Here is a 57,014-nt window from a genome sequence, read left to right on the forward strand (position 1 = left end):
TTTATTTTTTATTGGCGACAGCATCCCGCGCCTGCGTGGGTGCGGGTTTATTATCAGGACGTCAGCTTTGAGGGCTGCACGCCGGGTGGAATCGGACACTGATACGGTTGTTGACTGCGCACGCGGGTAAACTCCTCGCGGCAGCGTGCCAGGGCGTCGCTATCGTTGAGCAGGGTGAGGGCGGTGGCGGCCAGCACTTTCGCCGCCAGGCACATCCCTTTATGGGCGATGGCGGTGCGGCCCTGCGCCACCAACTGCCAGGTATGCAGCGGCGTGCCGAAGGCAAAGCACGGGGTGAAGCACTGCGCGGTCGGCGTCACCCAGCTGACATCACCGACATCGGTGGAGCCATATAACAACTCACGCGTCACCGCATAAGGGGCCACTTCATCCATCAGCACCTTATCACCCAGCGCTTCAGTCCAGGCCACGCCAGCCTCTCCGCCGGTGCGCGCCGCATTCAGCCGCGCATTGCGCAGATCGTCTTTGGATAGCGTGGCGCGGATCTGCGTGGCAAAGGCGCGCTCCTCCGCGCTGTATTCCGGCAGGCCGAACTGGCGCAGATAACCGTCCATCACCGCTTCCAGTGCGCGGTTAGGAACATAGTTGGAACAGGCTTTATCGAAACGCACCGTCATTTGCGTGTCGGTCATCAGCGCGGCACCTTTGGCGATATTGATAACCCGTTGATAAATATCCTGGGCCTGGTCGAGCTGCGGGGCGCGAATCAGATACAACACCTCGGCATCGGCCTGCACCACGTTGGGCGACACGCCGCCAGCGTTGGTCACCGCATAATGAAGGCGCGCTTCCTGCACGATATGTTCGCGCAGAAAGTTGGCCCCGGTGTTCATCAGCGTGACGGCATCGAGGGCGCTGCGGCCCAGATGCGGTGAATTCGCCGCGTGCGCCGCCACCCCTTTGAAGTGGAATGCCGCCTGGATATTGGCGAGGGTGCTGAGGTTAAACATGCCGCTAAAACCTTCCGGGTGCCAGGTGACGGCGGCATCGACATCATCAAACAACCCTTCGCGCACCATATAGGTTTTGCCGGAACCGCCTTCTTCGCCGGGGCAGCCGTAAAAACGCAGCGTGCCGCGCTGACCCTGCTGCGCCCACCAGGCTTTGATGGCAAACGCCGCCGCGAGGCCTGCGGTGCCCAGCAGGTTATGACCACAACCGTGACCGTTGCCGTTTTCCACCAGCGGCTGCGGCTCGGCGCAGGCGGCTTTCTGGCTCAGCCCGGCTAAGGCGTCAAATTCGCCGAGAATGGCGATCACCGGCTTACCGCCGCCAATGCTGGCGATAAAGGCGGTGTCGATGCCGCCGACGCCCCGCTCAACGGCGAAACCTTCCTGCTCCAGCGCGTCGGCCAGCAGGGCGGAAGACTTCGTCTCTTCGAAACGGGTTTCTGGCACATCCCAGATGGCGTCGCTGATGGCGCTAAAGCGCGCCTGGTGCTGATTAATATAGCTATCGATAAAGTCGTGATGACTCATTGCTGGCTCCCGAACTGCGCCTGATTCAGCGCCAGGGTGGCCAGGGTTTGTACCGCTGTTGCCATAATCGCTTCGTCGAAATCAAACTTCGCGTTGTGATGGCCTGCTGCCAGCTCACAACCAAAAATCACATAGGATGCCTGGCCGCCGCGCTGCTGTACGCGCTCCAGCATATAGGTGGCATCTTCGGAACCGGCCGCCTGTTGTTTGGTGTCGACGACCGAGTTGAACAGGCCCAGCGCCTCGGCCTGTTGATGGATAAACGCCACCCACGGCTGGCTTGGCGTACAGCTGCGCGCGCCACCCATCAGTTTTACCTCAGATTCAACGCCGTACATCGCCGCTGCTCCGGCGATCACGCGCAGCGCCTGCTGATAAATATCGTCGTTCACCTGGTTGCTGACGCCACGCGTTTCCACCTTCATCAGCGCAGTATCGGCCACCACGTTGCGGCCGGTGCCCGCCTGCAATACGCCGACGTTAACGCGCGCCACGCCACCGCTATGCTGCGGCAGATTATGCAGAGCCAGCGTTGCCTGGGCGGCCGCCAGTAAGGCGTTGCGCCCCTCTTCAGGACGGCCACCGGCATGGGCACCGACGCCGGTGAACTGCACATCAAGTTTGGTGGTGGCGAGGAAACTGTCGCTGCCGCAAACGATTTCGCCAGCAGGCACGCCAGTGCCGAGGTGGATAGCGGTAAACAGATCGACATCATCAACCACGCCCGCCGCCACCATGGCTTTCGCGCCGCGCACGCCTTCTTCGGCAGGCTGGAAAATCAGTTTGATGGTGCCGCTCAGCTGATCTTTCATCGCCATCAAGACTCTGGCGAGGCCGAGGCCAATGGTGGTATGACCGTCGTGACCACAGGCATGCATCATGCCCGCATTGCAGGAGGCAAAACCTTCGCGTTGTGGCAGATGATCCGCCGCGCTGCTTTCATTCAAATCAAGCGCGTCCATATCGACGCGAAATCCCATCACCGGACCGGGGCGACCGGTTTCCAGCGTGGCGACTATGCCGCAAAAACCGCCCGAGAAGTGGCTGAGCCACTGCGGCAATGCGCCCTGTTCCAGTGCGCGCGCTTCCTGTGCTGCCAGCACTGCGTCAGACGGCAGTCCCATGCGTGCATCGGCATCGATGACTTCCCGGCCCAGTTTCAGCGGATAACCCAGGCGATGCAGCTCTTCGGCTACCAGGGTGGCGGTTCGAAATTCCAGCCAGCCTGATTCGGCAAACTGGTGCAGGTCACGTCGCCAGGTTTGCATCTGCGGTACCAGTGCACTGACGTGGTCGGAAAGGGTTTTCATCGGCGTATCCTTCAAGTTGGTTTTTTATGCATTCTCCCGAATCTACACAATGGTATTGGCGCGCATAAGATGGGAATATCTTATGCCTGATAAACAGCAGTTATCACCGAGCCACTATGTCCGCTAATTTAAAACTGCATCAGCTGCGCGCCTTTGTCGATGTGACCCGCCAGGGGAGTATCCGTGCCGCCAGCCGTCTGTCAGGGGTTTCACAGCCTGCACTGACCAAGGCGATCCAGGAGCTGGAGTTATCGCTCGGCGCGCGTTTATTTGAGCGGCGGCATCAGGGGGTAACGCTAACCGATATCGGTGATAACTTTTTCCGTCATGCCAGCCTGGTGCTGGAGGAGCTGCGCGTGGCGCAGGAAGATATTCAGCAGCGGTTGGGTCTGGCGGGCGGCAGGGTGAACATTGGTGTCGGCGGCAGCATTGCGCGCACCGTGATGCCGCAGGTGATTAACCATTTTCACCGTGAATATCCGCTGGTGAAGGTGCGTATCGTGGAAGGGCAGCTGGTGGCGATGGTGCACGAGCTGCGCCAGGGCGCGCTGGATTTCACCATCAATACTTACGATCAAAGCCACCTCGACCAGGAGCTGACTTACGAAAGGTTGATGGAGCGTGATTACCAGGTGGTGGTGCGTAAAGGGCATCCGATGGCCCATGCGCGCTCGCTGGCAGAGCTACAGCATTGCGACTGGACCATGCCAACGCCACAGGGAAGCTATTATCGTCTGCTGCACGATATGTTCGGTGAGCGTGGCATGGCACCGAAAATCGTGGTCACCTGCGAAACCTTTATGGCCTGTACCAGCCTGGTGGCGAAGACTGATTTTGTCAGCATCATCTCACGCGATGTGATTGAGGACCCGACGCACGGCGGCCAACTGCTGGCGCTGGAGCTGGACGATCCGCTGCCCAAAGCAACCTTCTACCTGATTCAGCGCAAGGACACCGCGCTGACGCCGATGAGCGCCTATATGGCCCAGCTGTTCCGCCGCTATTGTCAACAAAGGTAAGAGTGCGGCCCGGCTCGCGTCCTGTTTTCCTGCCACGCACTACACTTGGCATCGGGCGTTCACTGTGGAGAACAGACCATGCAAATTACTCCTTATTTGTTTTATGACGGCCGCTGCGAAGAGGCCATCGCGTTTTACCTTGAAGCAACTGACGGCGAATTGTTGTTTAAAATGACCTTTGGCGATATGCCGGAAAGCGAATCAATGGAGGGTTGCCCGTCCGGGATGACGTTTCCCCCGGAGCACATCATGCATGCGCATCTGCGCATCGGACAGGGCGAAATCATGCTAAGCGACGGCAATCGCGAGACACATTACAGTGGGTTTGCGGTAAGCCTTTCCACCCCGGATGAAGTGCAGGGCAAACGCTGGTTCGATGCGTTGTCGGCAGGGGGACAGGTGACGAAAAACTGGGAGCCGACGTTTTGGGCGAACGGCTTTGGCATGTTTACCGATAAGTTCGGCGTGCCCTGGATGGTTAATGCGTATAAACCACGGATTTAAAAGCATGACCCCGTAGCGGCGCGATTTATCGCGCAGTTCTGTGCGCTGTGCCGGAAAAACTGCGCGATAAATCGCGCCGCTACAGACGGAGCATTTTCTAATTTAGAAATTATATCCAACTACCAGGTAGTAACCCCAGCCGGTAGATTTCACTTCAAATGGACCGTTGCCGAAGTTCAACTCCTGGCCATCCGCCCACTGTCCGCCGTTATGGAACCAACGCGCCACGGTGGAAACGTGCCAGTGGTCGTAGTTCAGCGACAGGATATGGCTGGAGGCAATTGAGTTGCTGGTACGTGATGTACCGGTCTCGTCGCGCAGATCAGAACCCCAGTCAAAGTTGGTGAAGCCGATGTAGCTCAGCTTACCGCCCCACAGGTCGGTAATCGGCACAAAGTATTTCACTTTGAAGCGATAGCCATCCCAGCTGTTTTCGTTCGCCGCACCGTAGTTCTGCCACTGATATTTGGCGTACACGTTCAGCGACAGGCCAACGTCAGAGTGGGTGTCGATATCGGTACCCAGACCCATATACCAGGTGTTCTGACGCTGTGACGCGTTGCGACCCATGTCATAGATGTAGTTGTTGGCGAAGTACCACTCTTTAAACGGACCAAAAGCCAGGCTGGTGCCGGTCAGTTTATCGATGGAGAAACGCGGCTCAATTTCCATGAACATCGGCGAACCGTGGTCGAAAATGCCGTTGGCGTTGCTGTTGCCCAGACCGAAGAAGTTGGTCAGGTCGAGGTAGCCGTAGAAATCAAACCAGTCCTTTTTCGCAAAGGCTTCGTATTCCAGATACACGTCGTTATTAAACTGTGGTCCGAAACGGGTGTGGTAACTGCCCACTACGTTAACGCTCTGATGCCACCAGTCTGAAAGGTATTGCGGGTTGCTGTCTGCCGCTTGTGTCGCGCCGGTCCAGCTACTGGCCAGTAAGGCCCCTGCTATCAATGCTTTATATTTCATTATCGTTAACCACATGCTCGTGATCGCGGAAAAAGTGCGCGATCGGTGTCAGTCGATCCCAGGGGTGGGCGGTGAATTGTTTTAGCCGGTCTGAGCCGCCGGTTTCTAAAGCTCGCGTAGGGTGCCTGTATCAGTCGGATAGAAAATAGATTTTGATCACGTTTGTCAAAAAGTGTTGCAATTCCATTCACCAAAAATGTGAGTTATGTCACATTATTGTCATGAAACGAACGGAACCCCGCAACCGTTTACGTTGTCGCGTACCGCCGCAAAAATGCCGGATACAGAAAAGGAGGTAGCGGCGCGATTTATCGCGCATCTTTTTGCCGGGATGGGCTTGGTGGCAAAAAAACAGCGCGATAAATCGCGCCGCTACGGGAAGGTGAGGGGGATTACGGTAAGGTCACGCGCACCTGTAAGCCGCAGATCTTGCCCTGCGGACTCATGCAGTTCGACAGCGCCACCTGCATACGATGTTTTTGCGCTACGCTGCGCACAATCGACAGACCCAGGCCGCTGCCCTGTGCCTGCACGTCAGGCGAGCGGGTGAAGCGGTCAAATGCGCGTTCGATAAAGGCTTCCGGCATACCGGGGCCGTTATCGACGATATCCACCACGGTATGGTTACCGACGCGATGCAGCAACACGTCCACCAGACTGCCTTCTGGCGTGTGCAACATGGCATTGCCGATCAGGTTATCGAACAGGCTACGTAAATCGGAGCGGCTGGCCTGTATACGATAATGGGCGGTGCCGTTAAAGCCGATATCAATACCCCGCTTATCCGCCACCACCATCAGCTGCTCGATGCTCTCTTTCAGCAGATCTTCCAGCTCAATATTCTCGATCGTCACCACCACCGACTGATCTTCCTGGCGGGAAATATTCAGCAGCTGCGTCACCAGATGGCGCGTGCGGGTGACGCCCGCTTCCAGTTGATCAAACTGGCGGCTGGCCTCACCCGGCTGGATATGCTGTCGCAGGTTTTCCAGTTGCAGCGTCACCGCCGTCACCGGGGTGCGCAGCTCATGGGCGGCATCTTCAAGGAACTGTCGCTGTGACGACCAGGCGGCACGCAGTTTATCGAGCAGAGAATTGTAGGCATCGACCAGCGGCAGGATTTCGTCTGGCAGGCCATCCGGCGGCACGCTGTCGGGATGCAGCATCTCCTGTGCGGCAATCTGACGGGACGCCACGCGTAAATCACGCGTAATCGCGCGTACCACCAGCCAGATCACCAGCAGGGAGAGCGGCATCATTAAAATCAGTGGGATGATGGCCGACATGGCGCGCTTCACCATCACGCTTTTCATATAGCCGATGTTGTAGAGCACCTGAATGTTGGCGATATCGCTGCCCGGTTCGCCAGGACGATTAAACACCCGCCAGTTGCAATCCTCACAATCGCCGATTTTTACATCATTCCAGCCCTTTTTATTTTGCAACGGCGCCCGCAGCTCCGGCCATGAACTGGCACGCAGCTCGTTATTGGCATCCCACAGTTGCACCACATAGGCGCTTTTCAGTTTGTCGGCGTTGAGCATTAACGGCATCAGCGCCGGAATGCGTTTACTGCTGGCCCAGGCATCGGCAATTTTCGCCAGCTGATCGTCTTTCATCGTACCGATCATGTCGCCGTAGCAGCTGTAAAAATAGGAGGTGACACCGCCGATCATGGCTAAATGCATCAGCAGCAGGGTGGTGAGCAGTTTATTACGCAGCGAGCGCATAAAAGTGAAGGGTTTCATATTGCAGGAACTCGCCAGCCAAGACCGCGTACGTTGCGAATCACTTCGTTATCCAGCTTACGACGCATGCCGTGAATCAATACATCAACGGCGTTGCTGGTGACTTCTTCACCCCAGCCGTAGATGCGGTTTTCCAGTTGTTCGCGCGACAGAATCGCCCCCGGACGCTCCAGCAACGCATAGAGCAGGGCATATTCACGCGCGGTAAGTTGCTCACGCTGGCCTTTGTACAGCACTTCACGCGTCATCATATCGAGCTGCACGTCGCCGCTGCCTAACAGGGAGTCCGCCGCACCGTGGCGGCGTCGGGTAATCGCTCGCATTCGCGCCAGCACCTCTTGCAGATCAAAGGGTTTAAGCAGGTAATCATCGGCACCACTGTCGAGACCCTGGATGCGTTGCGCGACGGTATCGCGTGCGGTCAGCACCAGCACCGGCGTCATATCGCCGCGCGTGCGTGCGCGACGCAGCACATGGATACCATCTTCGCGTGGCAAACCGAGATCCAACAGCACGCAGCTGTAGCCGCCTTCGGCCCAGGCGTTGCTGGCAAAGACGCCATCACGCACCCAATCTACCGACCAGCCAGCGGCCTCCAGCGCTTGCTGCAGGTTAGCGCCAATCATTTCATCATCTTCAACCAGCAGCACGCGCATGGTATGAGGTCCTCTAAAATCAATACAAACAGTGTAGCGCTGCAAAATTAGCGCAGAATTACACCCGTTTTCCCCCTTGCTAATTCTGCGCTAATTTTCTGCTAATTAAGGGATAAATTTAACGCGCTAAAGTGGCTTCACTGGACATCACGTTGTATCTGGAGGAGCCATGAATCAGAGTCAATTTATCCGCAGTTTGCTGGACTGGATAGAAGACAACTTAGGACACGATTTACATCTGGATGAAGTAGCACGCCGTTCGGGTTATTCCCGCTGGCACCTGCAACGTCTGTTTCGTCAGCACACCGGATTTTCACTGGCCGAGTACATTCGCCAGCGCCGGTTGACGGAGTCGGCGCTGACGCTGCTTAACAGTGATGAGGCAATACTGCAGGTGGCGATGAGCTATGGCTTTGACACCCAGCAGGCGTATACCCGCACCTTTAAAAACTACTTCCGCGTCACGCCGGGCCAGCTGCGTCGTCAGCGCCGCGTAGAACCGGATCGTCTGTTGTTTCCGCTGGCGGTGGCCAGTTGAGTCGCTAGCCTGATTTCCCGTTGTTACGTCGTCGCGGGAAATCAGGTGCTATTGTGCACCAATCCTTTTAAGCTGCTGTTTTCCCCTCCTCTGTCGGTTATGGACAATGGACAACAGCGACAATCTCACCGCCATGATGCTGTTTGCGCGCGTGGTTGAACGGCAAAGTTTCAGCGAAGCTGCCCGCACGCTCGGCGTATCAAAATCCTATGTCAGCCGCGAAATCGCCCGGCTGGAAATCCGCCTCGGGATCAAATTGTTGCAGCGCACCACGCGTAAGGTGGCGCTGACCGAACTGGGGCAGGCGTACTACCCGTTTTGTACCCGCTTACTCGACGAGATGCATCGTGCTGATGCTTTTGTGCAGCAGGTACACCAGCTGCCCGCCGGTAACGTGCGTTTGCAGGCGCCGGTGACGTTCGGTTGCCAATGCGTGGTGCCGACGCTGAACCACTTTATCCGCCGTCATATTCATATCAATGTCGACCTGGAACTGACGGACCGCATCAACGAAGACCCGCAAAGCAGCGCCGATGTGGCGATTGTTATCCGCCAGCGCGCACCGGAAGTGCCTGACTATCGTGAGTTGAATACCATCGACTGGGGATTGTATGCGGCACCGGATTACCTGGCGGCGCATCCGCCTATCGACCATCCCGAACGCTTAACCCGCCATGATCTGCTGTTGTTTCACGGCCCGGCGCATACGGCAGCTCTGCCGTTCCGGCGCGATAAACAGCGCCTGGCGCTGGATGTCCGCAGCCGTTTTCGCGCCAATAACAGCATGGCGCTGCTCAATGCGGCGCTGGCCGGAACCGGTATCGCCTACCTGCCCGCCTATATGACCCAGGAGTCGCTGGCGCGCGGCGAGATTGTGCAAGTGCTGCCGGAGTGGCAGATGGATCGCCTGCACAGTTATCTGCTGCTAAAAAACCAGCCCGAGCCGTCGTCGCCCGTCACCCTGTTGTGCGATGCGTTAATCACCGCATTAGGTGATGGCTGATTGTTGTCTTTTGGCAACAATAGCAACCTGGGTGGCAAATATTCCCGCCTGTCTGTTATCGATGCTGAACCGCTGTTAGCCTGAGTATCAGTTCAAAACAGGGATATCATCATGCAGCAACCTCCAACGGCGTTAGCGCCTGAGCAGCAACACTGGAAGCGCAATCTGTTCGTCTGCGTACTCGGTTCCTTCAGCACCATTGTGGCGATGACGCTACTGCTGCCGTTTCTGCCGTTATATGTGCAGCAGCTCGGTGTGCAGGAACCGGCCGCGATTGCGCGCTGGTCGGGGGTGGCTTACGGTGCAACCTTTTTCAGCGCCGCGCTCACCGCGCCGCTGTGGGGCAAACTGGCGGATCGCTATGGTCGCAAGCTGATGCTGATCCGCGCCAGCCTGGGGATGGCAATTGCCATGTCGCTGATTGGCATGGCGACCGCCCCCTGGCAACTGGTGGCGCTGCGTTTGCTGGCCGGGCTGTTGGGGGGGTATGCCTCGGGATCGACCATTCTGGTGGCGGCGCAAACGCCGAAAGAGCAGACCGGCTGGGCGCTGGGTGTGCTGTCTTCCGGCATTATGGCAGGCAATGTGGTGGGGCCGTTGCTGGGCGGGGTGCTGCCGCCATTGATTGGTATTCGTCACACCTTCTGGCTGACCGGTGCGGTGATTTTTCTCGCTTTCCTTGCCACCACCTTTTTACTGAAAGAAGCACCGCGTCAGGCTAAAAAGGCCGCGCAAAGCAGCAGTATCGAGGAGAAACCGGTAAATCTGCCGGTGGTACGGTTGATGTGGTTGTCGGGCATGTTGCTGATTTTCGCCAATATGTCGATTGAACCGATTATCACGCTGTATGTCGGGCAGTTTGTCACTGGCGATCATGCGATTACCGTCACGGCGGGCCTGGTGATGGCGGCGGCGGCACTGGGCAGCATTGTTTCTGCTCCCCGCCTCGGACGGCTGGCGGACCGCATCGGCCACGGCCGGGTGCTGGTGTATGGTCTGATTGCCTGTGCGTTGCTGCTGATTCCACAGGCCTTTATCACCGCGGCCTGGCAATTGGTTGCGCTGCGTTTCCTGATGGGCATGGCGTTGGGTGGCTTGATGCCGTGCGTGACTGCCCTGATTCGCCACAATGTCCCGCAGGCGCAAGTGGGAAAAATGCTGGGATATTCGACTTCAGCGCAGTATGTCGGCCAGGTAAGCGGGCCGTTGTTTGGCGGTTTTGTCGGCGGGGCGTTTGGTATGCGTCCGGTGTTTCTGGCGACCTGCGTGATTATGGCGCTGTGCGCATTGTTGAATGCGCGGGTGTTGCGGAGGCATTGATCCGTAGCGGCGCGATTTATCGCGCAATTCCGCACACGGTGCCGAAAAAAAACGCGCGATAAATCGCGCCGCTACAGACGCAGGTATAAAAAAGRCGGACCTAAGTCCGCTTTATTTATAGCTATTTTTCGTCCGGCAGTGCATAGGCAATGACGTAGTCGCCCAGCTTGGTACCAAACGAACCGTGACCACCTGCAGCGATAACAACGTACTGCTTGCCATCCACTTCATAGGTCATCGGCGTTGCCTGGCCGCCAGCTGGCAGACGCGCCTGCCACAGCATTTCACCGGTATTGGTGCTGAAGGCACGCAGGTAGTTATCTGCGGTCGCACCGATGAAGAACACGTTACCGGCTGTGGTGATCGGACCGCCGAGCATCGGCATACCCATCTTGAACGGCAGCGGAACCGGTGCGCTATCGCGAACCGTACCAATGCGTTTTTTCCACACGGTTTCGTTAGTTTTCAGGTCAACAGCTGAGACATAGCCCCATGCCGGTTGTTTACACGGCAGACCAAACGGTGACAGGAACGCGTTCAGTTCCACGCCATACGGCACGCCGTACTGTGGCTGAACACCGCTTTCGGTACCCGAACCGCCTTCCGCACCTTTCGGTGGCTCGATCGGGTTGCCCGGACCGCGCGGAATCAGTTTGGAAACGAACGGCAGGGCCATCGGGTTAGCGATAGCGATCTGACGATGCGGATCGACCGCAATGCCACCCCATTCGAACATACCGAGGTTACCTGGGAACACCAGCGTACCCTGCTCAGACGGCGGCGTGAACGGACCGTCATAGCGCAGGCGCTTGAAGATCACGCGGCACACCAGCTGGTCGTACATGGTTGCGCCCCACATATCCTTATCAGTCAGATTCTGCTTCGGACGGAAGGTCAGTTCTGAGTAAGGCTGGGTCGGTGAAACGTGGTCACCTTTAGCTGCACCCTGCGGAACCGGGGTTTCCGGAGCCGGTACGACAGGTTTACCGGTGCGGCGATCCAGTACAAAGATGTTACCGGTTTTCGCCGGGGCATAAATCACCGGTACGGTGTTGCCATCTTTGTCAGTGATATCGGCCAGCGTCGGCTGCGACGGCAGGTCCATATCCCACAGATCGTGATGCACGGTCTGATACGACCACACCAGCTTACCGGTGGTGGCGTTCAGCGCCAGTACGCTGCTCGCGTAGCGCTCCTGGTCAGGCGTACGGTTGCCACCCCAGATATCCGGAGTTGACACGCCCATCGGCAGGTAAACGATATCCAGTTTCGGATCGTACACCGCCGGTGCCCAGGAGTTCGGCGAGTTCATGGTAAAGGTGTGTTCATCGTCAGGAATCGCGTTCGGATCTTTCGCGCCCGGATCGAAGACCCACAGCAGTTTACCGGTGTTAACGTCAAAGCCACGAATGACCCCTGACGGCTCACGGGTAGAGTAGTTATCCGTCACCGCACCGGCAATGATGATGGTGGTATCGGTGATGATCGGCGGTGAAGTCGGCTCATACTGACCCGGCGTCAGCACCGGCTGTTTGTGTTGCAGATCCAGCTCGCCGTTGTTGCCAAAAGAGGCACAACGCTCGCCAGTTTCTGCATCCAGCGCGAACAGACGACCGTCGTTTACCGGCAGGTAAATACGGCGTGAGCACAGCGCAGGCTGGGTGTTGGACGCATCAGCAGCGGCCGGAACCTCGTGGTAAGACACGCCACGGCAGGTTACGTGCTGGAAAGTCGGGTTCGGCTTAAGGCCCGGATCGAATTTCCACTTCTGCTTACCGGTTTTCGCATCCAGCGCAAACAGGATTTGGTGCGGTGAGCAGAGATACAGCGTGTCGCGGATTTTAATCGGGGTCACTTCATCAGTGATTTCGCCCGGATCGTTCGGGGTCTTCAGGTCGCCAGTCTGGAACTGCCAGGCTACCTGCAGATTTTTCACGTTATCCGCATCGATTTGCTTAAGCGGTGAGAAGCGGGTGCCTTGCTGATCACGCGCATACGCTGGCCAGTCGCCATCGGCGATGTTGCTCAGCGGCTGTGCCTGAGGTGCGTTAGCCGCCGCGTCCGGCAGGGTGCCATTCAGCTCCTGCGGATCGTGGAAGACGGCCCACGCCAGCACCAGGACGCTGGCGATCAGGGCAATACCCATCGCGCTCAGTGCACCTTTACTGGCGTTGTTGAGTTTGCGATAGACAAACGGCAACACCAGCCAGATACCAAAAATCACCAGCACGTCGGTACGCGGTGCCAGCGCCCAGAAGTCGAAGCCGACTTCCCACACGCCCCACACCAGCGTGGCCAGCAGCAGCAGGGCATACAACACCAATGCTGAACTGCTACGACGCCACAACAAAATAGCGGTGATTAACATAACCACACCGCCAATTACGTAGTACCAGGAACCTCCAATGGCGGCTAACCAAATGCCACCAACCAGCATAAACGCTCCTGTCAGCAGTGCGAACAGCACTGTCAGGAAGCGAATTACGCCAAAAGATGAGGAAGCTTTCCCCATAATATTGACCTCTTTTTTCGCCATAAATCTAAAAGGAAACAACGTGTTGCGCTGTTCCCCCATATAAGGTACGAGGTGATGTAAATGTTTGCTGCTGCACTCTTCCGTTAAGTCAGATGATCCTTGTGCGTTAAATTTTATCTTAAAAACGTTAACAGGTTTGACTTTTTTAGTGCTTTAAAGCACTGGAATGGTAGTAGTGCGACATTTTATGAGGGGATTATGAGAATAGGCCCGGTGATATCGGGCCATAAAGGGAAAATGCGCTATTTTGTGTAACCGTTTACACTTCGAATAAATTGCTGCTGGTTCGCTGTTCCTGCCAGCCGCTGATATGCAATCGAGTATAGCTTTCTTCAGGCAAAACCAGACGTGAAGTGCGTAATATCACCTCTGCTTCTCTTTCGCGGAAGGAAGAGAGCATAAATGGAAAGCTGAACTTGAGATAATTTTCGCTGAAAAACTCGTCAGTCAGAACAATGCCGCTTAAGGGAAAGTTCTCAATATTTTGCCAGCGCGTACCGGGCGATGCCAGGTCATAGAGCCAGAAACGGAAATCTGACGCTCGTGACCGCAACTCAGGCCCGGCCTGTTGTAACGCATCATAGTTGATGGCCAGCCGGACATTGTCGGATCGCAAAAAGGAATAATTATCCGTTGCCTGTAAAAACTGCGTCAGCATATTTCCCTGTAAAGGGATAATTATTAATTCTGGCATCGCCGGTAGATGGTTTTGCAAAGTAATTATGTTGCGTTCATTAAGTAATGTGTGGCTACCTTGCTCGCAATGCATAAAGGGTGCTGAATAACAGATACCCGTCAGCGCGCCATCAAAGCGGCGGATACGCTCGGTAACATAAGGGTTATATGCGTTGTTTTTCATTTATCTCTATGAATAAATTAATTAACTGGAAGGATGGAGTTATTATAATGATGGTCGATCTGCTGCCATAATCCGTTTGCTAATATAAAACGTTTCCTTTGCAAAGATCATCTTTTTTATCTGTTTCTGCTAAAGAGATATTAGGCAGTATTACCGCAGTAATTAACGCTTTATTGTAACGTTCTGGAAGTCTCGCTATTTTCAACATAAAAAAATAAGCCTGCTAATATTCAGAACTCTACCTTTAGACTTTTCCCCTATAAGAGACTGTTTTTAAAGCGCACGGCTTGCCGTTGCCTGGCACGGTAAAATCCCGCACTCTGTGGCCTGAAAAAAAAGATAAGGAAAACCGTATTACGGTTTTCCATCAGGCCAGGTGCATGGCGGCCTGGCGGCAACAGAATTCAGGATGGGATAAATATGGGTTTACTGGCAACAGCTGCGGATGATTCGCTGCTGCGACACAGGTCATTCGTCGCCTTCTGGCTGGCGCGAACCTGCTCTTCGTTTGGTTTTCAGATGTTCTCGGTTGCCGTCAGCTGGCAGATCTACTCGTTAACCAACAGCGCGATGGCGCTGGGGATGATTGGTCTGATGCAGTTTCTGCCCTCGGTGCTGCTGGCGCTGCCCGCCGGGCATCTGGCAGATCAGTTTGATCGTCGCCGGATTGTGTTGTTGGGTCAGTTGGTGGAGTGGGGAGCGTTGCTGGCGCTGATGGTGCTGACGCTGTTCCACTGGGCGGATAAAACCGCCATCTGGAGCCTGGTGTTCCTGATTGCGGTGGCGAAGGCTTTGGAGTGGCCAGCGCTGTCATCGATGTTACCGGCGCTGGTGCCGCCCGAAATCCTGGCGCGCGCGACAGCAGCCAATGCGGTAGGTGGTCAGGCAGCGGTGATCATTGGTCCCACGCTGGGTGGGTTGCTGTATGTCGCCGGGCCGGATGTGGTATACGGCGTGGCCGCCTTGTTCTATTTATTCTCGCTGCTGCTGGTCAGCCGTATCCGTTATGAGCGCCCGCCACAGACCCGCCTGCCGATGAACCTCACCAACCTGTTTGCCGGCGTCCATTTCATCCGCGAACGCAAAGATGTGCTCGGGGTGATTTCCCTCGATTTGTTCGCGGTGTTGCTCGGCGGTGCGACGGCGCTGCTGCCGATTTTTGCCAAAGACATTCTGCATACCGGTCCCTGGGGATTGGGCATGTTACGCGGCGCACCTTCAGTGGGCGCGCTGCTGGTCGGCGTGTGGCTCAGCCGTCACAAGCTGGAAAAGCATGTCGGGATGATCATGTTTGGCGCGGTGGCGGGTTTTGGTGTTGCTACATTGATTTTCGCGCTTTCCAGTCAGCTGTGGCTGTCGTTACTGGCGCTGGCGGCGTTAGGCGCTTTTGATATGGTCAGCATGGTGATCCGTGGTTCACTGGTGCAACTGGATACGCCGGATGATATGCGCGGACGCGTCAACGCGGTCAACGCCATCTTTATTAATACTTCTAACCAGCTGGGCGAATTTGAATCCGGCATGCTGGCGGCGTGGCTCGGTGCGGTGCCCGCTGCGGCACTGGGCGGTATTGGTACGCTGGTGGTGGTGGCTCTCTGGATGACGCTGTTCCCGCATTTGCGTAAGCGGCAGAAGCTGGAGAACGAACCCGCCGTTGTGCCAACAAAAACCGGCCAACAGGCCGGTTAAGGGTATTGCCAGTCCGCACTGCCATGACAAAGCTCGCGATCAGGGGGCAGGGATCGCGAGCGGTGGCCGTTAAACGGCCGATGTTTTCCCCAGGCTGGCGTCAAATTGTTTCCAGCTTTCTGTCATATCCACCACGGTTTTCGATTTTCGCGCTTCGTCGATTTTAATCGCGGTGAGCCCGGCTTCCAGTGCGTCCACCACCGTCACTTTCAGCGGCGTTCCCTGTTTAATGTGTTTCACAATCTCTTCGGCCATCAGCGCATCAGCGCCATAGTGACCATCGTAAGCGTTGCCGCTGTAAGTGGTGTCCACTTCACGCTCACCGGTGCGGGCGTTATGCACGCGGAAGTAGTTACGCACAAAGTCGCCTTCCGCCATACCGTCCGTTCCCATCACGCAGAAGCGGCGGAACTCATCCGGCACGTTGAGGTTGGCGTGGAAGGCGAGAGTGGCCCCACCGGCGTATTCAATGATGGCCGTCTGGTAATCGACGATATCAGCGTCGCTATCAAACACCGCGTCGGTGCTTGACCAGCCGCTCGGTTTGACGTGATACACCTCGGAAGCGGGGGTGATGGCACCCTGTGGCGCGTGCTGCGGCGTAAAGGATTTACGGCCACCAAAGCTGGCGACGCGCACCGGGCGTTCACCCATCAATCCCTGATAGAGATCGATATCGTGGCAGCATTTTTCCAGCATGTATGGACCGGCGTATTTCTCCAGACGACGCCAGTCGCGCTGGAAGAAAGCACCGTGGTACGGCTTGATATGTTCGGTTGCTTCGATTGAGGTGATCTCGCCAAGGCGTTTATCATCGCGCGCGGCCAGCAGGTCGTGATACAGCGGTGAATAACGCAGCACCAGTCCGACCAGAATGCGCTCGTGACCATATTGCTGTACCAGCTGCGCCATCGCCATGGTCTGTTCTTCATTGATCACCACCGGCTTCTCGGTGAACACGGTATAACCCGCCGCCAGCCCCTGACGAATATGGTCGAGATGCATAAAGTTCGGTGAACCGACCAGCAGCAGATCAAAGCCGCCGTGATCCAGCAGTGCGTCGATGCTGGCAAACGCCTGACCAGGATCGATACCAAAGGTGTGAAGATTGGGTAAACCCGCTGGAGCCGGATCGACATAACCCACGACGGAGAACTCTGTATCGGCTTTGCTGAACTCTTTCACCACATGGGAAAGACGAAAGCCAAGACCAATAATGCCCACTTTCATGTTATACCCCTGAAGCCCGTTGCCTGTTAGCTGCCCGACCCATCAGGCTGCTGATAATCTGACCGCTAACTTATTACGGCAGAAAAACTAATGTCAATGAATATCCTGGGTGTAAAAATCCTATAATTTGTTATTTGTATGATTTTAATCATTTTTATTTGATGTTGTGGCTTCCATATTTATTTGTTATTGCGATTTAAGTTTTTTTACCCTATCTTTCGCACATCTATAAAGAGTCATTCCGAGCGGTGCAGGGCAGGAGGAAGCGCGTGCAGTCACTTATGCTAGGTATCGATGGGGGTGGTACGCACTGTCGCGGACGCCTCACCGACGCTCAGGGGCAACTGCTGGCGGAAGCGCGCGGCGGGCCAGCCAACGTCTGGTCGCAGTTTGAAGCGGCGATTGACGCCATCGATCGGGTGATTGACGATCTCTTCACTCAGGCGGCATTACCGGCGACAGCACGGGCGCAAACCGTGCTGGTGGCGGGGCTGGCGGGGGCGAATGTCGCTTCGGTCAAAGCCCGTCTGGATAACTGGCAGCCCGTTTGCCAGGCGCGCTATGTTTTTACCGATGTCGAAATTGCCTGCGCCGGGGCGCACGATGGCGCGCCTGGGGCGGTGTTTATTACCGGCACCGGCAGCCAGGGTGCTGCCTGGGATGGTGAACGCTTTACGTTGCTGGGTGGCTGGGGTTTCGCACTCTCCGATGCGGGTTCCGGCGCGGTGCTCGGTCAGCGGGCATTGCGGCTGGCGCTGCTGGCCCATGAAGGCATTGTGCCGTCCTCGGCGCTGACGCAGCGTATCATGGCGCATTATCACCACAGCCCGGAACAGATGCTCATCTGGTCACGTCAGGCGACACCTGCCGACTGGGGCCGGATCGTGCCGGACATATTCGCCGCCGCACAGGCGGGGGATGAGCATGGTACTGCCTTAATTGAACAAACCGCGGCGGATATCGCGCAAATGGTCCAGCCACTGCTGGCGCGCAGCCACGGTAAGCTGGCATTGATGGGCGGCTTAGCCACGCCGATTCAGCCCTGGCTCCCGACGGATATCGCCGCGCTGCTGGTGCCGCCCCAGGGCGATGCGCTGAGTGGGGCGATCCGGCTTGCCAGCCAGTTTAGCCTGAGCCAACTCGCGTAACCTTTTCATTCTGCTGATAAAGAGAACCATGACTGCTCCGAACGTAACCGCCCGTATTCTGCGGCTGATTGTCGAAAATGCGCCGATAAGCCAGTCCGATCTCAAAGTGCGCAGCGGCCTGAGCATGTCAACGGTCTCGCAGGCCACCAATCGCCTGCTGACTGGCGGCATTGTGCAGGAGCTGGGGCTGCGCCGGGTCTCGATGGGACGACCCAAAACTCTGCTCGGCCTCAATCCTGATCACGCCAGCGTGGTTGGTATCCAACTCAATGCGGAACGTAACCTGATTGTGCTGACCGACCTCGGCGGCAATATCATCGGCGAGCAGCAAATGCCTTCCGGTGCGATGAGCCCGAAACAGCTGGGTGACGCGCTGGCGAAGTTTCTGCGCGGCGTAGAAGGCAAGAAAGTCGGTGCCATTGGCCTGGCGCTGTCCGGTCTGGTGGATGCCAGTAATGGCTATTGCGTGCGCTCACGCGTGCTGGACTGGGATAACGTGCCCATCGCCCGCCTGCTGGAAGAACGTTTTTCGCTACCGGTATTTATCGAAAACGACGCTAACGCGCTGGCGATGGCGGCGCTGGTGTTTGGTCAGCTTGGCCATGCGCAATCGGCGATTATCGCCACCTTCGGCAAAGGGATTGGCGCGGGTATTTTGCTGGATCGTCAGCTTTATCGCGGACGTCATGGCAAAGCGGGGGAGATTGGTAATGCCCTGCTGGGTGATGGTTCTGAGCGCCTGCTGGAAGATGTCGCCTCATCGCAGGCGATTCTGCACCGGGTGGCGGAGACGCTGAAAGAGGATGTACCGCCGACGCTGCGCGATTTGGATTTGCGTCCAACACCGGAGGTGTTAAGCGCGCTGGCGGAAGCCGGGCATCAGCTGGGCATGTCGCTGGCGAACCTGTCGATTGCCTATGATCCGGATGTGGTTTATCTGGCGATGGAGCCGCAAATGGCGTCGCGCATTCTGCTGGATAATATCACTCAGAGTTTCCAGAACTATCGTTTGAAGCTGACACCGCATATGACGCCGTTGCAGTTTATTACCGAGTCGAATCGGATGTGGGCGCAGGGCGCGGCGGGGTTTGCGGTGAATAAGTTGCTGGATTTGCTGGCGGCGCAAGCCGATGAAGAAATTACGTCTTAAGTCGCACGTTTTTTTCGCTTTCGAGGTGGTTTCGTTCGCCTCGGGCACCTGAAGTTTCAGTTCGCCGGTGCGGCGACCGAGCAAAGGGGGCCTGGCCGCCCCCTTTGCATTCCCCGGCCTTGCGCCGCCTCCCTCGCCGCTTCGCGGTCCCTTCGCTTACTCACGCTTCCGACGGACCGGCGTCGATTCGCTCCTGCTCAACGCCGCCTTTCGCCGCATCCTTGCGGCTCATCCTGGAATCGTTCCCGCGCTCAGCGAGTCCGGATGGCGCTAACACCCCCGCTGCAACCGCGATGACGGTCTTTGGTTTTTCTTTTGTTGTTTGTTTTTTATTAGATGGTCCTGCAAACGGGGGGGTGGGCGGCATTCGCAGCGCCGAGTGCAGAGGGAAGGCCAGGACGAGACGCATGGATGCGGCGAGAGCGCGGCATGAGCCATGGAGGGCGAATCCGCGCGGTCCGTCAGGCCTGAGTGATAAGCGAGGGAACAGCGCGTAGCGCTGCGCGAGGACGCCGCAGGGCGCGGATTGCAAAGGTGCGCGCCATCGCACCTTTGCCCGTCCGCCTGCACGGCGGCCCTGAAACTGCCTAAAGCCTGGCGGGCGGAACCTTCTCAGAGCACAACCGCTGCCAGCGAGCCAACCCGCTGCCAGCGGACAGAATCTCACCGTATTCGCGCCCCATCTTGATCAAACAACAAGCACCCCTCTGCTTCCAGCTGGTAACGAACGGGTTCACCGATCTGATGGCTTGCCACATTCCGCTCCTCAATCACCAGCAGCCGCTCCTGACCCACATCCAGATAAAGGTAATTGGTATGCCCCAGCATCTCACTGAACGACAGCGGTGCGCTGAAGCTCAGCGGTGCGCTGGCCGAGGTGGCGGGCTGGAAATGCTCAGGACGTACACCCAGCGTCACCTTCTGCCCTTCATGGCAGGCCGCGCCAATCTTCATGGTCAACGCATGAATACCGAGCGAGGGCACGCGCAGCTGGACTTCGCCAGGAGCCATAGCAGCCACCTCGGCGGGTAAGAAATTCATCTTCGGTGAACCAATAAACCCGGCGACAAACAGGTTATCCGGGTCGCGATACAACGCCAGCGGCGCACCGACCTGTTCAATACGCCCCTGACGCAGCACCACGATCCGGTCGGCCAGCGTCATCGCTTCCAGCTGGTCATGGGTAACGTAAATCATGGTGTTGCCCAGCGAGGCGTGCAGCCGGGCAATTTCGATACGCATCTGCAAACGCAGCTCGGCATCCAGGTTCGACAGGGGTTCATCGAACAGGAAAATACGTGGATGGCGAATAATGGCGCGGCCAATCGCCACGCGCTGCCGCTGCCCGCCCGACAAGGCACGCGGCAGGCGATCGAGCAACTCGGTAAGATGCAGGCGCGCTGCGGTCTGCGCAATCGCCTGTTCAATCTCGGCTTTCGGCCGCTTCATCACCTCCAGCGGATAAGCGAGATTGCCGCGCACCGTCATATTCGGGTAAAGCGCATAGGACTGAAACACCATGGCGATACCGCGCTCGGTGGCAGGCTGGTGGGTCATATCCGCCCCCTCAATCAGCAGCTTGCCATCGCTGATCTCCTCCAGCCCGGCAATCATGCGTAACAGCGTCGATTTTCCGCAGCCCGAGGGGCCAACAAACACCACAAATTCACCGCTGTTGATGGTGAGATCGATACCGTGGATCACGTTCACTTGCTCGTAAGACTTCTTAACGCTTTGCAGATGCAGGCTGGTCATGCTGTGTCTCGCTTAAAGTGGCTGGCCCAGATAAATGGCGTTGCTGCGCACGATGGGCGTGAAACCAAGGCGCTGATAAAAACCGCAAACCTGCTCGTTTTGCAGGCTGACGCCGAGGTGCACGCCAGGCACACCGGCCTGGCGCAACAGCGTCAGCAGTTGCTCAATCAGTTTGCGCCCCCAGCCCCCCTGCTGCGCGGCTGGCAGCAGATTAATGTGCAGATGCGCGGGCCATTGGCTCACCAGCTGATCGGCGGCGGCATCCGGCTGGAGGATGGCCTCCAGTATTTTGCTGTCGAGCGGGGCGCTGGCCGGGTAATCACGATATTGCGCCTGCAACAGCGGCCACCACTGCTGGTTCAGCACCGCCTCGAAGGCACGGGTATCCGGTACCGCGACCGCATAGCCGACGACCTCTCCCTGCTGTTCCAGTACCAGCGCGAAATCAGGCACGAAACGGGCGTAGGGAATCACAAAACGCAGGCCAGGCAGGGCGGGGTCAGAATAAAGCGCCGTCGCGTCTTTCCCGGCATTGGCGGTTTCTAAACAAATACGCGAGAGCGCGGGAAAATCCGCCTCGCTGGCGTGACGAATAACACCTTCAGCCGTCATGGTGGAGCCTCTGTGGTCAGGAGATGAACAGTTTTTACGGTAATGAAAGCGTACTTAGTTTTCAAGGTGTAATAATTGCGTCATCCCGCAAAGTGAAGACGAAACATAACCGCAGCGCATGACCATCAGCGTGACAAGGCAGCCGTGATGCGGTAGCAAACCCTTAATCCGCAGGCTTTTTAACGTTTCTTCCGCGAGATCCCTTCATAACTATACGATTTTCATATGCTCTATCAGTAGGTTAATGTACTTTACTATCACCAGTTATTTATGCTGAGCTTAACCAAGGACCGCTTGTTTACATCGGCTTTCCGCGTAATTAAGCAGCATTCCCTGCTGATCACCGCGCCTTTCTTCTCACTTTTTGCACTGCATCACAGAGCAAAAATTCCGCTCCGTACAGGTTTGACTTTCTTTTGTGCATAAAGTAAGTATGGATAAGTGCGTTATTTCTGCTGAATCAACCTGCGGGAACTGCGGGTGTCGAGATGAAGGGATGCCAGTCATCTGTTGGAGAAACCGAGCATTATGTGTGATTCAACTGTACGTTCGCAGTACTTCCATCGCTCTCTGCGCACCTTGTCTCGTCTGGTTTCCGCTGGGGTGTTGCTCGGCGCAGCGATGGCGTCGGCCCAGGCGGTGACCCTGAATGAGTGGGACATTTATACCTATCCGCAGCAGACGGCAGCCGTGGATGAAGCGATTAAAGTGTTCCAGCAACAAAATCCCGGCATTGTCATCCAGCGTTCTGTGCACTCCTTTGAAGATACCCGCATCCCGCTCAAACTGGCGCTGACGGCCGGTGATGGCCCGCAGATCGCCCAGGTTAACCAGGGCGGTGGCGATATGGGGTCGCTGGTGAAAGACAAGTTGCTGTGGCCGCTGGATGATTACGCCAAAACCTACGGCTGGACCACACGCTTCCCGGATTCAATCCTGAAACGCAACCGCTGGTCCGATAATCAGGACTTCGGCAGCGGCAAGCTGTATGGCGTCGCCAGCCTCGGTGAGATGGTCGGCCTGTATTACAACAAAGCGTTGCTGGATAAAGCCGGTGTCGCGGTGCCGAAAACCCTCGCCGAGCTGGAACAGGCGATGGCAAAACTGAAAGCGCAGGGCACCGCACCTATGATGCTGGGGCTGCTGGACGGCAACATGGGCCAGCAACTGCTCAGCACCCTTTGGGAAGCGCAGATTGAAAGCAGCGACCGTAAAAAACTGGATGACCTGATTTACGACGTGGGCGGCACCTTTAAAGACGACAAGCTGGTGAAAGCCGCCAACATGATGAAAAGCTGGAACGACAAAGGCTATTTGTTCCCCGGCTTCCAGGGAATTGGCCAGGATGATGCCGCCACCCTGTTCCAGAACGGTCAGGCCGCCTTCCTGGTGAGCGGCACCTGGTATCTGGGGCAGTTCAAAGATAACAAAGATATTCACTTTGCCGCGATGCCGATGGGTGCGGGTGTGCAGCATGCGCTGATGGTGGGCGGGACTGACCTGGCGTTCTCCATCACCAGCACGGCGAAAACCAAAGAACAGCAGGATGCCGCAGCGAAGTTCATCGATTACATCGTGTCGGATGAGATGGCGAACCGCTGGCTGAAAGTGGGCTTCCTGCCCGCCAGTGCCAACAAAAATGCGCAAATCCCGGCAGATAATCCGCTGCTGGCGGAGGCTTATCAGGTCTGGGTCGCGCTGAATGAACATGATGGTCTCGGCCATTACGTGGACTGGGCGACACCCACCATGAACGCCGAACTGAATCAGAACGTGCAGCTGCTGCTGGGCGGACGGCAAACCGCCGACCAGATGGTCACCAACTTCGACAACAACTATCAACGTTACCTGAAAACCCTGAAGCACTGATAAATCCGGCCCGGCATGAGGCCGGGCCGCTGACAGGTCCGCAAGCGAGTAAGGTTATGCTGAACAAATCTGCCTGGCGCAATGCGCTCTATCTCCTGCCCGCGGTGCTGGTGTACGCGGTCTTTCTGTTGCTGCCGCTGCTGGCGTCGCTGGGCATCAGTTTTACCGAGTGGGATGGCATCTCGATGCCGATTTTTACCGGCATCAGTAACTACATGCGTATGTTCAGTGACCCGGTGTTTTGGGTGGCGCTCGGCAACAACGCATTGCTGATGTTGTTCTACACCTTGTTGCCGATTGGGGTCGGCCTGCTGCTGTGCAGCTTCCTGTACGAAACGCGTAACAACAAAGAACGCAGCCTGCTGCGTATCTTCTTCTTTCTGCCGTATATCATGCCGATGGCGGTACTCGGTGTGGTGTGGCGCTGGTTGTACAACCCGGCGTTTGGTCCGATCGACCAGTTCCTGCGCGCCATCGGCCTGCCGCAGCTGGCGTTGTCCTGGCTGGGCGATTTCACCTGGGCGTTGCCTGCGGTCGGTCTGGTAGCGACCTGGTACTTCTTTGGTTTTTGCCTGGTGTTGTTTATGGCGGGATTACAACGCATGGACCCGTCGCTGCTGGAAGCGGCCGACCTGGACGGCTCCTCGCGGCGGCAAAAATTTATGCGCATCACCCTGCCGTCACTGCGCCCGGAGCTGCGTATCGCGCTGCTGCTGACGGTGATCGCCAGCCTGAAAGCTTTTGACCTGGTCTACGTGATGACCCAGGGCGGGCCGGGCACCGCAACCATGGTCACCAACATCTTTATGTATAAGCAGGGTTTTGACCTGCACTACTTCGGTTATGCCTCGGCGGTCGCGGTGTTCAGTATGATGATTGTGTTGTTGATCAACGCGTTAATCCACTTTGCTATTCGGGAGCGTCACTGATGCGTGGCACGCCAGTAGTTTCTCGTGCGCTTATCTGGATCGTGGCGCTGATGACCATTATGCCGTTCCTGATGGCGCTGATGACCTCATTCAAAACCCAGATGGAGCTGTTCCAGGGCGTCTTTACCTTACCCGCGTCACTCAACTTTAAAAACTACGTCACCGCCTGGCAGCAGGGCCATTTCAACGTTTACTTTATGAACTCGGTGCTGGTGGTGATCCCGGTGGTGATTTGCAGCATCCTGCTCGGTATTCTGGCCGGTTTTGGTTTTGCCTGGCTGAAGATCCCGGGCAAAAAAGTGGTGGCGGCGATGCTGGCGCTGGGCATGGTGCTGCCGAGTGAAGCCTTTATTATCCCGCTGTATCACGAGCTGCGCTGGATGGGGCTGACCAACACCTACCTGGCGCTGATTCTGCCGCAGATTGCGCTGTCGCTGCCGTTCACCACGCTGATGATTGCCACCGCACTGCAACAGGTGCCGCGTGAGCTGGTGGAAGCCTCGGTGATGGATGGCGCATCACGGCGCAAAATTCTGTGGGGCATTCTGGTGCCCGCCATCTGGCCCACGTTATCGACGCTGGCGCTGCTATTGTTTATCTGGACCTGGAACGAATTTCTCATCCCACTGATTCTGGTGAACAAAGATGAGCTGCGCACCTTGCCCATCGGCATGATGTTTTTCCAGAACAAAAACACCATTGATATCCCGGTGCTGATGGCGGGGGCGATGATCGTCATCCTGCCGCTGGTGGCGGTATTCCTGGTGTTCCAGCGTAAATTTATCAGTGGTGTGACCGAAGGCGCAGTGAAATAGGAGAACCTGATGCAGCTTTCTCTGGCCGATTTTCATCCCGCCGCCGACGGGGAAACGCTCGATACCGCCTGCTTTCAGCGCGCGCTGGATCAGCTGGCGCAGCAGGGTGGTGGTACGCTCACGGTGCCAGCGGGGCGTTACCGGCTGGGCACCGTCACGCTGGGGTCGAATCTCCAGCTGCATCTGGCGGCGGGGGCAACCTTGCTGGCGAGCCAGAGGGTTGAGGATTATCAGCGTTGCCTGGCGCAGAGTCAGGCGGAGCTGTCGCAGCATGTGCTGCTGTACGCGGTGGGCCAGCGCAATATCACCCTGAGCGGCAAAGGGGTGATCGACGGGGATGGCGAAGCCTGGTTTGCCGCCGAAAAGGATGATCAGGGCTATCGACTGCCGCGCCCGCTACGTCCACGCATCATCGTGTTTGAAGATTGCCAGCAGGTCACGCTACAGGAATTCAGTATCGTGCAGGCACCAATGTGGACCGTGCATCTGGTGAGCTGTCGCCATGTCCATATTGATCATCTTACCATCGATAATTCCATGACCATGCCGAATACCGATGCGCTGGATATCGACAGCTGCGAAGCGGTGTTTGTCAGCAACAGTTACCTGAGCGCGGCAGATGACGCGATCTGCATCAAAACCACCGACAAACCGGCTCCTCTCAGGCGCGCGGCGCGTCAGATTATGATCAGCAACTGCCTGCTGCGCTCGTACAGCTGTGCGTTCAAAATCGGTACCGAAACCTTTGATGACGTGGAAGATGTTACCGTCACCGGCTGTACCATTTTCGACTCCAACCGGGCGATTGGCCTGCTGTCGCGCGACGGTGGTTGTTTCCGTCGTCTGCATTTCAGCAACCTGACGCTGGCCTGCCACCATGCGCCACCGTGCCACTGGGGCAAAGCCGATGCGCTGTTTGTTTCGGTTCGCGCGCGCGATCCGGCGATTGCGCCGGGCCATATCGAACAGCTGCAATTCACTAACGTCAGCGGAGTGATGGAAGGGGCGATTAACCTGCATAGCGAGAAAGCGGGGCAGATCCGTGAGGTGATGCTCAGCAATGTTCAGCTGCGGCAGGTGGCGGCGGCCACGGCGGAGCAGGGGCACTACGATGTGCGCCCGCCCTGTAATCCCGCATCACCCACCGGAATGGGGCTGGATAACGCCTATAAAATGAATAGCCTCACCGGGTTGGCCTATGGTGTGGCGGCCTACCCGGATGGGCTGCCGGGGGTGTTTGCGCGCGGCGTGGAGAACCTGCAACTGCACAATGTCACCATTGTGCGCCCGCAGCCGTTGCCAGCGGGCTGGCATACGGCAACGTGTGATATTGCACAATAAATCGCCCCGATTCGTAGCGGCGCGATTTATCGCGCGTTTTTTTACCGCAGTGGCGTGATTATAACGCCGCCGCGATGGCAGCTCCCAGCTCCTCAGTCGAGGCTTTGCCACCGAGGTCACGCGTCAGGCTGTTGCCCGCCGCCAGCGTGCGCTCGATAGCATCCAGCACCGCCGCACCCGCTTCAGCAAAGCCGAGGTGTTCCAGCATCATCGCGCCACACCAAATCTGACCAATCGGGTTCGCCACACCAAGCCCGGCGATATCCGGCGCGGAGCCGTGAACCGGTTCGAACAGGCTGGGGAATTTGCCTTCCGGGTTGATATTGGCCGATGGCGCAATGCCGATGGTGCCGGTACAGGCCGGGCCGAGATCCGATAGGATATCGCCAAACAGGTTGCTGGCGACCACCACATCAAACCAGTCCGGGTGCAGCACGAAGTTGGCGGTGAGAATATCGATATGATACTTATCGACCTTTACCTCCGGGTAGCTGCCAGACATGGCTTCAACCCGACTATCCCAGTACGGCATGGTAATGGCGATACCGTTGGATTTGGTGGCGGAGGTCAGGTGTTTTTTCGGGCGCTTCTGCGCCAGTTCGTAGGCGAATTTCAGGATGCGATCGACGCCGGTACGCGTCATCACCGTTTCCTGGATCACCACTTCACGCTCGGTGCCGGGGAACATGGTGCCGCCCACGCTGGAGTATTCCCCTTCGGTGTTTTCGCGCACCACGTAGAAATCAATATCGCCCGGCTGACGATTGGCCAGCGGCGCTTTGACACCCGGCATCAGCCGCACCGGACGCAGGTTGACGTACTGGTCGAACTCACGACGGAACTGCAACAACGATCCCCACAGTGATACATGATCCGGCACCACCTCTGGCCAGCCCACGGCACCGAAGTAGATCGCATCAAAGGTTTGCAGGGAAGCGAACCAGTCATCCGGCAGCATTTTGCCGTGCTGCTGCCAGTATTCGGCGCTGGCATAGTCAAACCACTGCCACTCCAGCGGGATATTGAATTTTTTCGCTGCCGCGTCCATCACGCGGATGCCTTCCGGCATCACTTCTTTACCAATGCCATCGCCAGGGATGACGGCGATTTTAAATGTTTTGCCGCTCATAGGGTCTCTCGCAGGTTGCTGTTGATGTTCTGCCCGCAGTATAACTTTGCATCATGGGGAAATAATTAGCCTGAACAGCAAGCCAATGTTGAATAAAAGTAGAGAATCCCGCACCTCCACCGACGATCTGGCCTTTTTCGTGCGTATCGCCACCCTCGGCAGCCTGACGGCGGCAGCACGCGAGCTGGGGCTGTCGTTACCGGCGGTAAGTAAACGGCTGAGCCAGCTGGAATTGCGTCTTGGCGTGCAGCTGCTGCGCCGTACTACGCGTCGGCTGGAGCTGACGCCTGAGGGCAAACGTTACCTGGAAGGGGCACGTCCGCTGCTGGACCAACTGGCGGAGCTGGAGGAGTCGGTCAGCAGCCAGACCGCCGTGCTGCGCGGTACGCTGAATATCAATGCCTCGTTTGGTTTTGGCCGCCGCCACGTCGCGCCGCTGGTGTCGCGTTTTGCCGCGCTGCACCCGGAGCTGTCACTCAGCCTGCAACTGAGCAGCCAGCCGCTCAGTTTCCTTGATGCACATATCGATATTGATATTCGCGTCGGTGAGCCGCCGGATGCGCGGCTGATGGCACGCAAACTGCGTACCAATCCGCGTGTACTGTGTTGCGCACCTGCCTATGCCGAACGTTGTGGCCTGCCGGAGAGCGTCGCGGCGTTGGCGCAGCACAACTGCATTTTGCTGCGCCAGTACGAAAGCGATTTTGCCCTGTGGCGGCTGAGTAATGGCGAACAGCAGTTAACGCAAAAGGTCCGCGGCACGCTGATCACCAATGACGGCGAGGTGGCGATGCAGCTGGCGCAGGATGGACATGGCATTCTGTTGCGGTCGTGGTGGGATGCGCAGCACAGCATTCACAGTGGCGAGCTGCTGCATGTGCTGCCAGCCTGGACGGCACCAGACGGCGATATCTTTGCCGTCTGGCAACCGCAGCGCCAGCTTCCGGCGCGCATCAGCGCCTTTGTTGAGTTTTTGCAGCAGGAATTACAATAAATTTATTGAGTTGAGTGATTTCGCCCGGCTTCTCTATAATGGGCGGCTGGAGTCAGCAGATAAAATCCATCTGCTCTTCGCCTGGAGGCAATAATGTTAACGCAGATTCATATTGAGAATTTTAAAAGCTATAAAAAGCAAACGCTGCATCTGGCACCGCTGACGCTGATGATTGGTGCGAACGCATCAGGTAAGAGCAACGCGCTGGAGGCCTTTCGTTTTCTTTGCTGGTTAGGACAAGGCCAGAAGCTGTCTGTGTTGAAATACCGGGTTGAGGACTCTGAAGAGATATTAAGAGGAAAGATAAGTGATCTGGGGTATCTATCTTCTCCGCAATTTGAAATTGGCTGTAGTACGGATGACGATGACTGGAATTTTTTTGAAGTTGAAATCGCTGTGCGTGATAGTGAGCTACATATTATTCATGAAACGATTCTTTCTCCAGATAAGAAAAGACCGCTTTATAGAATTATGAAACCTTCTGAAGGTGCCAGTACGCTAATTAAAGTTGCCTATAACAATTTTTCTACTCATGGCCGAATGCCGCTGGTTAACTGCACTGATAATATGCTGGTAATGAGTCAGTTGGCCAGTTCTGCCATTTTTGAGTCAGGACATAAGAAAGCACAGAAAACGCTGCCTGAAATAACAGAAAAATTTCAGACGTTACTTGAAAATACGCTGTTTCTTGATCCTGTTCCTTCTTCTATGAGAGGAGACAGTGCGCCGGATAAAAAACTTCGAGGTAACTGTGCGAACCTTTCTGGTGTTTTGTACATTCTTTGTCAATATGATGAATTAAAATCATCGATTATTGATTTTATAAAAAGCTTACCGGAACAGGATGTAAAAGATATTACTTTCTTCAGGGATCGGAGAGGTCAGGTTTCTCTGGAACTGGTTGAGAGTTTTGGTGGGAAAGAACGTACATGGTCGGTTGACCTTCTCTCGGATGGTACTCTGCGCGTGCTGGCTATCGCCGCTGCATTGCTTTCAGTCCCGGAAGGTTCCACTGTCGTTATCGAGGAAGTTGATAACGGTGTACATCCTTCACGCGCGCGGCAATTACTTGAGACTATGCGGAAACAAGCTAGCCTGCGTGGTGTGCGATTGCTGCTATCTACACATAACCCAGCTTTAATGGATGCTTTGCCTGACGAAGCCTTGGGTGATGTTGTGTTTTGTTACCGCGATGCAAAAGCTGGGGATAGCTGCCTGGTCAGGCTGGCTGATTTAGATGATTTTCCGGGTTTAATTACTCAGGGGCCATTAGGTGAGTTAGTGACGAATGGGGTTGTTGACCGTTTCGTGAAAACCGCTTCTTCTTCTGAAGAACGTAAGCAAAAAGCCATGGCGTGGCTGGAAAGTTTTCAGGGAGAGAAGAAGTGAGTGCGATATGTATTATTGATACCAGCGTATTTTTAAATATCCTTAATGTTCCGGGAAAGAACGATCGCCATGAGGAAATGATGGGGGCATTTAAAGATTATATTAGCTGTGGCGCTTCCTTTATCTTGCCTATGGCGACGATTATTGAAACCGGAAACCATATTGCACAAAATGGTGATGGGGATCTGCGTCGTGAAACAGCTAAAAGATTCTGTGATCTGGTCAAAGACTCAATGGAAAATACCGCTCCTTTCCGAGTTTCTGCATTCCCTACACCGCATGAAGTATTAGAATGGCTTGATACCTTTCCCGACCATGCCGGAAGAAACAAAAAGATCGGAGAGGGAACCAGTCTGGGTGATCTCTCCATTATTGAAGAATTCAATAAATGCAGACGAGTTTCATCTATGTCTGAGATCTTCATCTGGTCACTTGATGCAGATTTAGAAGCGTATCATTTTAAACCTGCGATACCCAGACGACATTAATTGAACTGGCTTTGAAAAATGGCGGCCATGATGCCGCCATTAAACGCTTTACTCCTCCGCTGTTTGCTGGCGGCGCTGCTGGAGCGGGTAAAACTCTCCGGCTTTCAGTGAAGTTTCAATTTCTTCCAGCGAGCGGCCTTTGGTTTCCGGCATCAGGAAAAAGACAAACACAAAGCCGAGCAGATTCAGCAGTGCGTAGAACCACATGGCACCGCCAATTCCCAGCAGGTTGACCATCGACAGTGCGGTGGCGGTCAGCAGCAGGTTAGAACCCCACAGCATCCCGGCGTGCAGGCTGGTGGCTTTCTCACGAATACCCAGCGGATACAGCTCTGAACCCATCAGCCAGCCAATCACCTGAATACCGCCGGAGTTAAACACCATAAAGCCAAACAGGCAGAGCACGATCAACAGGCTATGGCCGCCGCCGTGTGCATCGAGACGAAACACCGTGCCCAGCAGTACCAGGCTGACGATGGCGCCTGGCATCATCCACAGGGTTAAAGCGCGGCGGCCAACATGGTCAACCAGCAGTTTGCCGATGATGGTCAGCGTCAGATAAATCACCGCCACGCCCAGTGCTGAATACAGTGCCGCATCACGGCTGAATCCGGCGTTGGTGAGAAAGGTGGGCGTGTAGTAAATCATCATTTCAATGCCGGAAAGCTGCGTAAAGGCGGCGATACCCAGCCCTACCAGCAATGCCGGACGCAGCCAGGGCTGCTTCAGATCACTCCAGCTCGCAACTGCCTTACGTTCCACTTTGGCGTGCACGCGCTGGATATCGCGAATCTCCTGACGCACCTGCTTTTCCGTGTCGCGCACGCTATCCAGCGCCAGATGGGCCTCTTTCAGGCGTTTCTGACCGACCAGCCAGCGCGGGCTTTCAGGCAGCGGCAGCATTCCCAGTAGCAGGATCACCGCCGGAATGGCGGCGACGGCAAACATGGTGCGCCAGCTCCAGATATCCTGCATAAAGGTGCCAACCAGCGCGGCGGTCACAATGCCGACGCCAATTGAGATGTTGAAGAAGGTCACCAGACGGCCACGGCGGTCCGGGGGAGCCAGCTCGGCGATATACACCGGGACGATTTGCGAGGCACCACCGACGGCAAAGCCCAGCACCAGACGTGCCACACCGAGCCAGACGGCATTGGGGGACAGACCGGAGCCGATCACCCCGACCGCAAAAATCGCCGCCACAATCATCACCGTGTAGCGACGGCCGAGCTGGCTGGAGAGACGTCCACAGCTGAGTGCACCCACCACCGCGCCGACGAGGATCGCACTGGTCACCAGCTCCTGTGCATGCGAAGAAAGGTGGAAATCATGGGTAATCTGCAACAGTGCGCCGGAGATAATGCCGGTGTCATAGCCATAGAGAAAACCAGCAATGGCGGCGATGGCGGTCGCTGTCAATAAAAAGGCATCTGCGCTGAGAAAGCGGCTGTTTTCTACGGTTGCGCTTGCGGATAACTTTTCATTGTCAGCCTGAGCAGACGGGGTTTCCGGCGAATATCGCCAGGTTTTATTTTCTGATGTAGGCATAGTATTCCTTGCAGATGAATTTATTTTTATGCAGGGGTACAGTGCGGCCGAAATAATCGGCATTCGATCCTTGATATTATTTTGATGAGATAAAGGTATAACATGATGTGTGATTTATGTCACATTTTCCCGTGGATAGATGGCGAATTATAGCGGTTATTCTGCTAATTCTATAAAAATAAATCGGCATAATTAATTGATATAAATGATTTTTATTTTATAAAAATTAATATGTTCTGAATTTCCTTTCTCAATTCTGGAATATTGAGTTAAATAAAATTTCATCAGTCCGATTCGGACAAAATAATGTTTTACTCTCCATGCTCTCACCAGAAAATATCACTGCGTACGCCGCTGCGCTGAGCACAGATATTACAACCCTTCTTTTCCCGCGCAGGCGCGATGATCATGCCATGGGATGATGTTTTGATTATTTGTAATCAACATTGAGTGTTTGTGAGCATGATCAAACAAATTTATCCGGCCATCACCTATAAAGTAGCCCTGTCAGTGCGTAATTTTGCTCTTTGTTGAGCGATTTAAATCATTCTTACCCTGGTGGCGATACCCGGTGCTCAGACACCCGTCAAAATAACAGACGCCACCCTTAATAACGGCGCGCGTGAAGCCCAGCGCGTGCCACGACCCTACGTTATCGATGAGGCTGAAATGAAACAATTCTCTGCAGAAGGGATGGTGATTATTGTCGGGATTGTGATTGCTTATATCCTGTTTACCACCTGGCTGACCTGGCGTTTGCGCAGTAAAAATACCGGCGACTTTATGGCGGGATCGCGCGCCATGCCGGCGTTTATTGTCGGGGTGATGCTGATGTCAGAATATATCGGTGCCAAATCGACTATCGGCACCGCACAGGCGGCGTTTGAAGATGGTTTTGCCGCGTCCTGGTCGGTGATTGGCGCGGCAATCGGCTTTCCGTTATTTGGGATGTTGCTGGTCAAACGTATCTATAACACCGGAAAAATCACCATTTCCGGCGCGATTGCCGAACGTTACGGCAACTCGACCAAAAACATCATCTCGCTGATCATGATCTATGCGTTGCTGCTGGTGAACGTGGGGAATTACGTCAGCGGCGCAGCGGCCATCTCCACGGTGCTGAACCTCGACCTCACCACCGCGGCCTTTATCACCGCCGTCGTCAGTACCTTCTATTTTATGTTCGGCGGAATGAAGGGTATCGCCTGGGTGACGCTGCTGCACAGCGGACTGAAATATATCGGGATTATGATTATTCTCGGTGTGGCGCTGCATATGACCGGCGGCGTGAGTCCGATGATCAAGCAGATGCCGCACTTCTACTGGACCTGGGATGGCAACGTTGGCGGCAGCACCATTTTTGCCTGGCTGATTGGCACCATCGGTTCGATCTTCTGTACTCAGTTCGTGATTCAGGCAATTGCTTCGACCAAAAGCGCCGCCTCGGCGAAGCGCGCCACCTGGGTAGCTTTCTTCTTCTGTATGCCGATTGCCATCGCCATCGCGCTGATTGGTGTGGCGGCGAAATTCCTCCATCCCGATATCAAAAGCCTGTATGCGCTGCCGGTGTTTTTGCAGGATATGAGCCCGTGGCTGGCGGGGATTGTCACCACTTCGCTGGTGGCGTCGATTTTCGTCAGCGTCAGCACCGTGGCGCTCGCCATCGCCTCACTGGTGGTGAAGGATTTTTATGTGCCATACCGCAATCCCACGCCGGAACGCGAATTCCGCATGACACGCTGGCTGTCGCTGTTGATTGGCTTCCTGCCGCTGATTTTCGTGTTGTTCGTGCCTGAAGTGCTGAAACTGTCGTTCTTTACCCGCGCTATCCGCTTGTCGATTTCGGTGGTGGCGATCATCGCCTTCTACCTGCCGTTCTTTAAAAGCACCCGTGGTGCCAATGCCGGGCTGATCGCCGCCTGCGTGGTGACCTCGGTGTGGTATTTGCTGGGTGACCCTTTTGGTATCAACAACATGTATGTGGCGCTGGTGACGCCAGCGATTGTGATGGTGATTGACCGACTGATTCCGTCGCGCCAGACACAGGATAAAAAAGCCCCGAAACAAACCATGCAAAACAGTGGAGCCTGATATGACCGATTTAACCGTGACCGTTGATCGCAACGGTAACCTTCATCCCCACGCGCAGGATGCGCAGCAGCTCACCGCGATGCTGCCCTCGGTCTGCCCGCAAAACCACGCCGCCAATTTGCTGCCCTTGCCGAATGGCGACCTGCTGTGCGTCTGGTTTGGCGGCACCCAGGAAGGGATCGCCGATATCTCGGTCTGGAGCTCGCGGCTGGAAAAAGGCTGCGATCAATGGCGTGATGCGCAAAAGTTATCGGACGATCCGACGCGATCGGAACAAAACCCGGTGCTGTTCCTCGATCCGGATCAGGTGCTGTGGCTGCTGTGGACGGCGCAGAAATCCGGCAACCAGGACACCGCAATTGTGCGCTATCGCCAGTCGCGTGATTTTGGCCGCAGCTGGAGCGCCATCGACACGCTGCTTGATCAACCCGGCACCTTTATCCGCCAGCCGCTGGTGGTGCTGCCAAATGGCAACTGGCTGCTGCCGGTGTTTTATTGCCGCACCCAGCCGGGGGTGAAATGGGTGGGTAACGATGATGTCAGCGCGGTGAAAATCTCCAGTGATAAAGGCAAAAGCTGGCGTGATGTGGCGGTGCCGGATAGCCTCGGCTGCGTACATATGAATATCACCTTGTTGCACGATGGCAGCCTGTTGGCGCTGTATCGCAGCCGTTGGGCGGATTTTATCTATCAAAGCCGTTCCTATGACGGCGGCGAAAGCTGGAGCGCACCGCAGGCGACGACCTTGCCCAACAACAACTCATCAATTCAGGTGACAACGCTGCACAACGGCCATCTGGCGCTGGTGTTTAACGCCATGAGCGCCCGCGATGCCAGCGAGCGACGTTTGTCGCTGTATGACGAGATCGAAGATGAAGACGAGGGTGATGTGGCGGTTGCGGCGGAGCCGGTGGCGCACAGCGGCAGAACCGCGTTCTGGGGCGCGCCACGCGCACCGATGACACTGGCGATTTCTGCCGATGGCGGGCACAGCTGGCCGTGGCAGCGCAATCTCGACGAAGGTGACGGCTACTGCATGACCAACAACTCGCAGCAGAAGCTGAATCGTGAATTCTCCTATCCCAGCATTAAACAGGGGGAGGATGGCGCGCTGCACATTGCCTATACCTGGTTCCGCCAGGCGATAAAGTATGTGCGCGTTGATGAATCCTGGGTTATCTCATGAGCCGACATGCGCTGGTGACCGGTGTCAGCTCCGGTATCGGTGCGGCGATTGCCGATGCCCTGTTGCAGCAGGGCTGGCAGGTGACGGGCTTTAGCCGCACGCAGGTGAAAAAAGAACATCCGCGTTTTACCTCGGTCAGCGTGGATCTGTTTGATGCGGCGTTACTGAAACAGGCGCTGGCTGTGCTGCCGAAAGTGGATGCGCTGGTACATGCTGCCGGGATGATGGCCGCCGCGCCGCTTGGCGATCTGGATGAGGAAGCCAGCCACCGTTTGTGGTATCTGCATGTGCAGGCCGCGCAGATTATGGCTAACGCGCTGCAACCGCAGATGCAGCAGGGCGATCGTATCCTGCTGATTGGCAGCCGTACTTCACGCGGGGCGGCGGGCCGCAGCCAGTATGTCAGCACCAAAGCGGCGATGGTGGGGATGGCGCGTAGCTGGGCTGCCGAGCTGGCACCGAAAGGGATCACAGTGAATGTGATAGCACCAGGAGCCACGGCAACGCCAATGCTGCTGCAACCGGGGCGTGCCAGCTCGCCACCACAACTGCCGCCTATCGGGCGTTATATCAAACCGGAGGAGGTGGCGGCGCTGGCGGCTTTTGTGTTGTCGCCCGCCGCAGATGCCATCACCGGGCAGGAGCTGGTGATATGCGGCGGTGCATCATTATCGTAGCAGCGCAATTTATTGCGCGGGGTTTCACCCGCGCCGCATTGCCGCCACATCCACCTGCCACTGATGTAGCTTGTTATACAACGCGGTACGCGAAATCCCCAGCAGCTGCGCCGACTGGCGCAGGTTGCCTTTCTGCTCGGCCACCACCTGCAACACATGCTGGCGTTCATTTTCCTGCAACGAGGGCAGCGCGACCGGTGGCTGTTGGCTGTGCACCATCTCATCCGGCAAATCCTGCCTGCCAATCTCCAGCCCTTCACACAGGTTCACCATGCGCTCCACCAGATTCTCCAGCTCGCGCACGTTGCCCGGCCAGTGCCATGCCTGCAAACAACGCATCGCCTCCGGCGAGACTTGCGGCGCAATGCGTTTCAGCCGGGTGCAGAGCGCCAGAATAAAAGTATTCACCAGGCCGGGGATGTCCTCCTGGCGTTCGCGCAGCGGCGGGATCGCCAGTGACACCACATTCAGCCGATAGTAAAGATCGCGCCTGAACGCCCCTTTCTCCACCGCGTCCAGCAGGTTGCAGTGGGTGGCGGCGATGATGCGCACATTGACCTTCAGCGGATTCGCCGCACCGATGCGCACCACCTCGCTTTCCTGCAACACGCGCAGCAGGCTGGTTTGCGCTTCCAGCGGCATTTCACCAATCTCATCAAGAAACAACGTGCCGCCATCGGCCAGCTCGAATTTGCCCGGCGAGCCGCCACGGCGTGAGCCGGTGAACGCGCCATCGACATAACCAAACAGCTCGCTCTGCACCAGATCACGCGGCAGGGCGCCGCAGTTCAGCGCGATAAAGGCTTCCTGCTGGCGCGGACTGGCGTTATGGATCGCCTGGGCAAACAGCTCCTTACCGGTGCCGCTTTCGCCGGTCAGCAGCACGGTGCTGTCAGTGCGGCTGCTGGCTCGCGCTTTCTGAATTGCTTGCTGCACGCGTGGCGCGTTGCCGCGAATCATCTCGAAGGTGTAGCTGGCACTGACGCCCATCACCCGACGGGTAATGGCGCGGATGCGCTGGTTCTCACGCAGCGACAGCACGCGTCCGCCGTCGGGGGCGGGCATCAGCGAAATCAGGCAGGGGATCGATTGCACACCGTCGGGCATAAATTGCAGTTCGCGGTCGTTGCAGAACGGCATCGTCAGCAGCGATCCGCCCTGTGGCTGCAACAAGACATCGATCGGTCCGGCATCGGGATCCAGCCCGCTGAAGATCTGGCGCGCGTAACGATTGAGGGTTTTGATCCGGCCATGCCGATCGCAGACGATCACCCCTTCATTGAGGGTTTCAAGGATCGACTGCTGCTCCGCCAGCAGACGGCGCAGCATCAGTTGCTGGCCTACCGCTTCTGCGGCTGCCTGCACGGTGCCCAGCGTGTGGGCATTGAAGTTATCGGGGGTGGCGGTGAGCGTCAGTACGCCAATCAGCTGGCCACTGGCATCACGAACCGGGGCGGCGGCGCACTGGCGATGGCGTTTGCGCAGATCGAATTTCCAGTTCTCACCGCTCAGCACATACACCAGCCGCTGCTCAATCAGGCAGCGCGCGGTGCAGTTGGTGCCGAGCACTTCTTCGCGCAGGATACTGCCGACCGGCGTCATATCCGCGCCACAGTAATGCAGCGTCACCCCCTGCGCATCGGTCAGGTTGATATGTCCATCCGGGTTGTAGGCGAGCAGGTTCTCCATGATGCTGCGTGCCACCAGGATCAACCCGGCGTTATGTTCGAGGATCGCGGCCAGTTCATCGGCGGGCGGGGAGATATAGGTAAAATCGTGGGGATCGGTGCCGCGCTGCTGCGATCGTTGCCACGACTGCAAAATGCTACGCCGCATCCAGCCCGGCTGTTCACCGCGCTGAAAACTATGCCAGCCCTGCCACAGCAAATTATCCCACTCGCCGACTTCCGCACCGCCTGGCAGGCTGAAGATCGGATCGCTTTCATCTTTAAACGGCAACCGCTCACTCAGGGATCGCATAAGGCACTCCGCTACAGGATGGAATGTCCATTTTATTTACATGTGAAGTTGACATGTAAATTTTGTGGCCAGTTTGTGAACTGTATCTGTGTGGCGTCTCACAAATTCCGGCGATTTTTACCTGGCATCGGCTTTGCAATAACTCCGTTAAATGTCGCATCTCATCTGATGTTTCCTGAATAACAAGGAGTTAGCAATGATTCAACCTGTACGCGTTGGCCTGATTGGGGCCGGTCGCATGGGCAGCTTCCATGCAGAAAACCTCGCCTGGCGGGTGCCGGGCGCAACCCTGGCGGCCGTGGCCGATCCTCTGCCGGGTGCGGCGGAAAAGCTGGCACAGCAGCTCGGGGTGGCGAAAGCCTATAGCGATCTGCACGCGCTGTTGCAGGACGCGGAAATCGACGCCATCGCCATTGCCGCTCCGGCACGTACCCATGCGGAATGGGTGATTGCCGCAGCACAGGCGGGAAAACATGTGTTCTGTGAAAAGCCGATGGCGGTGACGCTGGATGAAGCCGACCGCGCCATTCAGGCGGCGAAAAGCGCCGGGGTGGTATTGCAGGTCGGGTTCAATCGCCGCTTCGACAGTGGTTTTGCTGCTGCCATTGCCGCCGTAAAAGCCGGGGAGAATGGCACCACGCAGCTCAGCCGTTCCGTCACCCGTGACCCGGCGCTACGCGACCCGGCACCCATCCCGCCGTGGACCATTTTCCTCGAAACCCTGATTCACGATTTCGATACCCTGCTGCACTTCAATCACGATGCCAGGCCGGTGGAAGTGTACGCGCTGGCCGATGCGCTGGTGCGCCCGGATTTTAAAGACAAAGGCCTGCTGGATACCTCGGTGGTGACCATTCGTTTCGACAATGGCGCGATTGCCACTGCCGAAGCCAATTTCCAGGCGGTGTATGGCTATGACGTGCGGGGTGAAGTGTTTGGCAGCAAAGGGATGTTGCAGGCCGGACATATCAACGCTAACCACTGCGTGCGTTACCACGCGGGCGGTATCGCGATTGACACCTCGCGTCTCGACTCGGATCTGCTGCGCGATGCCTATGTGGCGGAGATGACCGAGTTTGCCCGCTGCATCCGCACGGGCGAGACGCCACGCGCCACTGGCGAAGATGCGCGTAATGCGCTGGAAATCGCGCTGGCCTGCATTGAATCCGTCAAACAACGCCAACCGATCACGCTGGGAGGCCGCTAATGGCTGGATACCAACTTTCTGTCTGTGCCGAAATGGTGTTTCTCGATCTGCCGTTTATCGAACGCGTCAGACGTATTCACGAGCTGGGCTTTGGCGTCGAAATCTGGGGCTGGGCCAATAAGGATATTGAAGCGCTGGCCGCGACAGGGGCGCGCTTCACCTCCATGACCGGCTATCTGACCGGCAACCTGACCGATGATGAGCAGATCGCCCAACTACTGCAAAGCGCGGAAGCCTCGCTGGGCGTAGCGGCACTGCTGAATTGTCCGGTCCTTAATCTGCATGGCACCGGGCTGGATGACCGGGGGCTGCCGGTGAAACCGGTGGCGGTGGTGACTGGTGCCATGTGGCTGAAAGCCGCCGACACGCTGCGCAAAGTGGCGCAGCTCGGTGAGCGCACCGGGCGGGTATTCACGCTGGAGAACCTCAATCTCCCGGTTGACCATCCGGGTACGCCTTTTGCGCTGGCTGCCGATACGCTGGCGCTGGTGGAGGCGGTCAACAGCCCGGCGCTGAAGATGAATCTCGATCTGTACCACGCGCAGATCGGGGAAGGCAATTTGATCGAACTGATCCGTCGTGCCGGTGCGGCGATTGGCGAGCTCCAGGTGGCGGATGTGCCCGGACGTCAGCAGCCAGGCACCGGGGAAATCAACTATCGCGCCATCGCCCGTACGCTGCATGACATCGGTTATCAGGGCACGGTGGCGATGGAGGGCTGGGCCAGCGGCGACAGCACGGCTGCGCTGCAACAGTTCCACGAGCACTTCAGTTTATAAGCGTTATCCCGCCGGGTATTTGCCTGTTACCCGGCGTTAAACCACAACTATAAAATCGCAACCCTACAGGAAACATATCATGAAAATCAGAACCTTATTTCTCCTGCTCTGTTCGTTGTTGTTCAGCCTGAGCGTGAGTGCCAAAACCTTCACCGTTGGCGTGGCGCTGGCGAATTTTGACCTCAACTTTGTGTCGATTTTGCGTACCCAGATGGAAGCCGAGCTGAAGGCCAATCAACTCAAAGGGCAGTTTGTTGATGCCAAAGGCGATGTGGCGCTTCAGGTACAGCAGGTGGACGATTTTATCAACCAGGGTGTGGACGCCATTATCCTCAATCCGGTGGATACCCAGGGCGTGTTACCGATGATTACCGCCGCGAAGAACGCCGGGATTCCGCTGATCTTCGTCAATCGTAAACCGGAAGTGAAGCTGCCGGCGGATATGGCCTATGTCGGCTCCGATTCGGCGCTGGGCGGTGAAATGCAGATGGAAGCGCTGGCGAAAAAGATGAATTACAAAGGCAACGTCGCCATCCTGATGGGGGCCTTGTCCAACGAAGAAGCTCGCGAGCGCACCCGCGCGGTGGAAGCGGTGATCGCCAAATATAAAGATATGAAGGTGGTAGAGAAGCAGAGCGCGAAGTGGCAGCGCAACGAGGCGGTGGATGTGGTATCGGGCTGGCTGCTGAATCAGCGTCCGATTGATGCCATCGCCGCCAATAACGATGAGATGGCGATTGGTGCGATTATGGCGCTGAACCAGGCGAAGAACGAAAAGATCCTGGTGGCGGGCATTGATGGTACGCCGGACGGCCAGCAGTTTGTGAAGAGTGGCAAAATGGTGCTGACGATTTTCCAGGATGCTAAAGGCCAGGCGACTGGTGCGGTGCAGGTGACCAAAGAACTGCTGAATAAGCAGCAGGTCCAGGTTTACAACTGGGTGCCGTATAAAACCATTACGCCGGAGAATTACACCCAGTTTGTCGCGGCGAATTAAGGTATTGCGCGAATAACGCGCGTTACGTTTACTACGCAATCGTTAATACGTATGATTCTCATTCTTTTTACAACTCCCTGATGGAGCGAAGAATGAAATCCTTGTTCAACCCACGTATTGCGGGTGTGGCGCTGGCCGTTGTCACGGCGCTGAGTCTGACGGCTTGTCAGGCACCGGCGAAAAAAGCCGCAGCGCCTGTTGTTGCCCCTCAGCCGGTTGCCACTAATGTGCAGCAGCGGGTGCTGGCGGACGGCCTGTATGAAATGGCCTATGTCCCCGGCAGCACCGCGTCGCTGTTTGTCGCCAGTGCGCAGAGCTTCAAAGGGGTTAACGGTGGCGTGATTTACCGCCTCGATCCGGCCACGCTGGCAACCAAAGGCGAAACCCATACCGACCTGAAAAACTTTGCGATGACGATGGAGCCGGACGGTAGCCTGCTGTACGTCACCAATACGCTGGATGGCGGGATTTCAAAAGTTGATGCGCAGAGCGGCAAAGTGTTGCAGCGTCTGATGTTTGGTTTGATCAACGATAAAGGCTTCCCGTCTGGTGCGCGTGAAATCATGCTGCACGACGGCCTGCTGTATATCGGTGGCGTGGCGGATCCGGGCGTGATCTGGGTGGTGGATGCCAAAACCTTTAAGCTGAAAACCACCATTAAAAATGCCGGTAAGTGGGTAACTGGCCTGCTGTATTCACCGGTCACCGATCGTATCTATGCGGCCAACGGCAGTGGCGAGATCCTGGTGATCAACCCGCGCAACCATAAGATCGATAAACGCTGGACACCGGGTGATGGCAAAACCTATTTGTTGCTGAATCTGGCGGAAGATCCGGCCACCGGTCGCCTGTTTGTCACCGACAATTCCAAAGCGAAAACCACGCTGGTATTTGATGAGCACACCGGCAAGGTGATCAAGCGGATCGACGGTGATGCGCTGGGTATCAAGTTCAACGCTAAACGCAATGAGATCTACATCAGCCAGCGTGAATCCGGCAAGGTGCTGCAACTGGATGCCACCACTTACGCGCTGAAAAACAGCTGGACGCTGCCAACCCATCCGAACAGCCTGCTGGTCTCACCGGATGGTCAGACGCTGTACGTGACGGTGAAGCAGGGCTTCAACAAGGATCATTCGGCGAAAGGGCCGGATAGCGTGGTGCGGATTACATTGAATTGATGAAGTGAAAAGGGCGGTTACACCGCCCTTAATTTCAGGCCACGCCCTGCACCAGCAGCACGCGATATTTTGCGCCCTTCAGACGATGCGTTTTGGCTTCCTGATAGGCCGGGCTGTAATACCAGCCTTTCGCAGCATTGATATCCGGGAACTCCAGTACCACCACACCTTCTGCTTCCGGGCCTTCCAGCGTTTCCAGCTCGCCGTAAAAGGCCAGCGGGGTGATCGGATGATCGCCGCGCGCTTCACCGGCTTTCTCTGCGTAGGTCGCCATTTCGTTGCCGTTCAGCGTCTCATCGCGGATAAACACCACATATGCGCTCATTATTTTTCTCCCCGCGCCTGGCGTTTGTCTTCGGTGTTGATCTCAAAATCGGATGCATCATGACGCTCCAGCAACTGGTCTTCCGGCGCGGCACCGAAGGCACGGTTCACTTTGCGACCGCGAATCACTGCCGGACGCTGGGCAATCTCTTTCGCCCAGCGCACCACATGTTTATACGATTGCACATCAAGGAACTCGGCACCGCCGTATTGATCGTTCAGCACTAGGTTGCCATACCACGGCCAGGTGGCGATATCGGCAATGCTGTATTCATCGCCGCCGAGATAGCGGTGATTGGCCAGCTGGCGATCCAGCACATCCAGCTGACGCTTCGCTTCCAGCGTGAAACGGTTGATGGCGTACTCGATTTTTTCCGGCGCGTAGTGATAGAAATGGCCGAAACCACCACCGAGATAAGGGGCAGAACCCTGCAACCAGAACAGCCAGTTGAGCGCTTCAGTGCGACCGGCAATGTCTTTCGGCAGGAAGTGGCCGAATTTGTCCGCCAGGTACAGCAGGATGTTGCCGGATTCAAACACGCGCAGCGGCGGATTGACCGAGTGGTCGCTCAGCGCCGGGATTTTGGAGTTCGGGTTAACGTCAACGAAACCGCTGGAGAACTGGTCGCCCTCGCCGATACGGATCAGCCAGGCATCGTATTCGGCGGCAGTGATGCCGAGTGCCAGCAACTCTTCCAGCAGGATGGTGACTTTCTGGCCGTTGGGGGTACCGAGCGAGTACAGCTGGAGCGGATGTTTGCCGACCGGCAGCGTTTTCTCGTGAGTGGGTCCAGCCGTCGGACGGTTGGCCTTAGCGCCGTTGCCTTTGGCTTCCGGGTCCCAGGTCCAGACTTTTGCGGGCTGATACTGATGTTCCGACATAGTGATTTCGCCTTGTTGTGGTTGCGTTTTTAGCTGCCACTGAGTGTAGCAGTCGCAGTCAACGGCGATTTAACCGCGCTGGCGATGAGATGCAAAGTGCGGTTATGCAAAGTTCTCTTGCGTAAAAAGCATAAAGTCCACTTTGCCTGCCTGCCAGGTATCCGGCTGTTCACCTTCTTCCAGGTAGCGCAGCAGCAGCGTCAGGGCCAGCTGGGCATGGCGCAGGGTGTTTTGATCGATCGTCAGCGTCAGTACCTGTTTTTCCAGCAGCATGCGCGTGGTGTTGTACAACTCATGGGTGATGTACACCACTTTGCCGCTCAGACGGTGGCGCGCCAGCGCTTCATCAATCTGTGTATTGCCCATCCCGGTGTTATACAGACCGACAATTTGCTTTGAATGCGCCAGCGTTTTTTCCAGCAGGCGGCTGATACGTTCGCGCTCATCCTGCCCGGCGAGAATGGCGTTGAGATGAAGCTGCGGGAAGCGTTCAGCCAGCACCGCCTGGCATCCTTCGATGCGCTGACGGTGCGCATGATAATCGGCCCGACCACTCACCAGCACCACTTCACCCGGCTGAGACAGCATACTGCCCAGCATCAGCCCGGCGGTGCGTCCGGCTTTGTACTGATCGATACCCACATGGCACAGGCGCGCTGCGTCAGGCAGATCGGTCACCAGCGTAATCACCGGCACCGCGCGCGCCTGACATGTCGCCAGTGCCTGATAAATCAGCGGATTTTCATGGGCGAAGACAATCAGCGCATCCATTTTTTTGCTGCTGGCTTCGATGTGTGCCGCCAGCTTCTCTGGCGCGTTTTCCGGGATCAGGGTGCGATGCAGCCGCAGGCGGCGATAGCCCAGTTCATCCGCCAGGGTCGCGAAATCCTGTGCCAGCTGTTGAAAGAAGAATGAACCGTTGCCACTCAGCAGCACTTCAATCTGCCATGGATGACGATGCTCCTCCGGCAAAATGCGTTTGAGTCCGGCATCCCGTGCGATTTGCAGCACTTTTTTGGTCATCGCCGGGGAGACACCGCCCCGGTCATTCAGCACCCGGTCTACCGTTGCCACGCCTACGCCTGCCCGTTTGGCCAGTTCTGCCAGCGTCATTGCCTTCATCTGAGTGAATTCCATCAAAAACCGCGTTCAGACAGCCTGCCAGAAGCGGCTATTTTGACAAGCAACCGACCTCTGAAATGTGAACAAACAGGAGCTTTATCATGCGGTCACCGCAACGTTTTGCCTTGATTGGGAGTGGTTTTATCGGCCAGGTGCACGCCGCGAATCTGGCGGCACATCCTGGCGTGGAACTGGCGCTGGTGTGTGATATCGATGCCGCCCGCGCGGAAGCGGTGGCGCAGCGCTACGGTGCTCAGGCGGCCAGCGTGCAGCAGGCACTCGCCAGTGATGCGATTGATGGGGTGCTGATCGCCAGCGCCACGCCGACTCATGCCGATCTGCTGGAGCAGGCGGTGACGGCAGGCAAGGCGGTGTATTGCGAAAAGCCGATCGATCTGTCGCTGGCGCGTGCGCGTGAGGTGGTGGAAAAAATTTCGCCGGTGCAGGTGCCGATCACCGTTGGTTTCAACCGCCGTTTTGACCGTAGCCATCAGCAACTGAAAGCACAGCTGCGGCAGGGGGTGATTGGCCGGGCTGAGCTGATCCAGATGGTGTGCCGGGCGTCTGAGTTGCCGCCACTGAGCTACCTGCAATCATCAGGTGGGCAGATGCGCGATCAGGCGATTCATTTCTTCGATCTGCTGCGCTGGCTGACGGACGATGAAGTCACCACCGTCGGGGCGATGGGTGCCGCGCTGGCGATGCCGGAAATCCGGGATTTTGATGTTGATACTTCGGTGCTGATTATGCGGATGCAGCAGGGCGCACTGGCACAGCTGGATAATACCCGCCGCACCGCCTACGGCTACGACGAGCGCATTAGCGTGATGGGCAGTGCCGGGATGCTGGCATCGGAAAGCCAGTCGGTGCGCGGTGCCACCTTGTATCAGGGCCAGGGGATTACCCAGCCGGGTTTGTATGCTGACTGGTTCAGCCGGGTACGCGAAACCTATTACACCCATCTGGATGCGTTTCTGCGCCATATCGGTGGGGAAACGGTGGCGGACCTGCCGGGATTGCAGGATGGTTTGCGCGCGCAGGCGATTGCTGAAGCGGCACAGCTGTCTTTGACCCGTGGTGAGTTTGTTGAGGTATAACCTGCCCGGTTTTGCGCGATGAATCGCGCCGCTACGGACATCTGCATGTATTTGTAGCGGCGCGATTTATCGCGCTTTTACAACAACTCGCGTTCAATCAGTTCGCGGGTTTCCACTGCCTGATATTTCATCTTCTCGGGATAGCCAAACAGCGCCGCCGAGATGATTGATTCGCCGCCCACTTTAAAGCTGCGGTTGGCGAAATCCATCTCGCGCAGTGCTTCGAACAAGGCATCGAAATTAACTTCCCCTTCGCCAACCCCGACATGCTGGTGGATGGTGGCATCCACGCCCGGTGGGTTAACGATATAGCGGCAATGTTTGGTGTGGTTCATGGTATCGGCAATCAGCATATGCGACAGGTCATCCCCGGCGTATTGCAGCATGCTTTTCACATCGCCTTTGCCTTTGTCATAGAAGAACGTGTGCGGCGCGCTGTAGATGTATTTCACATGATCGCTGCGGAATGACTTCACGATATCCGCCGTTTCGTTGCTCTCTTCGCAGAAGTCCCATGGATGCGCCTGGATCTCCACGCGGATACCTTCACGTTCGATAATCGGCAGCAGCTCCTCCATGGAGCGATAGAACATCTCTTCACAGATCTCCGGCTCATTCGGGTTGCCGGACAGCTCGGTATTGATCACCGGCACCCCCATTTCCACGGCGATTTCAATCATGCGTTTCCAGTTCTTCACCGCCGCCTGGCGACGTAATTCATCCGGACCGGACCAGCGATACACCACGATAAACGAGGAAATTTCCAGACCGGTCGAACGTAGCGCGTTCTTGTATTCCGTCATGATTTCACGGCTGGCTTTCGGGTGTTTATAGAACGGGTTAATTTGCGGATGCGGCGACTGTTCAATGTACTTGTAGCCCCATTCCGCCACCTGATGCACCATGCGGGTGATACCAAGGTCACGGATGACATCCACATCAAAAGCGATTTTCATTGTTTTCTCCTGCGCGTTAAGCCGGTCGCTCTTCATTGAAAACCACACCGATCTGGCGTCTCACTTCATCCATCGCGTTAAGGGTGGCCAGCGAGGTGGCAAGCGGACGAACCGGTGAGTCGATCAGGCCCTGATGGCTGCACCAGGCGGTATGTTCGATTTCATGAGAAAGCTGGATATAGCGATTATTGGGTTCTTCCCAGCGCAGCGTGTGGCGGCCATCGCTGGAGGTCAGACGGAAGTTGCCGGGGGTGTAAAATTGTCCATCGAGATACAGGGTGGCATCGCGACCGGCGATCACCGCCGTGCCGGGCGTGTTACTGAATAAAGTGGTGTTGAGCACCGCCTGCATCCCGCCGGGATGGGTCAGCAGCATTGAGGTCTGGCCGTTGACGCCGCCAGGCGCAGGCTGACCCACGGCGACGATGCTGTCTGGTGCGCCCGCCACCAGCACGCTGAAACTTATCAGGTAGCTGCCGAGATCCAGCATCGGGCCACCTGCCAGATCGGCGTTGAAAATGCGGTGATCCTGAGTGAAATACTCGCCATGATCGGCAATCAGGGTATGAATCTCACCGAGTGCGCCATCCGCCAGCAGCTGGCGAATCACATCATATTTTGGCGCGTAGTCGCACCACATGGCTTCAATGCACAGGCGCTGCTGTTGCTGCGCTTCCTGCTGTAACCGCAACGCCTGCTGCGCATTCAGCGCCAGCGGCTTTTCAATCAGTACATGCTTGCCAGCCTGCAACGCGCGTAAACCATCCGGGAAATGGTGGTTATGCGGTGTGGCGATATACACCACATCAATATCGTTGCGGTTCAGCAAGGCATCGATACCTGCACAGGCGTGGGGAATATCCCATTTGCTGGCAAATGCCTGCGCTTTTTCCATGCTGCGTGACGCGACCGCCACCAGCTGTTGTTGCGTGTGATGACGCAGCGCATTGGCAAAGTGGTCGGCAATCCAGCCGGGGCCGACAATGCCCCAGCGCAGCACGGGAATCTGGTTAACAGGGTGACGACGGGGTACAGGTAAGGTTGAAGGGAACATATCATCTCCGTTTTGCTTCGATACGTAACAGGCAGGCCGTTAACCACTATAGAAAGGCGTGGCAGGCCGCTCTAACGCTTTGCTGATGCAAATCCATCAACCCGTTGTCAGGCGTCGTCGGTAAAAATAATTATCAAACATTTATTCCGAATGGTATGGATGTGAAATTATTCATTTCATTTTTGCGAAGAGGATCAAAATTATGAGAGATTCTCTATCAGATATGGCGATTTGATGACGATTTCCGGCGCGAAGTGTTCGCACTTTTGATGCGGCTGAGGCATTATTTTTGATAATTTTTCTATCATTTAATCCTGGAAATCTGGCATGAGTAAAATCACCATGAATGCCATCGCCGCTGCTGCCGGTGTCGGTGTGGCAACAGTCGATCGTGTGCTTAATCGCCGTGCGCCAGTGCGCGCAGCCACCGAACAGAAGGTGCTGGAGGCGGCGAGCCGTCTGGGTTATCGCGCAGATCTGATGCCTTTGCTGCACCAGGGGCAGCAGGTGCCCGCCGTCTCGCTGCGTATGGGGTTTATTCTGCTGGCGAAAAGCTATTCGTTTTATCAGTCGCTAACCGATGCCCTGCGCGCGCAGGCGCAGCCGCTACATCCGGCAGGCAGCGAACCGCGGTTTTTCTGGCATGACATTGATGCTGTTGATGCGGTGGTGGCCTCACTGCATACCCTGGCGCAACAGGTTGATGCCATTGGGCTGGTGGCGCTCGACCATCCGTTGATCCGCCGGGCGATTGAAAGCGTATCGCGCCAGGGGGTGAAGGTTTATGCGCTGTTTTCCAATTTCTCCCCCTGTGGTCATGCAGGGTACTTCGGGCTGGATAATCAAAAAGCCGGGCGGACCGCAGGCTGGATGGCAACGCATTTGCTGCATCAGCCAGGCCCGGTGGGTGTGCTGGTGGGGGACCACCGTTTTACCTGCCAGGAAAGCTGCGAGATCAGCTTCCGTTCTTACCTGCGCGAGCAGGACAGCACGCGCCGGGTGCTGGAGCCGTTAAAAACCCATGAGTCGATCGAGGGGGGTTATCAGGCGACGCGCCGCCTGCTGGATGAGCATGCCGATCTGGCTCTGATCTTCGCGCCATGCGGTGGGGTTGAAGGGGTGATCCGTGCCCTGCGTGAACAGCCGCAACGGCGGGTGGCGCTGATTTGCCACGGCCCGGTCAGCGATGGCGATCTGGCCTTGATTGACGGCACCATCACGGTGATGCTGCGCCATCGCATTGAGGATCTGGCGCTGACGCTGGTTCAAACGCTGCAACAGCAGCAGGCCGCTGGCAGCGAGCATTTCACCCAGGTGACGTTGCCGTTCGATATTGTGACGCGCGAGAACCTCTAACGGCCTGATTCTTATCGTATGATAATAATTCTATCATTTTAATGATAAAAAATAACATGATCGCTATCAAAAAATGAAAGTTTCATGCTTGTTGAGGATGAAATTTTTATTTGATACTTGCGCCATCAATCACCGCAAGGAACGATCATGACTATTCATATCGCCAATGCGCCCTGTAGCTGGGGCGTTGATGATCCGAAAAATCCCTTTCTGCCGCCGTGGCAAAAAGTCCTGAGTGAAGCGGCGCAGGCGGGTTACCGCAGCATTGAGCTTGGCCCCTGGAGCTACCTGCCGGTGGATGCCCGCGAACTGCGTCAGCAGCTGGAGTTGCACAACCTGTCACTGGTGGCAGGCACCATTTTTGACGACCTGGTGAGTGCGGCCAATTTCCCGGCAATGGTGGAACTGACGCACAATATCTGCCGCAACCTGTCCCAGGTGCCGACGGCAGAGAAAACCCACGGTGTAAACCAACCGGCTCCCTACCTGGTGATTATCGATTTTGGTAACCCCGAACGGGCGAAATATGCCGGTCAGTCCGATAAAGCGCCGCGTCTGTCATCCGCCGACTGGCAGCGCATGATGCAGCACATCACCACCCTGAGCGAAATCGCCTGGCAGGAATACGGCGTGCGCGCGGTGATCCATCCCCATGCCGGTGGCTGCATTGAATTCGCCGATGAACTGGAACAGCTGGTGCAGGATATTCCGCACGAGGTGGCCGGTTTGTGCCTCGATACCGGCCATCTGTACTACTCCGGCATGGACCCGATTACCTGGCTGAATCGCTACTGGGATCGTATCGATTATCTGCACTTCAAAGACGTTAACGAGGCGGTGTGGCGTGATGTGATTGCCCGTGGCGTCGATTTCTTTGCCGCCTGTGCCGAAGGGGTGATGTGCCCGATAGGTAAAGGGGCGATTGATTACCCGGCGGTGCGCGGCTTCCTCGCGGAGCGTGATTACCAGGGCTGGATCACCATCGAACAGGAGCGCGACCCGCGCAATGCTGACACCAGCCTGCGCGATGTCACTGCCAGCCTGCACTATCTGCAATCCGTCGGATTCTGAGGACAACATCATGATTAACGGCACGAAAGCTCTCGATCGTTCACTGCGCTGGGGTATGGTTGGCGGCGGTGGCACCAGCCAGATTGGTTACATTCATCGTTCCGCTGCCCTGCGTGACGGCAATTTTGTGTTGCAGGCCGGAGCGTTCGATATCGACGCTGAACGTGGCCGGGCCTTTGGCGTGGCGCTGGGCGTGGCACCAGATCGCTGCTATCCCGATTATGAAACCCTGTTTGCGGCGGAAGCGGCACGCGTCGACGGCATCGAGGCGGTCTCCATCGCCACCCCCAACAACACCCATTTCGCCATTTGCCGTGCCGCGTTAAACGCCGGGCTGCATGTGGTGTGTGAAAAGCCGCTGTGCTTCACCGTTGCTGAGGCTGATGAGCTGGAAAAACTCTGTGCGGAGAAGAAAAAAATCATCGGGGTGACTTACGGTTATGCCGGTCATCAGTTGATTCATCAGGCACGGGAGATGATCGCCGAAGGACTGCTGGGAGAGATTCGCATCATCAATATGCAGTTTGCCCACGGTTTCCATAACGAGGCGGTGGAGCTGCAAAATCCCAGCACCAAATGGCGTGTCGATCCGCGCTTTGTTGGCCCCAGTTATGTGCTGGGGGATCTCGCGACCCATCCGCTGTTTATCGCTGAAACCATGGTACCGAAGCTGAAGGTCAAACGTCTGTTGTGCAGCCGCCAGAGCTTCGTCAAAAGCCGCGCACCGCTGGAAGATAACGCCTTTGTGATGATGGAGTATGACAACGGGGCGGTGGGCACCATGTGGGCCTCGGCGGTGAATTGTGGCTCGATGCACGGCCAAAAGGTACGGGTCATCGGCGAGAAGGCCAGCCTGGAATGGTGGGATGAACAGCCGAATCAGCTGCGCTACGAAGTGCAGGGCGAGCCGGTGCAGATTCTGGAGCGCGGTATGGGGTATCTATACGGACGCGCGTTAGAGGAAGATCGGATCGGCGGCGGCCATCCTGAAGGGCTGTTTGAGGCGTGGTCAAATCTCTATCGGCGTTTTGCGCTGGCGATGGATGCCACCGATCGTGCTGACCAGGCGTTCCTCGATAACTTCTGGTATCCCGATGTGCATGCGGGATTGATGGGGGTGCGCTGGGTCGGGCAGTGCGTGCAGTCAGCCGATGCTGGAGCGGTGTGGGTTGATTGCTGAAGCGAACATTCGTACGCGCAATAAATTGCACCGCTACAAACCGTGCGTAGCGGCGCGATTTATCGCGCGTTTTTGCCGTTAAAAATAATAAATTTCCAGATTTTTAGGGAGCGTTTCCGGATGGTTCAGTGGCGTAAAGGTGGCCCCTTGTTCAATGCCGAGACGGCATGGGTAGTCATGAGTAACCAGAGAGTGCAGGGTGGCGCCACTTGCGAGGGTAATCTGCGGAATAAAACCGGTGGCCTCATCCAGGCGCGGTAAACAAATTTCATCAACAACGGCTTCCTTCCCCATCTTCAGGTTTTGCCCCAATAGCTTCAATGAACCATGGACCGTTGAAGATAAAATTTCATTGTTTTGACCGCCCAGAATGCCCCCCTGCCTGACAACAGAATGGTTGTGGATAAGCGTATTACTATCTCTGGTATAAATAAATTCCACCGTGGAATCATTTATCTCTGTCTTGCCAATATTACTGTATACGGCTTTTGCGCTGCTTTTTTCCACCAGAATATCGCCTGCACGATTCAGGAGATTTCCGGTTACAGTGGAGTCGATGATTTCAATATTCCGTGTGGGAAGCCCTTCCTCATAAAAGAGAATTGCCACATTGCCATATATTTTGCATTTATTTTCACACCTGATGCTGTTATCAACATTTTCAATCGCTACGTGGGATAAATTTTCTCCCCCGATCGCAGGTTTTAAAAGGTCTTTATAATAATCAACTTCACTCATGTTGAATTGATAAACAGCATCATCGCTATCTTTTACCGGACAAATCCACTCATAAAATCCGGACTGCGGCATCAGTTTCACATTAGTGTAATCCTGGCTTCTGATCTCCGTTGTTATTAAATTAATGGCACCATGGTAACTTTCTACTTTCCCCTCAATTAAGCAATGTTCAGCCTCAGTGAGGTGATTTGGTGTATAGATGATGCCCTTTATCTCACAATTATTGAGTTTTATTTTTCCATCCTGTGAAGAAATGACCTCCCAGATATGCTGTTTAGTATTTTTAATGCCAACCTTACAATTATTTAGGGTGATGTTATTCGTAGCTGAAATACTAAGATCGACGACATGATTACTCACATCCAGGGGTTCGTAATTCCAGCTTATTAGCTGCACAAACCGCCACTGAATATCAGCATTATTAGCAACCGTACCGTATGAAGCCGAAACCGATCCCACGCTCATCAATTCATTCCTTTGGAGTATGTAGCCGCACTGGCGAACAGGTGAGGGAAGTGTACTAAGGTCGAAAAGAAATTAAAGCGAGGCTGGAACGGTGGGAGTCATTTTCACAGAAATATCATAACTATTCAGGTTTAATATCGATGCGAGGCGCTGCGCGATATATCGCGCAGCGCCTGAATTAATGGGATCGTAAATCACTTAAAAAGCGCTGGGCGCGCGGGTGCTGCGGTTCGGTGAAGAATTTTTCTGGCGTGGCTTTTTCCAGAATCTGGCCTTGATCCATAAACCAGATGGTGTCGGCCACTTCGCGGGCAAAATTCATCTCGTGAGTGACACACATCATCGTCATGCCTTCCTGTGCCAGGCCGCGCATAACTGACAACACTTCACCGACCATTTCCGGATCGAGTGCCGACGTTGGCTCATCAAACAGCATCACTGGCGGCTTCATCGCCAGCGCTCGGGCAATCGCCACACGTTGTTGCTGGCCGCCCGACAACTGAGCCGGATAGGCATCAGCCTTGTGCGACAGCCCGACGCGTTCCAGCAGTTCTCCCGCCTGCTGACGTGCCTCAGAGCGTTTCACCCCCAGCACCTTCATCGGCGACATCATAATGTTCTCCGCCACCGACACATGCGGGAACAGGTTGAAACTCTGGAAAACAAAACCAATGCGCGTGCGCAGCTGGTTGAGGCGCGTGCTGCTGCCGTGGATATCGATGCCATCAAAGACAATCTGGCCAGCTTCGATCGGTTCCAGCCGGTTGACGGTGCGGATCAGCGTCGATTTGCCGGAGCCGGATGGGCCGCACACCACGACCACTTCGCCGGGATTGATCTCGGCACTCAGGTCGGTCAGTGCCTGATACGCGCCGTACCATTTGTTGACCTGATTAAACAGAATCATCGGTCGCATAGCCGTTCCTTACTGTGATTGGGTTTTAGTCATCATTACCGCCGGGGCCACGCTGGGGGCTTCCACTGGCGGCTGACGGCGTTTCTGCGCGAGTCGCGCTTCCAGTTTGTTGGCAAGCCACGTCAGGCTGAAGCAGATGAGGTAGTAGCTCAGCGCCACGATGGCGAACACCTGGAAAGGTTTGGTCAGCAACTGGTTACTCACCTGATTTGCGGCGAAAGTCAGTTCCGGCACGTTAATCACATAGCCGAGGGTGCTGTCTTTAATGATCGACACCAGCTGGCTGACCAGGCTGGGTAGGGTGTTAAACAGCGCCTGTGGCAGGATCACCAGACGCAGGGTTTTGATATGCCCCATGCCGAGTGCGCGTGCCGCCTCATACTGGCCGTGCGGCAGTGCCTGAATACCACCGCGCACGATTTCGGCGATATAGGCGCTTTCATAAATCACCAGCGTGCACAGCATGGTGGTGAAGCCACTGATGTTGTGACCAATCAGCAGCGGCACGCAGAAGTAGGTCCAGAACACCACCATCATCAGCGGGATGCCGCGCAGCAGGTAGACCCAGCAGGTGGCGGGCCAGCTCAGCCAGCGCCACGGTGACAGGCGCGCCAGCCCCAGCAGCACGCCCACCGGGAAGGCGAACAGCACTGCCAGCAGCGAGATCAACAGGGTGCAGAGCACTCCACCCAGCGGTCCACTTGGGTACTGGCCCATTAACAGCAGCATGCCGTTGTCATGCAAAATGGTGAACATCTCAAGCATCGCCATTACCTCGCATAGACGCGTTGAAAGCGGCGGGCCAGCAACGCACCAAGGCCCATCAGCAACAGGGAGAAGAACAGATAACCCACTGTGGCGACAAAATAGGCCTCGAAGGTGCGGAAGGTCTGGTTCTCGATGTCGCGCGTCACATAGGTCAGTTCCGCCACGCCAATCACCATCGCCAGGCTGGTGTTTTTGAACAACAGCACCGTATGGTTGATTAACGATGGCAGCGCATTACGAATGCCCTGCGGCAGAATCACCGACCACATGGCGCGCACAAAGCTCATGCCAAGCGCACGCGCGGCTTCGTTTTGCCCATCCGGGATGGCGCGCAGGCCGCTGCGGATATCTTCCGAGAAGTAGGCGGCCTGGCACAGACCGAGCGCCACCAGCGAGAACAGAAACTCGGCGTTGTAATCGTTAATCCACATTTGCAGCGCTTCCGGCAGCAGCGTCGGAATAGCGAAATACCACATCATCAATTGAATCAGCGTCGGCACATTGCGGTGATACGAGACATAGGCTTTCACCAGCCCGACGGCAATGCGTTGATTGGTCAGGCGGATGATCACCAGCAGCATGGCGAGGGCCATCGCCAGCAGCCAGGCACCCAACGCCAGTTCAAGGGTGACAACCGTGCCATCGACGATCATCTGGCCGAAGTGGCCGGTTATCACACTGCTGAAATCGAGTGCCATCGTGTTACCTCTTATGACATTACGACCCGGTGCGGTCGCCCGGTCGCATGGTGGAAAGGCCGCCCGGCACCTGCAACGTTGGGGTGATCTCGATATTGCCGATATTTACCGCCACCGGTGCCGCCAGGGCAAAGGCGACGCAGTCGGCGATATCTTTCGCCTGCGGCAGTTCAAAGCCATCAATAAACCGTCGACGTGCATCTTCGTGATCGCCAGAAACGTTACCGAAGATGTCGGTCGCGACGCGGCCAGGGCAGATTTCGGTGATTCGCACGCGCTTGCCGTAGCAATCGACGCGCAACTGGCGCGACAGGGCGTGCACCCCGGCTTTGGTGGCGTGGTACACCGAGTTACCGCCAAAGTTGTAGATGGCGGCGATGGAGGTGATGTTGAACACATGGCCACGATCGCGTGCCACCATGCCCGGCACCAGCAGACGGCACAGATGCAGCACCGCGCGCAGGTTCACATCCACCTGGCTTTCAATCACGTTTTCATCGGCATCGAGAATCGATCCCGGATGCGATAACCCGGCGTTGTTGACCAGAATGTCGATTTGCAGGTCCTGACACAGTGCCGTCAGCGCGCTGAGATCGCTGACATCCACCGCGTGTGGAATGCAGCCGGTGCGTTCCGCCAGCGCCGCCAGCTGTTCTTTACGGCGCGCTACGGCGTGAACGGTGATCCCTTCCTGGCACAGACGTTCAACAATCGCTTCACCCATCCCGGCCGATGCGCCGGTGACCAGTGCGGTTTGGTAATCTGAAAATGGCATTTGCCTCTCCTGTCATCGCCGGGCCTGTTGGCTACGGCGCGTTTCTGATCTTTTTCTGACTTTATGCAGTTATGTGGTATGGGGATAAGACATAAAAATTTTGAGGCAATAAGCGACCCTTATAACCGCGGGAGTGCGGGGTTATCCTGATGAATTATCATGATTTCCTGGTTGTATTCCACTGGCGAGCCGCCACCCACGGTGACATTTTCCACCCGGCCAGCGCTGGTGCTGGTGACGGGCAAATACAGCGGACCCACCTGCACCAGCGCCAGCACCTCCTCGGGTTGTACTTGCTGGCCGGGCTGGACAAAATCCTGCTGGCTGAGCGGATGACGCAGCAACAGGGTACCCGGCATCGTTGCCGTGACAGCATGGGTGCTGCTCGGGAGGGGCTTCGGGGCCGGAGGGGGAGCAGGAGGCAAGGGGGCGAAAGTCAGGCGTACCGACCAGTCTTTACCGCCCAGCTCAAGGCGGCTCAGCCCGGAGCGGCGCATCCGGCGCGCGATAGCGCGCAGCGTCGGCAGCGGTATTGCGGTTTTTTCCATGAGGTTCCCGTCAAAGCAAAAGACGACAAAGCCCGCCGGAGCGGGCAGCTATGCCGTCAATCTAGCGCGTTCGTCAGACGGGCAGTAAGAGGGTTTCGCTTTGCGGTAATAAGCGAGGCTTATCCCACCAGCGTCAGGGGATGGTTCTCGACGTTGCGGCGTGACATCAGCGACAGCAGAATCGATTTCACCGCTTCTGCCGGTTGCGACAGCGGCAGGTGATCGGACATGCAGAAGGAGAGCGATGCCTGCACATCCGGTTCGACAATCTTCGCCATCCACGCATCGGCATTTTTCAGCATCGCCCGCGCGGCGGATTCCGGCATGATAGTCGCGCCCAGCCCGGCGGCAAGGGCCGCATTGAGGGTGGTTTGCGATTCGATCTCGCATTTCACCTGATATTGCAGGTTGTTCTGTACAAAGGCATCGTCCAGCACTTTGCGCATGATGTTGTAGATACGCGGCAGGAACAGATCGTATTTCGCCACATTTGCCAGGCGGATCTCCTTCATCGGTTGCGCGAGGCTGAAGGGGCAAACGAAGCACAGATCTTCTTTCATCAGCGGCATAAAGCGCAGACCGTGGATGTTGCGGTGGTCATAGATCACCGCCATGTCCATACGGCCATTCATGATCAGCTCACTCAGCGTGGTGCCGAAGTTCTCATTAAAATAAAGCACGATACCGGGATGCTGTTGCTGGACTTCCATCATCAGCGGCAGGGCCAGGTTTTGTGCCGCCGTGCCCGGCGCGAGGCCGACAGAGACGCTGCCGCTCAGCGACGCGCCGACACGATCAATCGCACTTTGCGCCTGTTCGCACTGGCGCAAAATGGACTGGGCATGGGAATAGAGCGTTTTACCCGCTTCGGTGGGCGTGACGCCGCGCTTGGTGCGAATCAGCAATTGCTGATTCACTT

51 protein-coding genes (1 of these 51 only partly in view) are annotated in these 57,014 nt (G+C 56.4%); 26 read left to right on the forward strand and 25 right to left on the reverse strand.

Annotated features, from left to right (window positions below):
- Nucleotides 1–53: 53 nt before the first annotated feature.
- Together HA50_RS01525 and HA50_RS01530 are read right to left on the reverse strand one after the other, a co-directional pair.
- Entirely contained in the window at nt 54–1,499 is a 1,446-nt protein-coding gene (locus tag HA50_RS01525) for a M20 family metallopeptidase (RefSeq protein ID WP_084871883.1), read from the reverse strand.
- Nucleotides 1,496–2,809 carry an amidohydrolase gene (locus tag HA50_RS01530; protein ID WP_084871884.1) on the reverse strand — a complete coding sequence of 438 codons (1,314 nt, stop codon included), beginning with the start codon at nt 2,807–2,809 and terminating at the stop codon, nt 1,496–1,498. Before HA50_RS01530 ends, HA50_RS01525 begins: the two co-directional genes overlap by 4 nt.
- A gap of 116 nt (nt 2,810–2,925) precedes the next feature.
- Between HA50_RS01530 and HA50_RS01535 the strand changes: the two genes are divergently transcribed.
- The gene (locus HA50_RS01535) at nt 2,926–3,828 is read left to right on the forward strand and encodes a LysR family transcriptional regulator (protein ID WP_084871885.1); all 903 of its coding nucleotides are present in this window, start codon (nt 2,926–2,928) and stop codon (nt 3,826–3,828) included.
- Nucleotides 3,829–3,906: 78 nt separating this feature from the next.
- Nucleotides 3,907–4,332, forward strand: a complete 426-nt coding sequence (gene yjdN / locus HA50_RS01540; protein ID WP_084871886.1) for a VOC family metalloprotein YjdN — start codon at nt 3,907–3,909, stop codon at nt 4,330–4,332.
- 102 nt (nt 4,333–4,434) lie between these two features.
- Here yjdN and HA50_RS01545 read toward each other — a convergent pair whose 3' ends face one another.
- The 3 genes from HA50_RS01545 to HA50_RS01555 all read right to left on the reverse strand — a co-directional run bounded on the left by HA50_RS01545 (nt 4,435) and on the right by HA50_RS01555 (nt 7,705).
- On the reverse strand, nt 4,435–5,301 hold the full coding sequence (locus HA50_RS01545) for a nucleoside-specific channel-forming protein Tsx (protein ID WP_084871887.1): 867 nt from the start codon (nt 5,299–5,301) through the stop codon (nt 4,435–4,437).
- 392 nt (nt 5,302–5,693) lie between these two features.
- Complete coding sequence (locus HA50_RS01550) at nt 5,694–7,049, reverse strand: sensor histidine kinase (protein ID WP_084871888.1); 1,356 nt, start codon at nt 7,047–7,049, stop codon at nt 5,694–5,696.
- On the reverse strand, nt 7,046–7,705 hold the full coding sequence (locus HA50_RS01555; protein WP_084871889.1) for a response regulator: 660 nt from the start codon (nt 7,703–7,705) through the stop codon (nt 7,046–7,048). The genes HA50_RS01550 and HA50_RS01555 overlap by 4 nt, the downstream gene beginning before the upstream one ends.
- Nucleotides 7,706–7,874: 169 nt before the next feature.
- Here HA50_RS01555 and HA50_RS01560 point away from each other — a divergent pair, with 169 nt between their 5' ends.
- The 3 genes from HA50_RS01560 to HA50_RS01570 all read left to right on the forward strand — a co-directional run bounded on the left by HA50_RS01560 (nt 7,875) and on the right by HA50_RS01570 (nt 10,566).
- On the forward strand, nt 7,875–8,243 hold the full coding sequence (locus HA50_RS01560) for a helix-turn-helix domain-containing protein (RefSeq protein WP_013507554.1): 369 nt from the start codon (nt 7,875–7,877) through the stop codon (nt 8,241–8,243).
- A gap of 106 nt (nt 8,244–8,349) precedes the next feature.
- Nucleotides 8,350–9,246 (forward strand): LysR family transcriptional regulator, encoded by an 897-nt coding sequence (locus tag HA50_RS01565; RefSeq protein ID WP_084871890.1) that lies wholly within the window; start codon nt 8,350–8,352, stop codon nt 9,244–9,246.
- A 111-nt stretch (nt 9,247–9,357) separates the two neighbouring features.
- Nucleotides 9,358–10,566: an MFS transporter gene (locus HA50_RS01570; RefSeq protein WP_084871891.1), complete on the forward strand. Its 1,209-nt coding sequence runs from the start codon at nt 9,358–9,360 to the stop codon at nt 10,564–10,566.
- A gap of 121 nt (nt 10,567–10,687) precedes the next feature.
- On the opposite strand, the gene HA50_RS01575 is transcribed toward HA50_RS01570, so the two are convergent.
- Nucleotides 10,688–13,078, reverse strand: coding sequence for a glucose/quinate/shikimate family membrane-bound PQQ-dependent dehydrogenase (locus HA50_RS01575; RefSeq protein ID WP_084878276.1), 2,391 nt, complete (start codon nt 13,076–13,078; stop codon nt 10,688–10,690).
- Nucleotides 13,079–13,361: 283 nt separating this feature from the next.
- Nucleotides 13,362–13,961 (reverse strand): hypothetical protein, encoded by a 600-nt coding sequence (locus tag HA50_RS01580; RefSeq protein WP_084871892.1) that lies wholly within the window; start codon nt 13,959–13,961, stop codon nt 13,362–13,364.
- 420 nt (nt 13,962–14,381) lie between these two features.
- Here HA50_RS01580 and HA50_RS01585 point away from each other — a divergent pair, with 420 nt between their 5' ends.
- A complete protein-coding gene (locus tag HA50_RS01585) occupies nt 14,382–15,650 on the forward strand; it encodes an MFS transporter (protein ID WP_084871893.1) in 1,269 nt (422 codons plus the stop codon).
- 69 nt (nt 15,651–15,719) lie between these two features.
- Here HA50_RS01585 and HA50_RS01590 read toward each other — a convergent pair whose 3' ends face one another.
- Nucleotides 15,720–16,880 carry a Gfo/Idh/MocA family protein gene (locus HA50_RS01590; protein WP_084871894.1) on the reverse strand — a complete coding sequence of 387 codons (1,161 nt, stop codon included), beginning with the start codon at nt 16,878–16,880 and terminating at the stop codon, nt 15,720–15,722.
- Nucleotides 16,881–17,161: 281 nt separating this feature from the next.
- On the opposite strand from HA50_RS01590, the gene HA50_RS01595 reads away from it, so the two are divergent.
- Nucleotides 17,162–18,028, forward strand: coding sequence for a glucosamine kinase nucleotide-binding domain-containing protein (locus HA50_RS01595; protein ID WP_084871895.1), 867 nt, complete (start codon nt 17,162–17,164; stop codon nt 18,026–18,028).
- A gap of 28 nt (nt 18,029–18,056) precedes the next feature.
- Complete coding sequence (locus HA50_RS01600; RefSeq protein WP_084871896.1) at nt 18,057–19,178, forward strand: ROK family transcriptional regulator; 1,122 nt, start codon at nt 18,057–18,059, stop codon at nt 19,176–19,178.
- A 663-nt stretch (nt 19,179–19,841) separates the two neighbouring features.
- On the opposite strand, the gene HA50_RS01610 is transcribed toward HA50_RS01600, so the two are convergent.
- Nucleotides 19,842–20,933, reverse strand: a complete 1,092-nt coding sequence (locus tag HA50_RS01610) for an ABC transporter ATP-binding protein (protein WP_084871898.1) — start codon at nt 20,931–20,933, stop codon at nt 19,842–19,844.
- A gap of 12 nt (nt 20,934–20,945) precedes the next feature.
- Complete coding sequence (locus HA50_RS01615) at nt 20,946–21,545, reverse strand: GNAT family N-acetyltransferase (RefSeq protein ID WP_084871899.1); 600 nt, start codon at nt 21,543–21,545, stop codon at nt 20,946–20,948.
- Nucleotides 21,546–22,073: 528 nt separating this feature from the next.
- Between HA50_RS01615 and HA50_RS01620 the strand changes: the two genes are divergently transcribed.
- The 4 genes from HA50_RS01620 to HA50_RS01635 are packed head-to-tail and all read left to right on the forward strand — an operon-like array spanning nt 22,074 to nt 26,499.
- Nucleotides 22,074–23,414, forward strand: a complete 1,341-nt coding sequence (locus HA50_RS01620; protein ID WP_084871900.1) for an ABC transporter substrate-binding protein — start codon at nt 22,074–22,076, stop codon at nt 23,412–23,414.
- A gap of 56 nt (nt 23,415–23,470) precedes the next feature.
- Nucleotides 23,471–24,343 (forward strand): carbohydrate ABC transporter permease, encoded by an 873-nt coding sequence (locus tag HA50_RS01625; RefSeq protein WP_084871901.1) that lies wholly within the window; start codon nt 23,471–23,473, stop codon nt 24,341–24,343.
- Nucleotides 24,343–25,158: a carbohydrate ABC transporter permease gene (locus HA50_RS01630; RefSeq protein WP_084871902.1), complete on the forward strand. Its 816-nt coding sequence runs from the start codon at nt 24,343–24,345 to the stop codon at nt 25,156–25,158. The genes HA50_RS01625 and HA50_RS01630 overlap by 1 nt, the downstream gene beginning before the upstream one ends.
- A 9-nt stretch (nt 25,159–25,167) precedes the next feature.
- Nucleotides 25,168–26,499, forward strand: a complete 1,332-nt coding sequence (locus HA50_RS01635; RefSeq protein ID WP_084871903.1) for a glycoside hydrolase family 28 protein — start codon at nt 25,168–25,170, stop codon at nt 26,497–26,499.
- A gap of 58 nt (nt 26,500–26,557) precedes the next feature.
- Here the strand turns inward: HA50_RS01635 and HA50_RS01640 are convergent, their stop codons facing one another.
- Nucleotides 26,558–27,628, reverse strand: a complete 1,071-nt coding sequence (locus HA50_RS01640; protein WP_084871904.1) for a tartrate dehydrogenase — start codon at nt 27,626–27,628, stop codon at nt 26,558–26,560.
- Nucleotides 27,629–27,713: 85 nt separating this feature from the next.
- Here HA50_RS01640 and HA50_RS01645 point away from each other — a divergent pair, with 85 nt between their 5' ends.
- From HA50_RS01645 to HA50_RS01655, 3 genes are all read left to right on the forward strand, one after another.
- On the forward strand, nt 27,714–28,622 hold the full coding sequence (locus HA50_RS01645; RefSeq protein ID WP_084871905.1) for a LysR family transcriptional regulator: 909 nt from the start codon (nt 27,714–27,716) through the stop codon (nt 28,620–28,622).
- A 93-nt stretch (nt 28,623–28,715) separates the two neighbouring features.
- Entirely contained in the window at nt 28,716–30,011 is a 1,296-nt protein-coding gene (locus HA50_RS01650; RefSeq protein ID WP_084871906.1) for an AAA family ATPase, read from the forward strand.
- Nucleotides 29,978–30,499, forward strand: a complete 522-nt coding sequence (locus HA50_RS01655) for a hypothetical protein (protein WP_208617274.1) — start codon at nt 29,978–29,980, stop codon at nt 30,497–30,499. Before HA50_RS01650 ends, HA50_RS01655 begins: the two co-directional genes overlap by 34 nt.
- Before the next feature lie 48 nt (nt 30,500–30,547).
- Here the strand turns inward: HA50_RS01655 and HA50_RS01660 are convergent, their stop codons facing one another.
- Nucleotides 30,548–32,047, reverse strand: coding sequence for a sugar porter family MFS transporter (locus tag HA50_RS01660; RefSeq protein ID WP_084871908.1), 1,500 nt, complete (start codon nt 32,045–32,047; stop codon nt 30,548–30,550).
- A 669-nt stretch (nt 32,048–32,716) separates the two neighbouring features.
- Between HA50_RS01660 and HA50_RS01665 the strand changes: the two genes are divergently transcribed.
- The 3 genes from HA50_RS01665 to HA50_RS01675 are packed head-to-tail and all read left to right on the forward strand — an operon-like array spanning nt 32,717 to nt 36,001.
- A complete protein-coding gene (locus HA50_RS01665) occupies nt 32,717–34,138 on the forward strand; it encodes a sodium:solute symporter family protein (protein ID WP_084871909.1) in 1,422 nt (473 codons plus the stop codon).
- Between the two features lies 1 nt (nt 34,139).
- Nucleotides 34,140–35,324, forward strand: coding sequence for a sialidase family protein (locus HA50_RS01670; protein ID WP_084871910.1), 1,185 nt, complete (start codon nt 34,140–34,142; stop codon nt 35,322–35,324).
- A complete protein-coding gene (locus HA50_RS01675; RefSeq protein WP_084871911.1) occupies nt 35,321–36,001 on the forward strand; it encodes an SDR family NAD(P)-dependent oxidoreductase in 681 nt (226 codons plus the stop codon). The genes HA50_RS01670 and HA50_RS01675 overlap by 4 nt, the downstream gene beginning before the upstream one ends.
- 24 nt (nt 36,002–36,025) lie before the next feature.
- On the opposite strand, the gene HA50_RS01680 is transcribed toward HA50_RS01675, so the two are convergent.
- Nucleotides 36,026–37,981, reverse strand: a complete 1,956-nt coding sequence (locus tag HA50_RS01680) for a sigma-54-dependent Fis family transcriptional regulator (protein WP_084871912.1) — start codon at nt 37,979–37,981, stop codon at nt 36,026–36,028.
- A gap of 196 nt (nt 37,982–38,177) precedes the next feature.
- Here HA50_RS01680 and HA50_RS01685 point away from each other — a divergent pair, with 196 nt between their 5' ends.
- The 4 genes from HA50_RS01685 (at nt 38,178) to HA50_RS01700 (ending at nt 42,145) form a co-directional block, all read left to right on the forward strand.
- Entirely contained in the window at nt 38,178–39,188 is a 1,011-nt protein-coding gene (locus HA50_RS01685) for a Gfo/Idh/MocA family oxidoreductase (RefSeq protein WP_084871913.1), read from the forward strand.
- Nucleotides 39,188–39,967 (forward strand): TIM barrel protein, encoded by a 780-nt coding sequence (locus HA50_RS01690; RefSeq protein WP_084871914.1) that lies wholly within the window; start codon nt 39,188–39,190, stop codon nt 39,965–39,967. The genes HA50_RS01685 and HA50_RS01690 overlap by 1 nt, the downstream gene beginning before the upstream one ends.
- A 79-nt stretch (nt 39,968–40,046) precedes the next feature.
- On the forward strand, nt 40,047–40,964 hold the full coding sequence (locus HA50_RS01695) for a substrate-binding domain-containing protein (RefSeq protein ID WP_084871915.1): 918 nt from the start codon (nt 40,047–40,049) through the stop codon (nt 40,962–40,964).
- Nucleotides 40,965–41,056: 92 nt separating this feature from the next.
- The gene (locus HA50_RS01700; RefSeq protein WP_084871916.1) at nt 41,057–42,145 is read left to right on the forward strand and encodes a YncE family protein; all 1,089 of its coding nucleotides are present in this window, start codon (nt 41,057–41,059) and stop codon (nt 42,143–42,145) included.
- A gap of 34 nt (nt 42,146–42,179) precedes the next feature.
- Here the strand turns inward: HA50_RS01700 and HA50_RS01705 are convergent, their stop codons facing one another.
- From HA50_RS01705 to HA50_RS01715, 3 genes are all read right to left on the reverse strand, one after another.
- Complete coding sequence (locus HA50_RS01705) at nt 42,180–42,470, reverse strand: DUF1330 domain-containing protein (protein ID WP_084871917.1); 291 nt, start codon at nt 42,468–42,470, stop codon at nt 42,180–42,182.
- Nucleotides 42,470–43,351, reverse strand: coding sequence for a glutathione-dependent disulfide-bond oxidoreductase (gene yghU, locus HA50_RS01710; RefSeq protein WP_084871918.1), 882 nt, complete (start codon nt 43,349–43,351; stop codon nt 42,470–42,472). The genes HA50_RS01705 and yghU overlap by 1 nt, the downstream gene beginning before the upstream one ends.
- Before the next feature lie 102 nt (nt 43,352–43,453).
- Nucleotides 43,454–44,473, reverse strand: coding sequence for a LacI family DNA-binding transcriptional regulator (locus HA50_RS01715; protein WP_084871919.1), 1,020 nt, complete (start codon nt 44,471–44,473; stop codon nt 43,454–43,456).
- A gap of 101 nt (nt 44,474–44,574) precedes the next feature.
- On the opposite strand from HA50_RS01715, the gene HA50_RS01720 reads away from it, so the two are divergent.
- Nucleotides 44,575–45,570 carry a Gfo/Idh/MocA family oxidoreductase gene (locus HA50_RS01720; protein WP_084871920.1) on the forward strand — a complete coding sequence of 332 codons (996 nt, stop codon included), beginning with the start codon at nt 44,575–44,577 and terminating at the stop codon, nt 45,568–45,570.
- Nucleotides 45,571–45,647: 77 nt separating this feature from the next.
- On the opposite strand, the gene HA50_RS01725 is transcribed toward HA50_RS01720, so the two are convergent.
- The gene (locus HA50_RS01725; protein WP_084871921.1) at nt 45,648–46,526 is read right to left on the reverse strand and encodes a sugar phosphate isomerase/epimerase family protein; all 879 of its coding nucleotides are present in this window, start codon (nt 46,524–46,526) and stop codon (nt 45,648–45,650) included.
- A 16-nt stretch (nt 46,527–46,542) separates the two neighbouring features.
- Nucleotides 46,543–47,580, reverse strand: coding sequence for a Gfo/Idh/MocA family protein (locus tag HA50_RS01730; RefSeq protein WP_084871922.1), 1,038 nt, complete (start codon nt 47,578–47,580; stop codon nt 46,543–46,545).
- Nucleotides 47,581–47,907: 327 nt separating this feature from the next.
- Between HA50_RS01730 and HA50_RS01735 the strand changes: the two genes are divergently transcribed.
- The 3 genes from HA50_RS01735 to HA50_RS01745 all read left to right on the forward strand — a co-directional run bounded on the left by HA50_RS01735 (nt 47,908) and on the right by HA50_RS01745 (nt 51,187).
- A complete protein-coding gene (locus HA50_RS01735) occupies nt 47,908–48,936 on the forward strand; it encodes a LacI family DNA-binding transcriptional regulator (protein WP_084871923.1) in 1,029 nt (342 codons plus the stop codon).
- Nucleotides 48,937–49,083: 147 nt separating this feature from the next.
- Entirely contained in the window at nt 49,084–50,007 is a 924-nt protein-coding gene (locus HA50_RS01740; RefSeq protein WP_084871924.1) for a TIM barrel protein, read from the forward strand.
- 10 nt (nt 50,008–50,017) lie between these two features.
- Nucleotides 50,018–51,187: a Gfo/Idh/MocA family protein gene (locus HA50_RS01745; RefSeq protein WP_084871925.1), complete on the forward strand. Its 1,170-nt coding sequence runs from the start codon at nt 50,018–50,020 to the stop codon at nt 51,185–51,187.
- A 78-nt stretch (nt 51,188–51,265) separates the two neighbouring features.
- Here the strand turns inward: HA50_RS01745 and HA50_RS01750 are convergent, their stop codons facing one another.
- The 7 genes from HA50_RS01750 to nac form a co-directional block, all read right to left on the reverse strand.
- Complete coding sequence (locus HA50_RS01750) at nt 51,266–52,390, reverse strand: hypothetical protein (protein WP_084871926.1); 1,125 nt, start codon at nt 52,388–52,390, stop codon at nt 51,266–51,268.
- Between the two features lie 178 nt (nt 52,391–52,568).
- The gene (locus HA50_RS01755) at nt 52,569–53,306 is read right to left on the reverse strand and encodes an amino acid ABC transporter ATP-binding protein (protein ID WP_084871927.1); all 738 of its coding nucleotides are present in this window, start codon (nt 53,304–53,306) and stop codon (nt 52,569–52,571) included.
- Between the two features lie 9 nt (nt 53,307–53,315).
- A complete protein-coding gene (locus tag HA50_RS01760; protein ID WP_084871928.1) occupies nt 53,316–54,071 on the reverse strand; it encodes an amino acid ABC transporter permease in 756 nt (251 codons plus the stop codon).
- A gap of 5 nt (nt 54,072–54,076) precedes the next feature.
- Nucleotides 54,077–54,772 carry an amino acid ABC transporter permease gene (locus HA50_RS01765; protein ID WP_084871929.1) on the reverse strand — a complete coding sequence of 232 codons (696 nt, stop codon included), beginning with the start codon at nt 54,770–54,772 and terminating at the stop codon, nt 54,077–54,079.
- Between the two features lie 19 nt (nt 54,773–54,791).
- Nucleotides 54,792–55,547 (reverse strand): SDR family oxidoreductase, encoded by a 756-nt coding sequence (locus HA50_RS01770; RefSeq protein ID WP_084871930.1) that lies wholly within the window; start codon nt 55,545–55,547, stop codon nt 54,792–54,794.
- Between the two features lie 119 nt (nt 55,548–55,666).
- Nucleotides 55,667–56,095, reverse strand: a complete 429-nt coding sequence (locus tag HA50_RS01775; RefSeq protein ID WP_084871931.1) for an acetyl-CoA carboxylase biotin carboxyl carrier protein — start codon at nt 56,093–56,095, stop codon at nt 55,667–55,669.
- 119 nt (nt 56,096–56,214) lie between these two features.
- Nucleotides 56,215–57,014: the 3' portion of a nitrogen assimilation transcriptional regulator NAC gene (gene nac, locus HA50_RS01780; RefSeq protein WP_084871932.1), read on the reverse strand. The gene runs 124 nt beyond the window's last position; only the last 800 of its 924 coding nucleotides appear in the window; its start codon lies beyond the right edge, outside the window; it ends in the stop codon at nt 56,215–56,217.

The organism is Pantoea cypripedii, assembly GCF_002095535.1.
Classification (GTDB): Bacteria; Pseudomonadota; Gammaproteobacteria; order Enterobacterales; family Enterobacteriaceae; genus Pantoea; species Pantoea cypripedii.

What these genes read in the sequence shown, in the direction of transcription:
- HA50_RS01525 (WP_084871883.1), bottom strand. Translation starts at nt 1,499, where the DNA reads ATGAGTCATCACGACTTTATCGATAGCTATATTAATCAGCACCAGGCG.
- HA50_RS01530 (WP_084871884.1), bottom strand. Translation starts at nt 2,809, where the DNA reads ATGAAAACCCTTTCCGACCACGTCAGTGCACTGGTACCGCAGATGCAA.
- HA50_RS01535 (WP_084871885.1), top strand. Translation starts at nt 2,926, where the DNA reads ATGTCCGCTAATTTAAAACTGCATCAGCTGCGCGCCTTTGTCGATGTG.
- yjdN (WP_084871886.1), top strand. Translation starts at nt 3,907, where the DNA reads ATGCAAATTACTCCTTATTTGTTTTATGACGGCCGCTGCGAAGAGGCC.
- HA50_RS01545 (WP_084871887.1), bottom strand. Translation starts at nt 5,301, where the DNA reads ATGAAATATAAAGCATTGATAGCAGGGGCCTTACTGGCCAGTAGCTGG.
- HA50_RS01550 (WP_084871888.1), bottom strand. Translation starts at nt 7,049, where the DNA reads ATGAAACCCTTCACTTTTATGCGCTCGCTGCGTAATAAACTGCTCACC.
- HA50_RS01555 (WP_084871889.1), bottom strand. Translation starts at nt 7,705, where the DNA reads ATGCGCGTGCTGCTGGTTGAAGATGATGAAATGATTGGCGCTAACCTG.
- HA50_RS01560 (WP_013507554.1), top strand. Translation starts at nt 7,875, where the DNA reads ATGAATCAGAGTCAATTTATCCGCAGTTTGCTGGACTGGATAGAAGAC.
- HA50_RS01565 (WP_084871890.1), top strand. Translation starts at nt 8,350, where the DNA reads ATGGACAACAGCGACAATCTCACCGCCATGATGCTGTTTGCGCGCGTG.
- HA50_RS01570 (WP_084871891.1), top strand. Translation starts at nt 9,358, where the DNA reads ATGCAGCAACCTCCAACGGCGTTAGCGCCTGAGCAGCAACACTGGAAG.
- HA50_RS01575 (WP_084878276.1), bottom strand. Translation starts at nt 13,078, where the DNA reads ATGGGGAAAGCTTCCTCATCTTTTGGCGTAATTCGCTTCCTGACAGTG.
- HA50_RS01580 (WP_084871892.1), bottom strand. Translation starts at nt 13,961, where the DNA reads ATGAAAAACAACGCATATAACCCTTATGTTACCGAGCGTATCCGCCGC.
- HA50_RS01585 (WP_084871893.1), top strand. Translation starts at nt 14,382, where the DNA reads ATGGGTTTACTGGCAACAGCTGCGGATGATTCGCTGCTGCGACACAGG.
- HA50_RS01590 (WP_084871894.1), bottom strand. Translation starts at nt 16,880, where the DNA reads ATGAAAGTGGGCATTATTGGTCTTGGCTTTCGTCTTTCCCATGTGGTG.
- HA50_RS01595 (WP_084871895.1), top strand. Translation starts at nt 17,162, where the DNA reads ATGCTAGGTATCGATGGGGGTGGTACGCACTGTCGCGGACGCCTCACC.
- HA50_RS01600 (WP_084871896.1), top strand. Translation starts at nt 18,057, where the DNA reads ATGACTGCTCCGAACGTAACCGCCCGTATTCTGCGGCTGATTGTCGAA.
- HA50_RS01610 (WP_084871898.1), bottom strand. Translation starts at nt 20,933, where the DNA reads ATGACCAGCCTGCATCTGCAAAGCGTTAAGAAGTCTTACGAGCAAGTG.
- HA50_RS01615 (WP_084871899.1), bottom strand. Translation starts at nt 21,545, where the DNA reads ATGACGGCTGAAGGTGTTATTCGTCACGCCAGCGAGGCGGATTTTCCC.
- HA50_RS01620 (WP_084871900.1), top strand. Translation starts at nt 22,074, where the DNA reads ATGTGTGATTCAACTGTACGTTCGCAGTACTTCCATCGCTCTCTGCGC.
- HA50_RS01625 (WP_084871901.1), top strand. Translation starts at nt 23,471, where the DNA reads ATGCTGAACAAATCTGCCTGGCGCAATGCGCTCTATCTCCTGCCCGCG.
- HA50_RS01630 (WP_084871902.1), top strand. Translation starts at nt 24,343, where the DNA reads ATGCGTGGCACGCCAGTAGTTTCTCGTGCGCTTATCTGGATCGTGGCG.
- HA50_RS01635 (WP_084871903.1), top strand. Translation starts at nt 25,168, where the DNA reads ATGCAGCTTTCTCTGGCCGATTTTCATCCCGCCGCCGACGGGGAAACG.
- HA50_RS01640 (WP_084871904.1), bottom strand. Translation starts at nt 27,628, where the DNA reads ATGAGCGGCAAAACATTTAAAATCGCCGTCATCCCTGGCGATGGCATT.
- HA50_RS01645 (WP_084871905.1), top strand. Translation starts at nt 27,714, where the DNA reads ATGTTGAATAAAAGTAGAGAATCCCGCACCTCCACCGACGATCTGGCC.
- HA50_RS01650 (WP_084871906.1), top strand. Translation starts at nt 28,716, where the DNA reads ATGTTAACGCAGATTCATATTGAGAATTTTAAAAGCTATAAAAAGCAA.
- HA50_RS01660 (WP_084871908.1), bottom strand. Translation starts at nt 32,047, where the DNA reads ATGCCTACATCAGAAAATAAAACCTGGCGATATTCGCCGGAAACCCCG.
- HA50_RS01665 (WP_084871909.1), top strand. Translation starts at nt 32,717, where the DNA reads ATGAAACAATTCTCTGCAGAAGGGATGGTGATTATTGTCGGGATTGTG.
- HA50_RS01670 (WP_084871910.1), top strand. Translation starts at nt 34,140, where the DNA reads ATGACCGATTTAACCGTGACCGTTGATCGCAACGGTAACCTTCATCCC.
- HA50_RS01675 (WP_084871911.1), top strand. Translation starts at nt 35,321, where the DNA reads ATGAGCCGACATGCGCTGGTGACCGGTGTCAGCTCCGGTATCGGTGCG.
- HA50_RS01680 (WP_084871912.1), bottom strand. Translation starts at nt 37,981, where the DNA reads ATGCGATCCCTGAGTGAGCGGTTGCCGTTTAAAGATGAAAGCGATCCG.
- HA50_RS01685 (WP_084871913.1), top strand. Translation starts at nt 38,178, where the DNA reads ATGATTCAACCTGTACGCGTTGGCCTGATTGGGGCCGGTCGCATGGGC.
- HA50_RS01690 (WP_084871914.1), top strand. Translation starts at nt 39,188, where the DNA reads ATGGCTGGATACCAACTTTCTGTCTGTGCCGAAATGGTGTTTCTCGAT.
- HA50_RS01695 (WP_084871915.1), top strand. Translation starts at nt 40,047, where the DNA reads ATGAAAATCAGAACCTTATTTCTCCTGCTCTGTTCGTTGTTGTTCAGC.
- HA50_RS01700 (WP_084871916.1), top strand. Translation starts at nt 41,057, where the DNA reads ATGAAATCCTTGTTCAACCCACGTATTGCGGGTGTGGCGCTGGCCGTT.
- HA50_RS01705 (WP_084871917.1), bottom strand. Translation starts at nt 42,470, where the DNA reads ATGAGCGCATATGTGGTGTTTATCCGCGATGAGACGCTGAACGGCAAC.
- yghU (WP_084871918.1), bottom strand. Translation starts at nt 43,351, where the DNA reads ATGTCGGAACATCAGTATCAGCCCGCAAAAGTCTGGACCTGGGACCCG.
- HA50_RS01715 (WP_084871919.1), bottom strand. Translation starts at nt 44,473, where the DNA reads ATGAAGGCAATGACGCTGGCAGAACTGGCCAAACGGGCAGGCGTAGGC.
- HA50_RS01720 (WP_084871920.1), top strand. Translation starts at nt 44,575, where the DNA reads ATGCGGTCACCGCAACGTTTTGCCTTGATTGGGAGTGGTTTTATCGGC.
- HA50_RS01725 (WP_084871921.1), bottom strand. Translation starts at nt 46,526, where the DNA reads ATGAAAATCGCTTTTGATGTGGATGTCATCCGTGACCTTGGTATCACC.
- HA50_RS01730 (WP_084871922.1), bottom strand. Translation starts at nt 47,580, where the DNA reads ATGTTCCCTTCAACCTTACCTGTACCCCGTCGTCACCCTGTTAACCAG.
- HA50_RS01735 (WP_084871923.1), top strand. Translation starts at nt 47,908, where the DNA reads ATGAGTAAAATCACCATGAATGCCATCGCCGCTGCTGCCGGTGTCGGT.
- HA50_RS01740 (WP_084871924.1), top strand. Translation starts at nt 49,084, where the DNA reads ATGACTATTCATATCGCCAATGCGCCCTGTAGCTGGGGCGTTGATGAT.
- HA50_RS01745 (WP_084871925.1), top strand. Translation starts at nt 50,018, where the DNA reads ATGATTAACGGCACGAAAGCTCTCGATCGTTCACTGCGCTGGGGTATG.
- HA50_RS01750 (WP_084871926.1), bottom strand. Translation starts at nt 52,390, where the DNA reads ATGAGCGTGGGATCGGTTTCGGCTTCATACGGTACGGTTGCTAATAAT.
- HA50_RS01755 (WP_084871927.1), bottom strand. Translation starts at nt 53,306, where the DNA reads ATGCGACCGATGATTCTGTTTAATCAGGTCAACAAATGGTACGGCGCG.
- HA50_RS01760 (WP_084871928.1), bottom strand. Translation starts at nt 54,071, where the DNA reads ATGCTTGAGATGTTCACCATTTTGCATGACAACGGCATGCTGCTGTTA.
- HA50_RS01765 (WP_084871929.1), bottom strand. Translation starts at nt 54,772, where the DNA reads ATGGCACTCGATTTCAGCAGTGTGATAACCGGCCACTTCGGCCAGATG.
- HA50_RS01770 (WP_084871930.1), bottom strand. Translation starts at nt 55,547, where the DNA reads ATGCCATTTTCAGATTACCAAACCGCACTGGTCACCGGCGCATCGGCC.
- HA50_RS01775 (WP_084871931.1), bottom strand. Translation starts at nt 56,095, where the DNA reads ATGGAAAAAACCGCAATACCGCTGCCGACGCTGCGCGCTATCGCGCGC.